At 65.2% G+C, this 57,671-nt stretch carries 35 protein-coding genes (2 of these 35 running past the window's edge); 19 read left to right on the top strand and 16 right to left on the bottom strand.

All coding sequences use genetic code 11. The annotated features are described in order from the left end of the window. Positions 1 to 7,257, top strand: the 3' portion of a protein-coding gene (locus G4L39_RS07970; RefSeq protein ID WP_205880868.1) for a CARDB domain-containing protein. Its footprint begins 6,084 nt before the window's first position; the window shows 7,257 of its 13,341 coding nt (coding positions 6,085-13,341); its start codon lies off the left edge, out of view; its stop codon occupies positions 7,255 to 7,257. Between the two features lie 767 nt (positions 7,258 to 8,024). Here the strand turns inward: G4L39_RS07970 and proB are convergent. Then, positions 8,025 to 9,101 (bottom strand): glutamate 5-kinase, encoded by a 1,077-nt coding sequence (gene proB, locus G4L39_RS07965; RefSeq protein ID WP_165107291.1) that lies wholly within the window; start codon positions 9,099 to 9,101, stop codon positions 8,025 to 8,027. A 431-nt stretch (positions 9,102 to 9,532) separates the two neighbouring features. Between proB and G4L39_RS07960 the strand changes: the two genes are divergently transcribed. After that, positions 9,533 to 10,390 (top strand): sugar phosphate isomerase/epimerase family protein, encoded by an 858-nt coding sequence (locus G4L39_RS07960; protein WP_205880867.1) that lies wholly within the window; start codon positions 9,533 to 9,535, stop codon positions 10,388 to 10,390. A 169-nt stretch (positions 10,391 to 10,559) separates the two neighbouring features. On the opposite strand, the gene G4L39_RS07955 is transcribed toward G4L39_RS07960, so the two are convergent. Continuing rightward, positions 10,560 to 11,093 (bottom strand): glutathione peroxidase, encoded by a 534-nt coding sequence (locus G4L39_RS07955; protein WP_425485740.1) that lies wholly within the window; start codon positions 11,091 to 11,093, stop codon positions 10,560 to 10,562. 190 nt (positions 11,094 to 11,283) lie between these two features. Here G4L39_RS07955 and mtnP point away from each other — a divergent pair, with 190 nt between their 5' ends. Then, positions 11,284 to 12,156 (top strand): S-methyl-5'-thioadenosine phosphorylase, encoded by an 873-nt coding sequence (gene mtnP / locus G4L39_RS07950; protein WP_165107289.1) that lies wholly within the window; start codon positions 11,284 to 11,286, stop codon positions 12,154 to 12,156. A 65-nt stretch (positions 12,157 to 12,221) separates the two neighbouring features. On the opposite strand, the gene lpxB is transcribed toward mtnP, so the two are convergent. Together lpxB and G4L39_RS07940 are read right to left on the bottom strand one after the other, a co-directional pair. Continuing rightward, complete coding sequence (gene lpxB / locus G4L39_RS07945; RefSeq protein ID WP_165107287.1) at positions 12,222 to 13,505, bottom strand: lipid-A-disaccharide synthase; 1,284 nt, start codon at positions 13,503 to 13,505, stop codon at positions 12,222 to 12,224. A 15-nt stretch (positions 13,506 to 13,520) separates the two neighbouring features. Further along, positions 13,521 to 14,561 (bottom strand): Gfo/Idh/MocA family protein, encoded by a 1,041-nt coding sequence (locus tag G4L39_RS07940; protein WP_165107285.1) that lies wholly within the window; start codon positions 14,559 to 14,561, stop codon positions 13,521 to 13,523. A gap of 153 nt (positions 14,562 to 14,714) precedes the next feature. On the opposite strand from G4L39_RS07940, the gene G4L39_RS15075 reads away from it, so the two are divergent. Further along, a complete protein-coding gene (locus G4L39_RS15075) occupies positions 14,715 to 17,003 on the top strand; it encodes a tetratricopeptide repeat protein (protein ID WP_165107283.1) in 2,289 nt (762 codons plus the stop codon). Between the two features lie 162 nt (positions 17,004 to 17,165). Here the strand turns inward: G4L39_RS15075 and G4L39_RS07930 are convergent, their stop codons facing one another. Then, a complete protein-coding gene (locus tag G4L39_RS07930; protein WP_205880866.1) occupies positions 17,166 to 17,972 on the bottom strand; it encodes a nucleotide excision repair endonuclease in 807 nt (268 codons plus the stop codon). 434 nt (positions 17,973 to 18,406) lie between these two features. Here G4L39_RS07930 and G4L39_RS07925 point away from each other — a divergent pair, with 434 nt between their 5' ends. From G4L39_RS07925 to glnA, 3 genes are all read left to right on the top strand, one after another. Continuing rightward, on the top strand, positions 18,407 to 18,745 hold the full coding sequence (locus tag G4L39_RS07925; RefSeq protein WP_165107279.1) for a P-II family nitrogen regulator: 339 nt from the start codon (positions 18,407 to 18,409) through the stop codon (positions 18,743 to 18,745). A gap of 83 nt (positions 18,746 to 18,828) precedes the next feature. Next, complete coding sequence (locus G4L39_RS07920) at positions 18,829 to 20,181, top strand: ammonium transporter (protein ID WP_165107277.1); 1,353 nt, start codon at positions 18,829 to 18,831, stop codon at positions 20,179 to 20,181. A 138-nt stretch (positions 20,182 to 20,319) separates the two neighbouring features. Next, positions 20,320 to 21,732, top strand: a complete 1,413-nt coding sequence (glnA, locus tag G4L39_RS07915; RefSeq protein WP_165107275.1) for a type I glutamate--ammonia ligase — start codon at positions 20,320 to 20,322, stop codon at positions 21,730 to 21,732. A gap of 220 nt (positions 21,733 to 21,952) precedes the next feature. Here the strand turns inward: glnA and G4L39_RS07910 are convergent, their stop codons facing one another. The 4 genes from G4L39_RS07910 to G4L39_RS07895 all read right to left on the bottom strand — a co-directional run bounded on the left by G4L39_RS07910 (position 21,953) and on the right by G4L39_RS07895 (position 32,683). Beyond that, positions 21,953 to 23,866: an OPT family oligopeptide transporter gene (locus tag G4L39_RS07910; RefSeq protein WP_165107273.1), complete on the bottom strand. Its 1,914-nt coding sequence runs from the start codon at positions 23,864 to 23,866 to the stop codon at positions 21,953 to 21,955. 75 nt (positions 23,867 to 23,941) lie between these two features. Beyond that, entirely contained in the window at positions 23,942 to 24,361 is a 420-nt protein-coding gene (locus G4L39_RS07905; RefSeq protein WP_165107271.1) for a secondary thiamine-phosphate synthase enzyme YjbQ, read from the bottom strand. 97 nt (positions 24,362 to 24,458) lie between these two features. Next, positions 24,459 to 29,240, bottom strand: a complete 4,782-nt coding sequence (locus G4L39_RS07900; RefSeq protein WP_165107269.1) for an autotransporter-associated beta strand repeat-containing protein — start codon at positions 29,238 to 29,240, stop codon at positions 24,459 to 24,461. 245 nt (positions 29,241 to 29,485) lie between these two features. After that, positions 29,486 to 32,683, bottom strand: coding sequence for a DUF4091 domain-containing protein (locus G4L39_RS07895; protein WP_165107267.1), 3,198 nt, complete (start codon positions 32,681 to 32,683; stop codon positions 29,486 to 29,488). A gap of 325 nt (positions 32,684 to 33,008) precedes the next feature. Between G4L39_RS07895 and G4L39_RS07890 the strand changes: the two genes are divergently transcribed. From G4L39_RS07890 to G4L39_RS07880, 3 genes are read left to right on the top strand one after another with little or no spacing between them, the layout of a single operon-like run. Continuing rightward, positions 33,009 to 33,161, top strand: coding sequence for a DUF5989 family protein (locus G4L39_RS07890; protein ID WP_165107265.1), 153 nt, complete (start codon positions 33,009 to 33,011; stop codon positions 33,159 to 33,161). Between the two features lie 49 nt (positions 33,162 to 33,210). Then, complete coding sequence (locus G4L39_RS07885) at positions 33,211 to 35,064, top strand: carbamoyltransferase family protein (protein WP_165107302.1); 1,854 nt, start codon at positions 33,211 to 33,213, stop codon at positions 35,062 to 35,064. 4 nt (positions 35,065 to 35,068) lie between these two features. After that, positions 35,069 to 35,470, top strand: coding sequence for a hypothetical protein (locus G4L39_RS07880; RefSeq protein WP_165107264.1), 402 nt, complete (start codon positions 35,069 to 35,071; stop codon positions 35,468 to 35,470). Positions 35,471 to 35,510: 40 nt separating this feature from the next. Here G4L39_RS07880 and G4L39_RS07875 read toward each other — a convergent pair whose 3' ends face one another. Continuing rightward, the gene (locus tag G4L39_RS07875; protein WP_165107262.1) at positions 35,511 to 36,929 is read right to left on the bottom strand and encodes an alpha/beta hydrolase; all 1,419 of its coding nucleotides are present in this window, start codon (positions 36,927 to 36,929) and stop codon (positions 35,511 to 35,513) included. Between the two features lie 442 nt (positions 36,930 to 37,371). Between G4L39_RS07875 and G4L39_RS07870 the strand changes: the two genes are divergently transcribed. Then, positions 37,372 to 39,657: a hypothetical protein gene (locus tag G4L39_RS07870; protein WP_165107261.1), complete on the top strand. Its 2,286-nt coding sequence runs from the start codon at positions 37,372 to 37,374 to the stop codon at positions 39,655 to 39,657. A gap of 211 nt (positions 39,658 to 39,868) precedes the next feature. Next, positions 39,869 to 41,323 (top strand): CCA tRNA nucleotidyltransferase, encoded by a 1,455-nt coding sequence (locus G4L39_RS07865; protein ID WP_165107260.1) that lies wholly within the window; start codon positions 39,869 to 39,871, stop codon positions 41,321 to 41,323. Here the strand turns inward: G4L39_RS07865 and G4L39_RS07860 are convergent. Further along, positions 41,262 to 45,032 (bottom strand): putative Ig domain-containing protein, encoded by a 3,771-nt coding sequence (locus tag G4L39_RS07860; protein WP_165107258.1) that lies wholly within the window; start codon positions 45,030 to 45,032, stop codon positions 41,262 to 41,264. The two genes, G4L39_RS07865 and G4L39_RS07860, sit on opposite strands and share 62 nt — an antisense overlap. 636 nt (positions 45,033 to 45,668) lie before the next feature. On the opposite strand from G4L39_RS07860, the gene G4L39_RS07855 reads away from it, so the two are divergent. The 3 genes from G4L39_RS07855 to G4L39_RS07845 are packed head-to-tail and all read left to right on the top strand — an operon-like array spanning position 45,669 to position 47,843. Further along, positions 45,669 to 46,694 (top strand): energy transducer TonB, encoded by a 1,026-nt coding sequence (locus G4L39_RS07855; RefSeq protein WP_165107257.1) that lies wholly within the window; start codon positions 45,669 to 45,671, stop codon positions 46,692 to 46,694. Positions 46,695 to 46,733: 39 nt separating this feature from the next. Beyond that, a complete protein-coding gene (locus G4L39_RS07850) occupies positions 46,734 to 47,396 on the top strand; it encodes a MotA/TolQ/ExbB proton channel family protein (RefSeq protein WP_165107255.1) in 663 nt (220 codons plus the stop codon). A 21-nt stretch (positions 47,397 to 47,417) separates the two neighbouring features. Then, positions 47,418 to 47,843 carry an ExbD/TolR family protein gene (locus G4L39_RS07845; RefSeq protein ID WP_165107254.1) on the top strand — a complete coding sequence of 142 codons (426 nt, stop codon included), beginning with the start codon at positions 47,418 to 47,420 and terminating at the stop codon, positions 47,841 to 47,843. A 758-nt stretch (positions 47,844 to 48,601) separates the two neighbouring features. Here G4L39_RS07845 and G4L39_RS07840 read toward each other — a convergent pair. Continuing rightward, positions 48,602 to 49,747, bottom strand: coding sequence for an outer membrane beta-barrel protein (locus G4L39_RS07840; RefSeq protein ID WP_165107253.1), 1,146 nt, complete (start codon positions 49,745 to 49,747; stop codon positions 48,602 to 48,604). A 497-nt stretch (positions 49,748 to 50,244) separates the two neighbouring features. On the opposite strand from G4L39_RS07840, the gene G4L39_RS07835 reads away from it, so the two are divergent. Next, complete coding sequence (locus G4L39_RS07835) at positions 50,245 to 50,625, top strand: dUTPase (protein WP_165107251.1); 381 nt, start codon at positions 50,245 to 50,247, stop codon at positions 50,623 to 50,625. Between the two features lie 78 nt (positions 50,626 to 50,703). Here the strand turns inward: G4L39_RS07835 and G4L39_RS07830 are convergent, their stop codons facing one another. The 4 genes from G4L39_RS07830 to G4L39_RS07815 are packed head-to-tail and all read right to left on the bottom strand — an operon-like array spanning position 50,704 to position 53,748. Continuing rightward, on the bottom strand, positions 50,704 to 51,543 hold the full coding sequence (locus tag G4L39_RS07830; RefSeq protein WP_165107250.1) for an ABC transporter permease: 840 nt from the start codon (positions 51,541 to 51,543) through the stop codon (positions 50,704 to 50,706). Further along, positions 51,540 to 52,493, bottom strand: a complete 954-nt coding sequence (locus G4L39_RS07825; protein ID WP_165107248.1) for an ABC transporter ATP-binding protein — start codon at positions 52,491 to 52,493, stop codon at positions 51,540 to 51,542. The genes G4L39_RS07830 and G4L39_RS07825 overlap by 4 nt, the downstream gene beginning before the upstream one ends. Next, a complete protein-coding gene (locus G4L39_RS07820) occupies positions 52,490 to 53,065 on the bottom strand; it encodes a type II secretion system protein (RefSeq protein WP_165107247.1) in 576 nt (191 codons plus the stop codon). Before G4L39_RS07820 ends, G4L39_RS07825 begins: the two co-directional genes overlap by 4 nt. An 8-nt stretch (positions 53,066 to 53,073) precedes the next feature. Continuing rightward, positions 53,074 to 53,748 carry a hypothetical protein gene (locus G4L39_RS07815; RefSeq protein WP_165107245.1) on the bottom strand — a complete coding sequence of 225 codons (675 nt, stop codon included), beginning with the start codon at positions 53,746 to 53,748 and terminating at the stop codon, positions 53,074 to 53,076. A gap of 891 nt (positions 53,749 to 54,639) precedes the next feature. Here G4L39_RS07815 and G4L39_RS07810 point away from each other — a divergent pair. The 3 genes from G4L39_RS07810 to G4L39_RS07800 form a co-directional block, all read left to right on the top strand. Next, a complete protein-coding gene (locus G4L39_RS07810) occupies positions 54,640 to 56,256 on the top strand; it encodes a hypothetical protein (protein WP_165107244.1) in 1,617 nt (538 codons plus the stop codon). A 523-nt stretch (positions 56,257 to 56,779) separates the two neighbouring features. Then, on the top strand, positions 56,780 to 57,559 hold the full coding sequence (locus G4L39_RS07805; protein WP_205880865.1) for an ABC transporter ATP-binding protein: 780 nt from the start codon (positions 56,780 to 56,782) through the stop codon (positions 57,557 to 57,559). Continuing rightward, positions 57,556 to 57,671 carry the beginning of an ABC transporter permease gene (locus tag G4L39_RS07800; protein ID WP_165107242.1) on the top strand. 664 nt of this gene lie beyond the right edge of the window, so 116 of the gene's 780 nt are visible here — the first part of the coding sequence; its start codon is at positions 57,556 to 57,558; the stop codon falls past the right edge of the window. The genes G4L39_RS07805 and G4L39_RS07800 overlap by 4 nt, the downstream gene beginning before the upstream one ends.

Genomic DNA, 57,671 nt, shown 5'->3' with positions numbered 1-57,671 from the left:
AATGTCGCTTTGCCGGCCGAAGTGGCGGTCGGACCGCTGTGGCTGCTGGTCTGGGTGGACAGTCGCGAGCAGATTCTCGAGGCGGCCGAGACCAACAACGTGGGGGTGGCTTTGGAGCCAATGACCGTTCCGGCCGCGCTGACGCTTCGCCTCAGTGCGAATCAGATCAGTGAAGGGGCCTCCCAGCCGGTCATTGCCACGGTGACCCGCAACGGCGGGCGCGGTACACCGTTGGTGGTGACCATCCAAAACGGCAACCCGAGGGAGGTCAATGCACCGGCGCAGGTGACCATCCCGGCCGGGCAGGCTTCGACGACCTTCAGCGTTGTAGCCCTGGTGGACGGGGTGGTGGATGGGCCGCAAACGGTAACCCTCGGGGTTTCGGCGCCGGGTTACGAGCCTGCCCAAGCCCAGTTGACGGTGTTGGACATTGACCGGCCGCGGTTGTTCTTGAGTTTTGCCACCAACCATGTCTGGGAGGGGGCGGTTTTGCAGGGTGTGCTGTCCCGAGACGTGGTTAACGGTCCTGTAACGGTCAGCCTGGCCAGTTCGAGCCCGGCGCAGCTGGCCGTCCCGGCCACGGTTACGATTCCCGACGGGCAACGCAGCGTGTCCTTTGAAGTGACGGGAGTGGACGACACCGCGCTGGAGCCGCCCATGACCGTGGTGGTCAGTGCTTCCGCTCCGAATTACTTCGGTGCCACCGCCGAGGTGAGTGTGCTGGACGACGACTGGCCACTGGTGACGCTGGAGGTGACGCCGAACCCGGTGCGGGAAAGTGCCGGGCCCCAGGCTGCCCGGGCGCGTCTGATCCGCATGCCGTTGTCACCACGGGCAGTGGACATTGAGCTGGAGTCGAGTGATCCGGACCTCCTGACCGTGCCCGCCCGGGTCACCATCCCGGCCGGGGAGACCAACGTCACTTTCTGGATCGCCGTTCGCGACAATGACCTTGTGGATGGCAACCGGGACGTGACCCTCCGTCATTGGGTCCTGGCCACGGGCGGCCGGATCCGACTGGCCGAAGGTGTGCCTGCGGTGGTGACGGTCACCGATGATGACGGTCCCACGCTCCGGCTTGAACTGGATCGGGTCCTGGTGGCCGAGGGCCGGACCAACGCGGCCACACTGACCATTTGGCGGAATGCCGGCACCGACACCAACCTCGTTGTGACGCTCAGCTCCAGCCGTACCAATGAAGCCGTGGTCCCGGCGGAGGTTCTCATGCCGGCCGGCGTGGCCCGGGTGACCGTTCCCGTGCACAGCATCGAAGACGGTGTTACCGACGGGAACCAGACCGTGACCCTCACTGCTGCAGCGCCCGGGTTCACGCAAGGTTCCGTCAGTCTGATTGTCTCCGATGTGAACCTGCCGGACCTGGTGGTTGCCGATGTCCAGGTGCCGCCGGTGGCGGAGTCCGAATCGTATGTGGACATCACCTACACCCTGCGGAATCAGGGCAATGTGGCTGCACCGTCCAACTCCATTGTCCAGCGCGTGTACCTGTCCTCGGATCCGGTCCCAGGGGACGACGTCCTGGTGTCGCAGTATACATTCAACGGCGCCCTGCCGGCCGGATCCGGCTTTACGCAGACCCTGCCCATTCGCATGCCGCAGACCGCCGGCGCGTACTGGGTCCTCGTGGTGGCGGATGCGCAGGATGGCGTGGCTGAGGTGATCGAGGACAACAACCTGACCGTCTCGGCCATCCCCATTCAGGTCCGTCCGGCCTACAATGCCACGGTGTCAACCCCGCTGGAGGTTGCGCCTGCGGGTACTGCGGTGCCGTTGACAGGCCAGGCCCGGCGACCTGACGGTCAGCCGGCGGCTTATGTGCTGGTCAGCATTCATATCAAGGTCCGTGACACGGTTCGTACGATTGCCGCTCTGACGGATGGGCTCGGCCGGTTCAGCACCACCTGGCAACCTTTGCCGGGCGAGGCCGGCTATTATGAAATCGCGGCCGGGCACCCGGGCGAACCGGTGCCTCCGGCGCAGGACAGCTTTTACCTCCTGGGCCTGAAGGCCGAGCCTGAACGACCTTCCATCCGGCTGAGCGAGGGCGCCAGCGGTGGCGGGGTCGTGATCCTGCGGAATGTGAGCGGTGTACCCCTGACCGGCCTTGCAGCGGCGATTGTGAGTCAGCCGCCGAATGTAGACGTCACACTGACCCTGCAGACAAATCATCTGGCCGCTGATGGGACCGTGGCCCTGGGCTACGGTGTTTCGGCGCGCGACGCCAGTTACACCTGGGGTTACGTACAAATCCGCATCACCAGCGCCGAGGGCATGACGTTCGAGCTGCCGCTCCGGGTGGATGTGGACCCGCTGGTTCCGCGGCTGGTGGCTTATCCGGGGCGGCTTGAGGGCGGCATGAAACGCGGGGCGGTCCGGACGGTGAGCTTCGAAATCGTGAACCAGGGCGGTCTTGAGACCGGACCGCTCACGGTTTCGTTGCCGCCGGTGCCGTGGATGCGCGTGCTCTCGCCCAATCCCATGCCTTCATTGGCGCCCGGCGGGACGAATGTGGTCACTCTCCAGCTCAGTCCGCCGGAGGGTATCGAGTTGACCGTGCATCAGGGCACTTTGGCCATTAACGGGACCGGCCATGGGATCAGTGTACCCTTTGCCTTTCGGGCCTTGTCGGAGGCCCGGGGCGACCTCCTCATCCGCGCGGCGGACGAGTTTACCTACTATGCTCAGGGTGCGCCGCCCGTCACCAATGCGAGTGTTCGTGTGTACGATGCGGTGAGCCGGGCGCTGGTGACCAACGGTGTCACGGATGTTCGGGGGTACTTCTTTGTGCCGGGTCTGATGGAGGGTTACTATGATCTTGAGGTGGAGGCGGACCAGCACAACCCGCATCGGAGCACCCTCTTTGTCGAACCTGGCATCACCAATGAGGTGACCGCGTTCCTTTCCTATCAGGCGGTTCGGTACACCTGGACCGTGGAACGCATTGAGATCGAAGACCACTACCGCATCAGCATCGAGACCGAATTCGAGACGGTCGTGCCCAAACCCGTGGTGACGGTGGAACCGGCGGTCCTCGACGTGAGCGACCTGCGGGTCGTCGGTCAGACCAAGCAGGTGAATTTGACCATCCGAAATCACGGACTCATTGCTGCGGATGACGTGAAGTTGTCTTTCAGCGATCATCCGTTCTATTCGATCGAACCGCTGATCCGTGAGTTGGGGCGGTTGCCCGCCAGGTCCTCTTTGACCATTCCTGTGACGCTCCGGCGCATCGGCGATTTCGCCAACCCCGCTCCCGGACGGATCCGGGCGGCGGCGGGTGTGCCTTGCGGGATGAACGGCGAGATCACGTACGAGTACGAGTGTGGTCCGTTCAAGGTGCCTGCCAGGGCCCCGGTGGGTGTCAGCGGCGTGCAGGGCGATTGTGGTGGGGGTGGAGGTGGCGGCGGTGGCGGCACGGGCGGTGGTTGGGCCGGTTGGGGCGGCGGCGGCGGGGGCGGCGGCGGTGGCGGCGGCGGTGGCGGCGGCAGTGGGAGGATCAGCTACGATGCTCTTGCCGTGAATGTGAAGGCTCCATGCGATGCCCTTTGCTGGGTACTTGCCATCGCGGGATGTGTGCCCGGTCCGGTGGGGTGCTTTTTCGCCGGGTTCAACTGCACTGTGGGTTTTGGCAACGCCTACACGCCGGGTGACACGGCGTGGGCTGCTCTGGATTGTGGGGTTGGGGTGGTCGGATGCCTTGTTCCCGTTCCGGGCGTCTCGATTGCGGCCTGCATTTACTCCCTGGCGCGCTGTGCCATGAGTAGCTCTGGGCTTCCTCCCTCGCTGGCTGCAGCGGGTGGACCTCAGGATCAAGCCACTTACTTCCTCCGGGGCATCCAAGAGGGCCTGCGCTTGTTCGGGGAAATCATCGGGACAACTCCGGATGTCTGGATCAACGATCAGACCGATGAGCGGCTGGGAGAGTGGTGGTCACGCTTCAAGGCTGCCGTGGTGGAGGACTCCGAGGAAGGGCGCCGGATCAGTTCGGCCGAGCGGGGCGATTTACTGAGCGGGGTGTTGCCGCCGGGTGTTCCGGTACAAGAAATCGAGCGCGTGCTTGACCGTTGGAATCGGAGTGTGGACAACTGGTCGCAGGGGATCTGGCGTCCCGCGGATGCGCCGGCAGGGGCGAACCTCGATTTCATCGACGCCGAGGTGTTGTACGGGCGGGTGCAAATCGTGGGCGCCTATCAGGAGGAGGCGGTCAATCGCGGATTTGCCGATCCCATGGACGCCCTGGTGGAGACGGTGCGTCAGCGCTTGCAGGAGGGTGAGTCGGGTGGCGTTTGCGCCCGGGTCAAAATCAAACTCGACCAGTCGGCCGTGCTGAGTCGAGAAGCTTTCCGGGCCACCCTGGAGATCGACAACGCCACCGGCTTTGCCGTGGACAAGATCCGCGTCGTGGTCCGGCTGACCGATGCCCAGGGGCGGGATGCGACCGATCTTTTCGGAATTCGCCCCCCCGAACTGACCGGTTTAACCGACGTGGACGGGACCGGCCGGGTACGCGGTGGCAGCAAGGGCACCGCCCGTTGGGTGATTGTGCCCACGGTGGATGCCGCACCCACGGAACCCACGGTGTACTACGTGACCGGTGAGTTCCGTTATGAATTCAACGGTGCGCAGGTCAATGTGCCGCTGACGCCCGTACCCATCACGGTCAATCCCACGGCGCGACTCACCCTCGACTACTTCCACCAGCGAGATGTTTATGCGGACGATCCGTTCACGGACGTGGTCGAGCCCAGCATACCTTTCAGCCTGGCCGTCATGGTCCACAACTGGGGCGCCGGGACGGCCCGCAACTTCCGCATTACCTCCGCGCAGCCGGAGATCGTCGAGAACGAGAAGGGGCTGTTGATTGACTTCAAGATCATCGCCACCGAGGTGGCCGGGCAGAACATGACGCCGACGCTCACGGCCAACTTCGGCGACATTCCGCCCGGCGGTCGCAAGATTGCCCGGTGGCTCATGACCTCCACGCTCCAGGGCCTGTTCATCAACTACAGCGCCACCTTCGAGCACCTGGACGGCCAGGGGAACCCGCGTCTGTCGTTGATCGACGAGGTCCGCATCCATGAGATGATTCGGATGGTTCAGGCCGGCGGGCCGTTTGAAGATGGTCAGCCTGATTTCCTGGTCAACGACGTTCCGGATGTCCATGACCTGCCGGACACGTTGTGGTTGAGTGATGGTTCCTCCAATGCGGTGTCCGTGGTTACCAACGCCACCGTGACGGGCACGGTGGGTCCGGGTAATCTTGCGGTCACCCTGCAGGCGGCCCTGCCGCCCGGCTGGGCTTACCTGCGCGTGCCGGATCCGGCCGACGGTCGGTACCAGTTGGTGGCCGCCGTGCGGTCGGATGGCATAGTCCTGCCGGCCACCAACAAGTTCCCGAACGTCTGGGTCACCGACCGGACGTTCCTCGGCATGGGCAAGCGACCCAAACGGGAAAACATCCTGCACCTGTTGGACCATGACAGCCCCGGCCAGTACACACTCGTCTACGAGCCGTTGCCCGCGCCGGATGACGAACCGCCCACCAGCGCCGTGGAACCTCTGCCGGCCCAGAGTCGGTCGGCCTTCCTGGTGCGATGGTCCGGTCAGGACAACACGGGCGGTTCCGGCATCGTGGGGTACGACATTTATTACAGCGAGGACGGCGGGCCCTTCCAGCGGTGGTTGACCGGCACTACCGCCACCAGCAGCCTCTTCCAGGGCAGCGTGGGCAAACGCTATGCGTTTTACAGTGTGGCCGTGGATCGGGCCGGCAACCGTGAGCCTGCACCTGCTGCGCCCGACGCTGAAACGGTGGTTGCCCTCGAGAACCGGGCGCCGGTGTTTGCCGCGCAAAGCGATGTGACGCTGTGGGAGGGAGAAACGCTTGTTCTCACCCTGAACGCAACGGATCCGGACGGCGATTCCGTGACCTATCGGCTGGGTGCCGGCGCGCCCGCCGGGGCGGTCCTTGACCCCAACACCGGCCGGTTGACCTGGATCACTGCGGAACCGCAGGGTCCCAGCACCAACCGGTTCATCGTGATTGCCACGGACAGCGGCACGCCGTCGCTCTCGGCCACGCAGACGTTTGCGGTTATCGTGCTCGAGTCCAACACGCCGCCCGAGCTGGAGCCGATCACCAACGCGGTGGTGGCCGAAGGTGCGTTGCTGAGCTTTGTCGTGAGGGCCACGGACGCCGACCTGCCACCGCAGCAGTTGCGATTCGCCCTCGGCCCGGGCGCACCTGCGGGTGCCTCCATTGACCCGACCAACGGCGTGTTCCGTTGGCGGCCGACCGAATTCCAGGGCGGCACGAATTACTCGATTCAGATCATCGTGACCGACAGCGGGACACCGGCGCTGAGCGCCACGCAGAGTTTTGTGGTCACCGTGGTGGACACGCGGGCCGACTTCCTCCTGCATGTGGGCGAGACCGCCGTTCTGACCAACGCAGGTGGCGCGTTGCCGCTGACGCTGCAGTCGGGCACGCCGCTGTCACGGTTGATCGGGACGCTGGAGGTGGCTCCCGCCCGGATCACCAACCTCCGGCTGACCAATCTTGCCCCGCAGGTCGGCGGCGCGACCCTGGTGCCGCTGGGTGACAACCGCTATCGGATGGAGATCGAGCCGAGGACCGGACAGTCGTTGCAGGGCACGGTGGTGTTGGCGGAGTTGGCCTTTGACGGCACGAGCGAGCCGCACTCGGCCGTGGTACTTGTGACCGGCACGGAACTGGTGGGGCAGCGCGTGGGCGCTCCATCGGCCAACGGTCGCGCCGGTGTGGGCCGGGTCTTCATCGTCGGGCCCGAACCGATCCTCGACCTGCAACCGGCCGGTACCGGGCAGGGTTTGCTCGTCCTGTATGCGTTGCCGGGCACCTTGTATACGATCGAACAAAACGACCGTCTCATCGGCGGCCAGTGGCGGCCCATCCGGTCGGTGACACCCGGCACATTGCGGACCGAGCTGGGTCGGCAACCTTTGAGCGCTCCGGCCGCCTTCTATCGTGTGCGCACGGGCGAGGCATTGCCGTTGCTCACGGCGCAACGGGTGGGAGACCAGGTGATCCTCGAATGGCTGGCGCCCTGTGAGGGTTGCGAGCTCTGGCAGAGTCCCGTTCTGGGTGCGGGGGCGGTGTGGACGCGGAGTCCGGTACAACCGCAGCTTGTGGGAGACCGTTATCGGGTGGTGGTGCCCGTTCAGCAGCAGGCGATGTTTTTCCGATTGTTGCGACCGTAAAAGAACCTCGCCACGGTCCGCGAGGCCGGCTGGAGGCGGGTAGGGTTGGGGGCTTCCCCCCGAACCCGTTGTCGAGATTTCGGGGCGAGTTTGAAAGGGCGCTGTTCGACGAGAGTCGGCGCTGCACGTGGGTGTGAACATGGGCGGATGGGCTTTTGAATCTCCTCGGGTGCGCGTCTTGGACCCGAGGACCTGCAGCCTGTATGGTCGCGTGGGCAATCACTCGTCCGGGACGACCGGCTTGCGGAAGTCCGGGGAATCTCCCGGATGATCAGTTTGCGGCGTGGCAGTGGGACCTTTGCCTGCGCGAGATTTTCGGGACGGCGCGGGCGAATGCAGGCCGGGTATGGCGATGACTCGTGCCGGGTGGGCCATGGGCGGTGTTCAGGACCACGGATTCATCCAGCTCTTCAGGCACATGTAGCTCCGTTGTCGTCACCGTGAACTTGAGGAAGACCCGGAGCGATGTAGTGGTCCTCGCTCTGGCGGTTCAGTCGGCACGAAAACTTCACGAGGCCTCATCGCAGGGTCGGACCGGGCTTGGGAATGCCTCCTGGCCTGGTGGAGCGGGCATTGCCCCGGCCCCGTGGCGGACAGAGGTTTCCTGCAGGTGGGCGGGTTCCCGGGCGGCGGTCCCCGGGCAGTTGTGGCCGCGCAGGGCCCGGCTGTAGCTGCCGGCGTCACAGGAGTGGATTGGGGCGTCCGGCAAGCCGTAGGGGTTGACTGGCGGGGGCGGGCGGGCAGCCGGGTGGGCGCCGGGTGATTGGTCACAGGATGACGAGGTTGTCCCTGTGGACCACCTCGACGCCGCGGAGTTGGCGGTAGCGGATTTGTTCGGCGCTGAAGGAGGCGATGCCGCGGGCGAATTCGGTGCCATCGAGGTCGCAGATGCGGACGACGTCGCCGGCTTCGAAGTCGCCCTCACAGCGGGCGATGCCGGGAGGGAGAAGGCTTTTGCCGCGTTCGCGCAGGGCCGTACGCGCGCCTTCGTCCACGTAGAGTGTTCCCCTGGGATGATGGAAGAACGCGATCCAACGTTTGCGTCCGCGCAGTCGGGTGGGCGCAGGGACGAACAGGGTGCCTTCGGGTTCGCCCGAGAGGATTCTCTCGAGCACGTGTTTTTTTCGGCCGGAGGCGATGACCATGGGGATGCCCGATCGCATGACGATTTTGGCGGCCTGGAGTTTGGAGGTCATGCCACCGACGGAAGTGGGGCTCTGGGTGCCGCGTGCGATGCGTTCCAGGGCTGCGTCGATTTTTTCGACCACGGGGATGGTGCGGGGGTCCGCCTTGCCGAAGTTTTCGATGAGGCCGTCGACGGTGGTGAGAATGACGAGGAGATCGGCCGGGAGCAGGGCGGTGACCAGCGCGGAGAGGCGGTCGTTGTCGCCGAACTTGATTTCGGCGAATGAGACGGCGTCGTTTTCGTTGATGATGGGGACCACGCCGTGTCGGAGGAGGGTAACAAGGGTGTTGCGCGCGTTGAGGTGGCGGTCGTGGTGTTCGAGGTCCTCGTGAGTGAGCAGCACCTGCGCCACCACCAGTCCGTGGGCGGCGAAGAGCTGTTCGTACATGGCCATGAGGCGGGACTGGCCGACGGCGGCGCAGGCCTGGAGTTCGCTCAGCTCGGTGGGTCTGCGATCGTAGCCCAGGGCGCCCATGCCGGCACCCACGGCGCCGCTGGTGACCAGCAACACTTCGCGTCCGGCCTTGCGCTGGGCGGCGATCTGGGCGACGAGCTGCTCCATTTGGGCAGGGTCCGGCTGCCGGCGGCTGTCGGTCAGCACGCCGGTGCCGAGTTTGACCACCAGACGCGTGACATTTTTGAGCTGTTCTCGTTGCACAGCCTGCCAGAAAACGCAAAAGCGGGTGGGAACAAAAGATCAAAATGGGGCGCTGGCAGGGAAGGGCGTGGGGCTGTTATGGGGGGTGGTTGGCGCGTGCAGCCGCGAGCCGGCGTCTGCCCGGGGTTTGCGGCAGCGGCCGCGAGCCGGGTCAAACGGACGGGGCCGGGTTGGACTCCGGGTAACCGTGAGATGGAGATGGCGTTCGAAGCCGGGCTTGAAGGGTCTGGTTGGCCGGAGTGCCGGTGGCACGCGGTTGCGATTAGAGATGAGGAAGCCGGGGTTGGGAGACTCACTGCAATGTTTACTCGGCCAGGCCGGGATTCGGGGGCGGTGCCCGGCATTGACCGGTTGCGGTTGCACTGTCAGAATCCGGTCGAGGTTGAACGAACCAGTGGTCCGAAGTCAGTGAGGGAAAGCGAGGCATGTCCATGAAAACGATCAATGAACTGCGGGTGAACCGTCGGGACTTTTTGCGAATGACGGCGGCGTGTTCGATGGGGCTGTCGGCGGTGGGGTCGGCTCGTTTGTTGGGGGCGGATGCGGGCCGACCGAAGATCCCGGTGGGTGTTCAACTGTATTCGGTTCGGGATTTGTGTGCGAAGGATCTGGCGGGGACGTTGGCGCAGGTGGCGCGGATCGGGTACAAGGGGGTGGAATGGGCCGGTTATTACAACCGGTCGGCGCGGGAGCTGCGGAAGATGCTGGATGATGTGGGTCTGGTGACGTGCGGGACGCACACGCCGTACGAGAGCATTTTGCCGGACAAACTTTCGGCCACGATCGAGTTTAATCAGGTACTTGGGAACCGGTTTTTGATTGTGCCGTGGATGGAGGGGAAATCGCGGGAGGAGTGGTTGCAGAAGGCGCGCTTGTTCAATGAGGTGGCGGACAAGGTGCGTGCGCACGGGATGTACGTGGGCTACCACGCACATGCACACGACTTTCAGAAGTTCGACGGCGAGACCGCCTGGGATCTGTTTTTCGGGAACACGCATCCGGACGTGGTGATGCAGCTGGACACCAGCAACTGCCGGGAGGGCGGGGCGGATCCGGTGGAGGTGCTGCGTCGGTATCCGGGGCGCGCGCTGACGATTCATCTCAAGCCGCACGGTGGCGGACCCGAGGCGGTGTTTGGGGAGGACAAGGTGAACTGGCCGGCCGTGTTCGAGTGGTGCGAGACCCGGGGCGGGACCCAGTGGTACGTGGTGGAACACGAGACCAGCAAGGACCCCATGAACGCCATTCGCCGGGCTTACGAGGCCCTGCAAAAGATGGGGAAGGTTTAGGACTCCGGCGGGGTTCCGGTTTCGTTGCCGGCTGTTTCACCGGACTTCGGACCGGGCAGAGGTACCGAAGCGGGTGCGTGGCAACGCGCGGTTGAACGACCGCTGCCGCGGGCGGAGCTTCAACGTACCTGCAGGGAGGCCGGAGTGGCGGGCGCGAAGTGGGACTTGTTTACTTCGCGGCGAGGGCTTCTTCGACGGCCTGAACCAGCTCCGGCGAATCGGGTCGGACACGAGACTCGAATCTGCGCAGGATCCGGCCGTCCCGGCCTACGAGGAACTTGGTGAAGTTCCATTTGATATCGCCTGCGAAGGGCGACTCGGGCCCGGCCAACCACTGGTAAAGCGGGTGACGTCCCGGCCCGTTGACCTCGATCTTGGCGAACATGGGGAAGCTGACCTCGTAGCGGCTGGTGCAAAAGGCCTTGATCTCCTCGTTGCTCCCCGGCTCCTGATTGCCAAACTGGTTGCAGGGGAATCCGAGGACCACCAGGCCGCGGTCCTTGTATTTTCGGTACAGCTCTTCGAGGCCGGCATATTGAGGGGTGAAGCCGCATTTGGAAGCCACGTTGACGATCAGGAGGACCTTGCCGCGGTAGGCGCCCAGGGTGGTTTCCCTGCCGTCTATGTCCACCAGTTTGATGTTGTAAGGGTCCGGGGACTGGCCCTGACCGGCTCCGGCGCCGAAGGTGGCGAGCATCATCATGGGTAGCAGAGCGAGCAGCGTTTTCACGGGCGGGAATATGGTCGGGCACGGACCGGGTGTCAAATGAGGCACTGGTCCCGGTGCGTGGGGGAGGGTTGGGAGTCCCAGCATTCCGCGGGTGCGGGAGATCGGTTTGCACTTCCCTGGAAAAAGTCTGGCACCGGCGTTGCAGGGTCGCCATAACAACGCCATGAGCGAGGCGAGGATTGGGATTATTGGCGGCACGGGTTTGTACGAGATGGAGGGTTTGACGGATCGGCGGTGGGTTCGGGTGCGGACTCCGTTTGGCGATCCGTCGGATGCGCTGTTGACCGGGACGCTGGAGGGTCGGCCGGTGGTGTTTTTGCCGCGGCACGGCCGGGGTCACCGATGGTTGCCGGGGGAACTGAATCATCGGGCGAACATTTGGGCTTTGAAAAAGCTGGGAGTGGCCTGGATTTTGAGTGTGAGCGCGGTGGGCTCGTTGCAGGGGCGGTACCGGCCGTGTGACCTTGTGTTGGTGGACCAGTTTGTGGACCGGACGAAGAAAGGTCCTGAACACACGTTTTTTGGGCGGGGGATTGTGGCCCATGTGGCGTTTGCGCATCCGGTGTGCGAGGACCTGCGCCGGATCGTGCTGGCGGAGGCGCGCGCGGCGGGTGTGCGGGTGCATGACGGCGGGGCGTATGTGTGCATTGAAGGGCCCGCCTTCAGCACGCGGGCCGAATCGCTGACCCATCATCGGCTGGGCTACGATGTGGTGGGCATGACGAACCTGGGCGAGGCCCGGTGTGCGCGTGAGGCGGAGATTGCGTATGTGACCCTGGCGTTTGTCACGGACCTGGATGCGTGGAGTGAGGCGCACGAGCATGTGACGGTGCAGATGGTGGTGTCCAATCTGAAGCGGAACGCGGAGACGGCGCGGATGCTGATTCGGCGTGTGATACCGAGAATCCCGACCGAGCCGGGCTGTTCGTGTCACCAGGCGCTGGAACATGCGATCATGACGGAACGGAGTCTTTGGCCCGCGGCGACGGTGCGGCGGCTCCGGCCGATTCTGGGCCGGTTCCTCGGCAAAGGTTGAAGCGGGCCGGGTTGGTGGCGTGCGGATGCGGGCGGTGCGGTTGGTGCGGGTTGGGGAGGGTTGGCTCAAGCCGCGGCCCTGAGCGTTGAGGCCGTGGCCGCGGTGGCGAGGGGCGGTTCGATCGGCAGTGCCGAGGGTTTGTTCCTGAGGCAGAGGGCCAGCAGGCGGGCTGCGCGGAGGCTCGCGCCCGGGGGCCCCAGCTGTTTTCGGATTTCGGCCAGGGCGGCGCGGATTTCCGAGCGGCGTGTCCGGTTTTCCCAGAGGTCTGCCACGGTGGCGGCCAGGCGGTCGGGTGTGGCGTCGTTCTGGATCAGCTCAGGGTACACGGTTCGGTTGGCCAGGAGGTTGGGCATGGCGAGATGCCGCACGTGCACGATTTGTCGTCCGATCCACCAGGTGGGCGGGGCGGTTTTGTAAAAGACCACGGCGGGGAGGTCTGCCAGGGCGCATTCGAGGGTGATGGTACCCGACTTGGTCAGGGCGAGGTCGGCCCATTCCAGGACGGGTCGGGCCGGACCAATTTGAACGGGGATTTCGTCGGGCCAAGCTTGTTGGCGGAGCAGATCGGCCAGGGCGGGGTGGGGCACGGCGCATCGGGCTTGTGCATCGGGCCAGCGTTGTTTGAGGCGGGACCAGGCTCCGGCGAGCAGGGGACCGTGACGGCGGATTTCGTCCGGCCGGCTGCCGGGCAGGAGTGCAAGGCGCGGCGCGTTTTGGCGGGTTTCCGTGCGTGGTGCCGGGGCGGGATTGGCCCAGCGGTCGACCAGCGGATGCCCCACGTAGCGGACGGTGAGTCGGGGTGCGTGACGAGCGAACCAGTCGGGTTCGAACGGCAGGATACTGAGGAGGAGGTCGAGGTTTTCCTCCATCTCATGGGCGCGTCCGGGGCGGGAGGCCCAGACCTGGGGCGAGACGTACTGGACGAGGACGGGTCGCCATGGATGGAACCAGTCGTGTCGTTTGCGGAGGTATTGGCGGAGGGCTTTGGCGAAGCGGAGGTTGAACCCGCCCGAGTCGATGCCGATGACGAGGTCGGGCTGCCGGCGCCGGGCTTCGGCGCGAAGGGTTGTGAAAGCGCGATGGTAGAGGGGGAGCCTGCGCAGGGCATCGAACAGGCCGATGGTGGCGTATGGGGTGAGGTCAGTGACGATTTCGACCCCGGCTTCGCGCATGGCCGGTCCCCCGGCGCCGAAGAACTCGGGCGGCAGTGCGGTGCGCAGGGGTTGGACGTGAGGGGAGGAGTCGAGTTCGAGTTCCAGCAAGGCCCCGCGCAGGGCGCGAACGAGGTCGGCGCCGAGGCGGTCGCCGCTGGGCTCGCCGGCTATGAGCATGATGGAGAAGGGTCGCATGGCAATGTTTGTAGGTCAGGGGGTGGAGGATTTGGCAAGCTCGTGGATCTGGCGTGTGATTTCGAGGGCCAGGTCGAGGGCTGCGCGGGCGGTTTCGCCGTCCACGATGGGTGTCTGGCGGGCCCGGGCGCAGTGGACGAAGTGGCGCAATTCCAGTTTCAGGGGTTCGTCGGGGTGGAGGGGTACGGGTTCGCGGACGATTTTGCGGCCGGCGAAGGAAGTGACGACGGTGGCCTCGCGTCCGGCCATGGCCAGCAGGCGGGTCCAAGTGGGGCTGGTGGGTTGGTCGTCGGGGGCCAACCGGTAGATGAAACCGCTCTGGGCGCGGTAATCGAGGGAGATGTAGCAGGGGTCGGGTCCGGCGCTGAAGACGCGGATTTTGCGCATGCGTTCGGGGCTGACCCGGCTGGCGGTCAGGTTGGCGACGCATCCGTTGGCGAAACGGAGCCGGGCATTGGCGATGTCCTCCGACGGGCTCAGGACGGCGACGCCAACGGCTTCCACGCTGACCACGGGTGCGGCAACGAAGGCCAGGACCACATCGAGGTCATGGATCATGAGGTCGAGGACGACGCCGACGTCGGTGGATCGGGCCGGGTAGGGTGAGAGCCGGTGAACCTCGATGAAGCGCGGCCGGGGTGCGGCCTGGCGAAGGTATTGGAAGACCGGGTTGAAGCGCTCGACATGGCCGACCTGCAGGATGCAGCCGCGTTCGCGGGCCAGTTGGACGAGTGCAGCCGCCTGATCGGATCGTTCGGTCATGGGTTTTTCCACCAGCACGTGGCGGCCCTGTTCCAGGCAGGTGCGTGCGATGTCGAAGTGGGTGACGGTGGGGGTGACGATGCTGAGGGCATCGCATCCGGCGACCAGATCGGCGAGCGAATCAAAGGCGCGGACGCCGTATTGGCGGGCCACCTCCGCGGCCACGGCCGGCGCGATGTCGTGGACGCCGACGAACTCGATTTCGCCCGCGGCTGCCAGTTCGGCGTAGATGCGGGCGTGGTGTCGGCCCAGGGCACCGGTTCCGATGACCCCGACGCGCAGTTTGCGGTTCATGGGTTGCAGTGTGACCCGGGGACGGCGGGTAGCGCAATCAGGCTGTGGAGGGCCGGGGCGGGTGCGCGCCGGTTTTGTTGGCGTTGGCGGAGGCGGATGGTTTCGGTTTTCTGCACTTGCGGCGGCCTGTGGGTCGGGGTAGTGGGTGGGTCGGTGAAACCCCGGAGGTCCAAGGACCGGTCGGCGCGCGGAGCCGGGGCCGGTGCGGGCGGCGTCGCGGGTGCGAGTCGGGGGCGCGTTTGGTGGGGGCGGTTGGCGCTGGCGACGGGTGTGCCGGTTGTTTTGTTGGTGGCGCTGGAGGGGGCGGCGCGATTTGCGGGTTATGGCTGGCCGACGAGCTATTTTGTGCGCGGGCAAACGGGGGATCGGCCCTGTTGGGTAGAGAACGATCGGTTTGGCTGGCAGTTCTTTCCGAGGCAGCTGGCGCGGAATCCACCTCCGACGGTGATGGACCTGGAACGGCCTGCGGACGGTTGCCGGGTTTACGTACTGGGTGAATCGGCTGCGATGGGGGATCCGTGTCCGGCCTTCAGCATGGGCCGGTATTTGGAGGTGCTGCTGCAGGCGCGGTATCCGAATCGCCGGGTGGAGGTTGTGACGGTGGCGATGACGGCGATCAATTCGCATGCGCTGCTGTCGATGGCCCGGGACTGTGCGCGCCGGGGCGGGGACGTGTGGGTGTTGTACCTGGGGAACAACGAGATGGTGGGGCCTTTTGGGGCATTGGATGTGTTGGGGCCGGCGGCACCGCCGTGGCCCTTGGTGCGTGCGCGGCTGGCCTTGCAGCGGACGGCGTTGGGCCAGGCTGCAAAAGAGGGGCTGGAGCGGTGGGATGGAAGGTCGGCACCTCCGGGCGGTTGGGCGGGTATGGAGATGTTTGCCGGCCGGGAACTGCCGCCCGGGGACGAGCGACGGCTGCGGGCCTATAAGAACTTCGAGCGGAACCTGCGGGACATGATCGAGTTGGGATTGCGCCATGGCGTGGACGTGCTGGTGAGTCCGGCTGCGGTGAATCTGCGGGACTGTCCGCCGTTTGCCTCCGTGTCGGGGGAGTTGGCTGCGGGTGCCACGCCGGAGGCGCTGGCGTTGTGGCTCAAACGGGGTGAGCAAATGGAGCAGTCCGGTGATTGGGAAGGGGCGCTTGAGGCCTATGAAGCGGCGGTGGCGATTGCTCCCCGGCATGCCGAGAGCCACTTTCGGTTGGGCCGGCTTTGTTTGAGGTTGGGGCGGACGGAGCGGGCGCGACTTGCCCTGGAACGGGCATGTGACCTGGACGCGTTGCCGTTTCGGGCGGATTCACAGATCCGGTCGGTGTGCCGGGCGGTGGCCGAAAGGTTTCCCGGTGAGAAGGTGCGGTTTTTGGACGCGCAGGCCGTGCTGGCGGCGCGTGCGGCCGACGGCGTTCCCGGGCTGGAAAGCTTTTACGAGCACGTGCATTTAAAGCCGTCGGGCAACTACGCGCTGGCCCGGGCGATGGCGGAGGTGGTGGAAAGCTGGTTGCGCCGGCGCGGTTGGGAATCGTCGGGGGCCGATTGGTTGTCGGAAGTGGACTGCGGGACGCGTCTGGGTCTGACGGACTGGGCGCAGTTTGAGGTTTTGGACAACGTACGTCGGCGCCTCAGGCAACCACCGTTCACCGGGACCGAACAGGTGAGGTTGTTGGTTCGGGAGGCGGATCGGGAATGGCAGGAGGTGCGGCAACGGCTCACGGCGGAGCGTGCAGCGCGGGCGCGGGAGATTCTGGGACGGGCGGTGAGCCAGCGTCCCCGGGATTTCCGACTGCATGAATTGCGTGCGCAGTTTTTGGAAGCAACCGGGGATCTTGCGGGCGCGCGGGAGGCGTGGTCCGAGGTTGCGCAACTGATCCCGCACCATCACCTCGGTTGGTTTCAAGAGGGACGGTTGCTGGCGCGGCTGGGTCGGTGGCAGGAGGCCGAGGTCGCGTTGCGGCGCGCGGTCCGGATCCGGCCCGAGCTGAGTGAGGGCTGGTTGGAATTGGGGCAGGTGCTGCTGCAGCTGGGTCGGCCAGGGGAAGCACTGGTATGTTTCGAAGAGGTCCGCAGGTTGTTGCCCCAGGACTGGCGCGGGGCTTATCAGAAAGGCCGCGCGCTGGCCCGGATGGATCGCCTGACGGAGGCTGTGGAGGCATTTCGGCTTGCCCTGCGATTGAATCCGGAGGCGGTCGAGCCCCGGTATCAATTGGGCGAGGCCCTTGCGTTTTTGGGGCGGACGCAGGAGGCGCGGGACCTGTTTCAGCAGGTCCTGGAACGTGAGCCGGGGCATCTGTTGGCGCGGATCAACCTGGGGGTGGCGCTGGTGCGTCTGGGGGAATGGGAGGCAGCGGCCGTGCAACTGAGATTGGCGCAACAGCAGGCGCCCGGAAATCCCGTGGTGAGCAATTACCTCGCTCAGGTGGAATCGCATTTGCAGGCGCCCCGATAACCTTCGAACACCGGGCCCGGATTGCGACCCCGGGCTCCGGAACCCCGACGGAACCGCTTGCTGCAGTGGGAGATTCCCGGCCGGGGCGGCCGCGCCGTGGACGCGCGGTCCGATGCGTGATTCTCTGATCCGGGGCAAAGTGCCGCGGCCGCTCGAAGAGGTTCAGGTTCGGGCGAGGCGGCGTCGGGCTTCCGTGGAGGTGCGCTGCAACGCGAGGAGTTGTTCAAGCTGGGCGGCGGAGATGTGGGGGGCGCAAATGTGGAATCGGTGCCTGATCTGGCCCAAGCGCGTGGTGACGTAGCGATAGAAGTTCGTCAGAACGGTCAGGTCCTGCTGCCACAGGATCACCTCCCAGTGGGGCAGGTTGGTGGCGGCTTTCAACGGCTCAGCCAAGCGATCGAGGAGGGCCGCCGATTCCCCCAGCCAGAACGACCGGAGCAGGTCCTGCCATGGGGCTTGAGGGACCGGATCGGGATTCGCCGGCGGGAGGACGAACTCGGCGCGGGTTGGGCCCGGTGGGGCCCACCATCCGAGGGGCCAGTCGAAGGGGTGGGGATGGAACGTGCGCCGGAGGCACCGGAGAAGGGCGGCGAAGGCGTGGCGGCGGGTGAAGGGTCCGAACCACTCGCCGGTGGCCAGAGGTTCAGCGCTTCGGGTGAGGGTGAGGCGATCGGCGGCGACCCACATGCCCGCGAACCAGCGACTTTCCGGGTGGGTACCGAGCCGGTTACCGGGCGGACGGTACCGCTGCAACAGCTCGGCTTCGAGCAACCCTGCGGCGTGGACGTCAGGCGTGACCTGCCAGCGGATCTCCACGACGCGTGACAGGAGGCGGGCCAGAGAAGGTGGCGCGTTCTCAGGGGAGAGGTTTCGGTAAGCCGCGAGCCGTCGGCGCAGGTTGGTGGCCCGACCCACGTACAGCACGGCACCGGGGGTTCCCCGCCGCGACCGACCTGCCAGCCAATACACACCGGGTTCTTGCGGAACGGACCGCAGTCGTTCCGGCGTAAGCAACGTCCTCAGGGGCCGGTGAGGCCTCCAGGTCCACAAAGTCAGCTGCGATTCCACGGCTTCCATCCGTGTGCCGTTGATCTTGAGGTGGGAGGGTGGACTGCGACAAGCCGGTGATGGTGTTGTGGGTTGGTCTCTCTGGTCAAAACGCAACAGTTTGGGCGAGGCAAGGGCGGGGTTGCCGTTCGAACCGGTCCGGCGGTGACGCGCATAACCTGCTGATGGTCAGTCAGAAGCGCAGGCGCCGGGATTTGTCTCATCCGCCTGGCATCGCGGTTGCTCTCGGTCCGGCAACGAACCATTCGGGTTCACAACTCCGTGGCGGTTCAAAGTGCCGATGGCAGATGTTGGGCCGGAGTCGTGGGCCCGGGACGACCGGAGATGCGCATGCCATGAAGAAGATCGAGGCGATCATCAAGCCGTTCAAACTGGAGGACGTCAAAGAGGCGCTGACCGAGGTGGGGATTGCGGGGATGACGGTGACGGAGGTCAAGGGGTTTGGTCGCCAGCGGGGCCACACGGAGATTTACCGCGGCAGCGAGTACACCGTGGATTTTCTGCCCAAAATCAAAATCGAGGTGGTGGTCACCGAGGGGCAACTGGACGCGGCTGTGCAGGCCATTTTGAAGGCGGCGCGGACGGGCAAGATCGGGGACGGCAAAATCTTCGTGGTTCCGGTGCTGGAGGCGATCCGGATTCGGACGGAAGAACGTGACGAAGCTGCCGTGTAAGGACGGTGACGGGTGCAGGGGACAAGGAGAAGGAGAACGGAAAGATGGAAACGAACCGGTTGGAGTCGAGAACGATCCGGCTTATGAAGAACGATGGGTTGCGGCGATGGGGTGTGGGGCTGACGGTGTTGGCGTGGGCGGCAACGCCGTGGCTGGCGCGGGCGGGGGAATCCACCAAGCCCGAGTTGTCTTCGGGCGACACGGCGTGGATGCTGACCGCGACGGCCCTGGTGTTGTTCATGACGCTGCCGGGCCTGGCCCTGTTTTATGGCGGGCTTGTCCGGGCGAAGAACGTGCTAACGGTGCTGGTGCAGTGTTTTGCCATCGCCAGCATCGTCACCGTGTTGTGGGTGATCTACGGTTACAGTCTGGCCTTTGACACGACGGGCATGTCCGCCGGTGTGACGAATCTTCATTCCTTTGTTGGCGGGCTGAGCAGGGCATTCCTGCGCGGGGTGGGCCTGGAAAGCCTGACCGGGACGATTCCGGAGAGCCTTTTTGCGGCCTTTCAGCTGACCTTTGCCATCATCACGCCGGCACTGATTGTGGGTGCCTTTGCCGAGCGGATGAAGTTCAGTGCCATGCTGATCTTCACGCTGACGTGGTTCACGTTGTGTTATTTACCGATTTGTCACATGGCATGGTCGGGGCCGGGATCGCTGTTTGGCGACTGGGGCGTACTGGACTTTGCCGGTGGAACGGTGGTGCACATCAATGCCGGGATTGCCGGTCTGGTGGCCTGTCTGATGGTGGGTCGGCGGATGGGTTTCGGGAAGGAACCGTTGCCGCCGCATAATGTGCCGATGACCGTGACGGGTGCGGCGATGCTGTGGGTGGGGTGGTTTGGATTCAACGCCGGCAGTGCCCTGGCGGCGAACGCCACGGCCGGGATGGCGCTGTTGGTGACGCAGGTGGCCACGGGCACGGCAGCCACGACGTGGATGGTTTGGGAGTGGCTCCGAAGTGGCAAACCCACCGCGGTCGGTCTGGCCACGGGTGCCGTGGCGGGCCTGGTGGCCATCACACCGGCCAGTGGAACCGCGGGACCCATGGGCGCGCTTTTGATCGGGGTTCTGGCGGCCACGGGTTGTTATTTTGCCGCTACGAGTTTGAAACGGGCCCTGGGGTATGACGACAGTCTGGATGTATTTGGCGTGCACGGCGTGGGCGGTGTCATCGGCGCGTTGTTGACGGGGGTTTGTGCCAGCCGTGCGTTGGGCGGGGCCGGCCTCGCCGAGGGGGTGGGCATCCCGGGCCAGGTCTTCACCCAGCTCAAGAGCGTGCTGGTGACGGTCGTGTGGAGTGCCGGGGTCTCGGTGATGGCGCTACTGTTGGCCCGGGTGCTGGTGGGCTTGCGGGTGGCGCCCGAGGTGGAACATTCCGGTCTCGACCTTGCGGAGCACGGCGAGGAGGGTTACCCCTCCGTGCGGGCGTGAGCCGCCGGCCGGAAAACCACTGGACAAGCGGTTTTCGCCCGCGCAGGCTGCCGGTCATCCAAAGGGGCGCCGCAGCAGGCGCGGGCGTGTCAGACAACCAGCAGAAAGGCAAAGAACAGACAAAGGACAACATTGGACATGAGCACACCCAAACAGGTCATTGAGATGGCCCGCAAAGCCGGGGCCAGAATGGTGGATATCAAGTTCGTCGACACCTTCGGCACGTGGCAGCATTTCACCTGCCCGATCGAGGAGTTGACGGAGGAGGTGTTCAGCGAAGGATTCGGGTTCGACGGCTCGAGTATCCGCGGATGGAAGAGCATTGAGGCCAGCGACATGCTGGCGCTGCCCGATCCGGCCACCGCATTCATCGACCCGTTCAATGCGGTGCCGACCCTTTCGCTGACGTGCACCATTCACGAGACCGGCACGCGCGAGCCCTACATTCGCGATCCACGGGGCATTGCCCAGCGGGCCGAACGGTATCTGGAGGCGACCGGGATCGGCGACACGGCCTACTTCGGTCCGGAGGCCGAGTTCTTCATTTTCGACAATGTGCAGTATGACAGTCGGGCCAACGGCTGTTTCTACACCGTGGACTCGATCGAGGGCGTCTGGAACACGGGACGCGAGGAGCATCCCAGCTTGGGCTACAAGATCCGGCACAAGGAGGGCTACTTTCCGGTGCCGCCGGCGGATACCCAACAGGACATCCGGAACGAGATGGCCCTGACGATGATGCAGCTGGGCGTGAAGGTGGAACGGCAGCATCACGAAGTGGCCACGGCGGGGCAGGCCGAGATTGATTACCGGTTTGACACGCTGGTGCGGGCTGCGGACGCCATGATGGTGTTCAAGTACGTGGTCAAGAACGTCGCCCGGAAACACGGCAAGACGGCGACGTTCATGCCCAAGCCGTTGTTTGGGGACAATGGCAGCGGCATGCACACCCACATCAGCCTGTGGAAGAAGGGCAAACCGTTGTTTGCCGGGAATGAGTATGCCGGTCTGAGCGAACTGGCGCTCTATTTCATTGGCGGCCTGCTAAAGCATGCCCGGGCTCTGTGCGCCATTTGCAATCCGACCACCAACAGCTACAAGCGGCTGGTGCCGGGTTACGAGGCACCGGTCAACCTGGCCTACAGCGCGCGCAATCGGTCGGCCGCGGTGCGGATTCCCACCTACAGCGAGAACCCCAAGGCCCGTCGGCTGGAGTATCGTCCGCCCGATCCCGCGGCCAATCCCTACCTGGCCTTTGCCGCGCTGCTGATGGCGGGCTTGGACGGCATTCAGAACAAGATCCACCCGGGCGAGCCGCTGGATAAGAACATCTATGAGCTGCCGCCGGAGGAATTGAAACGTGTGCCGCAGGTGGCCGGGAGCCTGTTGGAGGCGATCGAAGCCCTGGAACAGGATCACGAGTTCCTGCTCAAGGGCGACGTGTTCACGCGCGAGTTTCTGGAAATGTGGGCGGCGATGAAGCGCAAGGAACACGACGCCATCCGGCTCCGGCCGCACCCGTACGAGTTCTTCCTCTACTACGACGTCTGAGACGGGTGTGCTCGGTTGTGGTTGAGGCCGGGGACGGCGCGGGTTACAGCCCGCGCCGTCTGTTTTTTTGTGTGCGGGTTTTGGAGGCGAGGGGCCGACCGGGCTGAGGAGGGGCGCGAGACCCGCGGGGCAGGATGATTTGCCGGTGGCAAAGGGGACAGTTTGAGGCGGTTGGTCCGGCGTCCTTCCCGGTTTTGGCGGCGGTGGTGCGGAGAACCTTCTACCGGGAGGGCAGGACGAAATTTTCGATGAGAATGACGGCGATACCCATGAGCGCGCCCCCGGCGATGACACCGCCGCAGATGGGTTCCTGGTTTTGGACCAGGAGGCGGTGAGCGGGGGTGTCGGGCTTTTTCAGTAGCCGTTCCGCGCACCAGAAGACAAAGGAACCGAGGAACATGGCCAGGCAGGTGTTGAAGGGGATGACGGTGGCCAGTCCGAGCCCCACGGGCGAGAGCCAGAACCGGCCGTGTGTGGCGATGCGGACTCCCTCCAGCACGATGCCGAGCACGGCACCGACCAGGGCCGCCCAACGGGCCGAGACGGGCAGTTGGTCCAGGCCCTGGGTCAACGCTTCGGCCACGGCCTTCCAGATTGTGGCTGCGGGCATGGGGTATTGCTCCTGCACCAGTTGCTCCGGTCCGCCGCGCAGGAACACGGCGTAGAATATGGGGACGGAGACGATGGCACCTGCCAGGATTCCGAGGACGTGTCCGATGGCTTGCTGCCGGGGTTTGGCTCCCAGCATATAGCCCGGTTTGATGTCCATGAGCAGGTTGGAGGCGTTGCCGGCGACCTCGGCGGTGATGCCCGCGGTCATGAGGTTGCTCTTGATGTTGCCGGGGTCGAGCAGGCCGAAGGTGAGCTGGGTGAGTTTGCCCATGGCCCCGGTGGGGGTGATGGAGGTCAGGGCCGTGGAGTGGACCGCGATGAGCGTGAAGATGAAGACCAGCGGGATGGCCAGGGCGCCCAGCCACCATTTCACCCCGAAGAACGCGTGGCCCAGCCATACCACGGCAAAGCCCACCACCGGGATGCCCACCACGAAGACCCACATGGGCAGTTCGATGTGGGCCAGGACGTCGCTGGTGGCGGCGCGCGATCGGAAGATGCCGCGGAACGCCTGGACCAGCAGTTGAGGTTTGGAAAAGAACGCCAGGAGCGAGGCGGTGGTCATCATGGCCACGCCGCCCCACAAGGCCCACGCGGTGATGGTCCGAAAACCGTAATGCAGGAGGCCGTCAGGTCCGGGCACACCCTGGATGATGCCCGCCTGGATGGCCCAGGGGACCAGGACGAGGTAATTGACGATGGCGCCCACCAGCAGGGAAACGCCCACGCGAATGCCCATCAAACCACCAGCGGCCATCATGACGAAGTCCGTATCGGGCCGGACCGTCAGCTCGCGCAGGTCCACGCCCCGGATCTGGATGGTGCCCCAGAGACGGTACGCCCACTCGTCCAGGTACTCGGGGATGGTCAGCCAGGCCAGGCGCAGCCGTTCCATGATGGGCTGGCTCTGCATCAACTTGGCGAGGGCGGAAAGTCCCGCCGCACTTACCAGGACGCGGGCTTTGAACAGTCCTTCCTGCGCGCCACTGCTGTGGAGTGCGTCCATGACGATCCCGGCCGCACGGCCTTCGGGGAAGGGATGCTGTTCGTCGTTGATGAACCGGCGTTTGAGCGGGAAGGCGAACAGCACGCCGAGCACCGAGACCGCCACCATCCATGCGATGGTGACGGGCATGGGGATGATCCCTCCCGTGACCATCATGTAGGCGGCCAGGCTGGAGATCAGCGGCGCGGTCATGTAGCCCGCGGCCGTGGCGATGGACTGCATGCAGTTGTTTTCGAGGATGGTGAATTCGCCCGTCAGTCCGGTCCGTGCCAGAACCTTGAACAGGGCGAAGGCAAGGATGACCGAGGTGATGCCGACGCCGAGGGTCCAGCCGGTTTTGGCGCCCACATAAAGGTTGGTCAGGGAAAGCAATCCGCCGAGGAACATCCCGGTGAGGGCTGAACGCCATGTCAACTGGGGCATGTCGCCCCGCCAGACGTTTTCCAGCCACCAACGGTCCTTTTGTTCCAGGGTCCAGGTTCGGACCTGTTCCGGAGTCAGTTGAAGAATGGCCATGGGAGGTCGGGAGGTTGGCTCGATGGGTTTGTGTGCGGAGTGTTACGGGCCGGCCGGTGTTGCGGCGGCCGCACCTCATTCGCCGATGATCTTGACCAGGACACGCTTGCGGCGGCGACCGTCGAACTCGCCGTAGAAGATTTGCTCCCACGGACCGAGATCGAGCCGGCCCTTGGTGATGGCGACAACGACCTCACGGCCCATGACCTGGCGTTTGAGGTGGGCGTCGGCATTGTCTTCGCCGGTGCGGTTGTGTCGGTATTGGCTGATGGGCTCGTGCGGGGCGAGTTTTTCCAGCCAGTCGTCGAAATCCTGGAGCAGTCCGTCTTCGGCGTCGTTGATGAAGACGCTGGCGGTGATGTGCATGGCGTTGACGAGGCAGAGCCCCTCCTGCACGCCGCTTTTCCGGACCAGGTTTTCGACGGTGTCGGTGATGTTTACGAACCCGCGCCGCCGCGGCAGTTCGAACCACAGGTACTCGGTCAGACTTTTCACGGGTGTTCTTTATGCCATGCGGGATGAGCGCGGGCAACGCGCGGCGCGTGCGGTTGTGTGGCCCCGCGCCCTTGAAAAGCCCTTACGCGAACGAGCGTCAGGGCACCCAAAGCCGCAGGAACCGGACCGGTTCCGTTTGATCCACGGGAAGAACCCATTCGGATCGCCCGCGGGTATCGAAGACGTTGGTGGCCAGCGGTCGCCAGATTTCCAACGGGAGCGCGAGGTTTGTGGTGGAGAGGAGGATGCAGGGTGTGTTCGGGGGGCCGCCTTCGGCGGTGAGTCGGAGGGTTTGTTCGTGCCATTGCCATGAGGTGAACTGCGGGGGTGCGATGGGGCGGACGTGGAGGCGGACCTCGCCCGGGATTGCCTCGATTTCGTATTGGAAACCGGGCGGTGTTTCGCCCGGGACGAGACCGCCATTGTGGAAAGGTTGGTTCGGGTCGCAACGGATGAGGGTGTAGGTGCCCGGCCCGAATCCGGGGCCCGGGTTGACATTCAGCCGGCCGGCGAGGGTGAGGGCGCCCCGGACAAGGATCTGGTCGCTGGCCGTGCCGAGGTCGAAGTCCAGTTCGCTGAATTCGTTCAGTTCGAGGTCGCCGAGGAAGGTGAGGGTTCCGGGTCCGTTGTCGCCGGGGGCAAGTCGCGCGTGATCCTCCAGGGTGGTCGGTCCGGCGATGGTCCCTGTGCCGGCTAGGGTGGCGCCAGCGAGCACACGAACTTCTCCGGTGCCGGTGCCGCTGCCGGTGGTGTTGTTGACCACCAGTGTGCCGGCCTCCACGGTGGTGCCGCCGGTGTAGGTACTGGGACCGCGGAGGGTGAGGCGTCCGATGCCGACCTTCCGGAGGAGGACGCGGCTGCCGGCCACGGCGGTGTTGCTGCTGAGGATGCCATCGAACGTGCTGGAGCGGTTGTTGCCGCCGATGATGTAGAGGGTGTCGCCGGAGCCGGCATTGGACTGGGGTCCCTCGAGGGCGCCGGTTCCTGCGATGGCGCCGAGGCGGATGGTGTTGCCGGCGTTGCGTGGCCGGAGCGATCCGTCCACGCGGAACGTGGGTATGAGTGAACCGAAGGTATTGCCGCTGGAGGCGAGGGCGAAGCGGAGCGTGGCACCCGGCAACACGTGAATGGTGCCCTGGAAACGGTCGAACTGTTGTGAATCGGCCCCCCCGAAGCTGACGCCGCCGGCGATGCGGAGGACGCTGTTGGTGTCGCCCGAGACCAACGGTCCCAGGACCTGGTTGAAGAGGCCGGGTGAGTACAGCGTACCGCTTTCCCCTGCAGGAACGGTGAGTGTGCCCGAGTAGTTGTACTGCACGGCCGTGGGCGGCATTTGGAACGTGCCCTCGCCGCTGAGGATGAGCGGTCCCTGTCCCAAGGTGCTCCCGGCCACGGCCAGGTTCAGGGTACCGCCCATGACGTGGACGGTGCCCTGGAATGTTGTGTTGGTGTTGCGGATGTGGAGCGTGCCGGGACCGGTCTTTGTGAGCGAGCCCGACCCGGTGAGGGCGCCCGGTCCTGAGAAGGTGCGGTCGGTGGTGATATTGACGAGGACGGAGGCGGGGGTCAGCGCGGTGGCGAGGCTTATTTCGGGGCTGTGAGCGCTGGTGTCGTCGACCACGACGGCGTCGAGGGGATAGAATCGGTCGGGTTGACCGTCGTTCCACCAGTTGGTGGTGGTGAGGTCCCAGAGGTTGTTCTGGAGACCGCGCCAGATCAGAGTGGCCGGGTTGCCCTGTACGATGAGGCGCACGTAACACTCGCCGTTGCCCGCGGGGGGCCGCTGGATCTGGAAGGTTTGCCGGGTGCCGCCCGGGAGGTTGTGGGTGAAGACGGCGCTGCTGACGCTGGTGTTGTCGCCGCCTTCGATAAGGGTGTAGGTGCCGGCGTGCAGCCGGCCTTCCCGCAGACGGAATTGGTAGGTCTGGAGGCTGTTCATGGTGAGCAGGCCTCCCTGAAGCCGGATGCGGTCGCTCGGGCCTTCCGGGGTTGATGCGAGGTCAAAGACCAGGGTGGGGGAGTTGAGTGTCAATCCACCTGCGAGGGTCAAGGTTCCGACGTCGGCGCCTCCAGGGTCGATCCGCCCTCCGGTCAGGACAGTGACCGGTCCCTGGATGAACCCGGTGCCGCTCAACGTGGCGTTGTTGGAGACGATGACGGGGGCGGGGCCGTGGTGTCCATCCATGCGCAGGGTCCCGGCGCCGATCCAGGTGCCACCCGTGTGGAGGTTGGTGCCGGTGAGGGTCAGGGTTCCGTCGCCCAGTTTGACGATACGGGTGGGTGCTACGCCGTCCCGGATGACGCCCTCGAAAGTGCTGCTGCCGCGCGGACCGATTTGGTAGGTGGTGAGGTTGGCGGAAACCGAGGCGCCTGCCAGGGAGCTGCCGGGGCCGCCCCGGAGACTGCCCAGGGTCACGGTGCCGCCGTCCCTCGAGATCATGGTGCCCTGGGGGCCGAGATCGAATTCCGTGGTGCTGCTGCCGGAGCCGCCCTGCCAGCGGAACCAGCCGGGTCCGATCAAGCGGATGACGCCGGCGTAGCCGGTCAGGTTCATTCCACTGCGTGCGGAAAAGGTGCCGCCGGCGGCGATATCCAGCGTTAGCGGTTCGGTGCCGGTGATCGGGCCGCCCCAGGCCTGGTTGGCGTTGCCGGTGCCGGGGATGTGGAGGGTTGCGGGGGCGCGGATTTCCAAGGGTTGACTGTAAACGGCCGGGCCGCCGGGAGCGGCGAGCCAGAGGTCGCCGCCCTCCATGCGGATGGGACCTGTGCCGGCGGCGAGGGTGTGATTGGTGAGGACGAGGATGCCTCCGGCCAGGGTGGTGCCGCCGCTGTAATCGTTGGTGGTGCCAAGGATCAGGGTGCCGGGGCCGCGTTTGGTGAGGCTCATGGGACCGGTGAGGGAGCCCGGTCCGGTGAAGGTGTAATCCACGCTGGCGCTGACCTCGACGGATCCCGGGCTCAGGCTGCCCACGAGGGTGATGGGAGGTGTGTTGGAACCGGAATCGTCGAATCGTACGTGGTCGCCGGGTTCGAACGCGGTGGGGCCGGTGGCGTCGCGAAAGCTCGGGGTGTTGGTGTCCCAAAGGTTTTGCGTGCCGTCGCCCTGCCAGCGGAGATTGCGCGGCACACGCGCGGCGCTGACCAGCACGAGGAATGATTGCGTCCACGTACTGCCGTCGCCGTCGGTGACGGTGAAATCGAAGCCGGCGCGCCCGGTGAACCCGGGGTCGGGGGTAAATCGGACGGTGCAGCCGTCGGCCAGGAGTTCGGCGGAACCGCCGCTGATGCGGCTCAGGGTGAAGACCACGGGTGGCTTGTCGAAGCCGAGGGTGTAGCGGCGGAGGTCCACGGTGAAGGAGGAGGGCTTTTCGGGCGTGTTGCGGGGAATGATGGCGTGGGGGGAGGCCTTGAAGTGGAGGTACTCTTCGAGTCGGGTGTAACCGGCCGGGGTCCCTGGGGGAAAGAAGGTGGGTGGGGCCAGGACGCCATGGGTGGCGGGCAGCGGCACGTTGTGGTCGGGTGCAACCGGGTCCCAACCCAGCGTCAGTTCCCAGTCGTCCGGCATGCCGTCACGGTCGGTATCGGTGGGTGCGGGAGCGGAGTTGAGCTGGCCCCAGCCATTGTTGCTGGCGCCGGTCTGGCTTTCGCTGCTGACGCGCATGCGCCGCCAGTTCCGGAGGTTGTCGATGAGGATGGAATCCACCTCATCGCGCAGGGGGATGCCAGCCAGGGCGTCGAGTCGGAGGGCACCTGCCTGGGAGATGACCTTCTTGTAGGCGGTGAGGGGCGGGTCCACGGTGACGGGCACCTGGGGGCCGGGCACGACGATGGGCGAGGTGGCGGCGCGGTAACTGCCGGAAGCGATGGCGAAGCCGCGGTCGGAGCCGTCCAGCACGGTGTTGCCGTTGTTGTCGAAGAGGTTGTTGGCGACGTGGAGGGTGAAGTTGTAGTTGCCGTTGCGGTCCAGGCTGGCCTTTTCCAGGGCAACGCTCCGGAGGTTGCCCGGTGGACAGATGAAATAGTTGCCGATCACGTTGGCCTTCCAATTGGCCGGCGTGGTGGAATCGCCCATGATGAAGCCGATGTCCCAGTCGTAGGTGACGTTGTTGATCCAGTCGAGGAGGCCGTCGGGTCGGGCCTTGGGGTTGCGGGTGTGGTTGTGGGCCCAGAGGGTGTGATGGGTGGTGACGCGGTTAAAGTCCCACAGGCCTCCGCAGGAGTGGCTTTCCAGGCCCCAGGCATTGAGAGACCATTGGAAGGTGATGAAATCCGGCCGGGGATTCTGGGAGAAGCTGGAGATGTTCTCGTCGGTGGAGAACATGACGCTCAAGTGGTCCAGCAGGATGTTGGTGACGCCGTTGCCGAGGTTGATGCAGTCGCCTCCGGCATCGCGCCGGCCGTAGCGGAAGCGCACGTGCCGGATCACGATGTCGCTGCCGTTGATGATGAGGGGGCCGAATTCGAATCCGATGCCGTCGCCGGGGGCGGTCTGACCGGCAATGGTGATGCGGGATTTGTTGAGGTTGAACTTGTTGATGCGGATGTAACCGCTGACGCCGAAGACGATGGTGCGGCCGGCGGCGGGTGCCGTGGCGATGGCGTCGGCGAAGGAGCCGGGGCCGCTGCTGTTGAGATTGGTGACGTAATAGACATCGCCGCCGCGGCCGCCGCGGGCGAAGGCGCCGAAACCCTCGGCGCCGGGGAAGGCCGGGATTTGGGCCGGGGTCTGCAGGACCGGACCCAGGGCGCCGACCAGTGTCAGAATGCCCAGGTATGCGGCGAGGGACCTGCGAAGGGGCGGGGGGGTGCGCTGCCCGGCGGGGGTTGGACCGGTGTCCTTCGCATCTGGTCGCGGGGTGTCGGTGAGTTCGTGGTCCATGCCCGCTTTGGATGTGGTTGTGGGTCTATGACGGTTTCGAGCTATGAGCATGGCGGGGCCCGATACCTCTGTGGGTGGCACGCACGGCGTTGGGGATGGACCTCCTCCTGTCATGATCAGCGGTGTTGAGTCTACGACCCACGTTGACGGCTGCAAGCGGAAGGATGCCCGGCGCCACGGCTTCCGACTGCCAGACCCGGGTTGGTGCGGATGCTTCAGCCGGCGCGGGAGTGCGGCGGAACGAGCTACGGTTTGGTCGGATTTGGGGTTGGAGAGGACAAAGCCTGCAATTGCTCGATCGTTCGGGCGATCTGATGACGATGTTGGAGGAGCAAGCGCGGGTCGGTGGTGAAGTGGGTTAAGTCGCGCGAGATGGAGGGCGGGATTTCGAGGAGCGCGCGGGCCTGACGGGACAGGTCGGCCGGGATGGTGGCCGGGTGCGCCTCGGCCTGCTGGAGTGTTTGGCGAAGGAGCCAGAAATACTCGTAGTCTTCCATGCCGTCGCGCAGGTTTTGCCAGCGAATCGAGTTGATGGGGTCGTCCAGGCAGGGTTCGGTGGCGGTGTTGGGGTCGCGGCGCGGCGGGTAGAGGAGCCGGCCGTCGCCGTTACCCCAGGGTTCGCGGGTGCCGGGCTGGCGGCCGTAGCCACTGACCCAGCTCATGGGATCCTCCCAGGGATTCTGAAGGGAATCGGGGTAGGCGGTGGGGCTGGTCCACCAGGTCGTGGACCAGATGAGGATGCCGTCGATGTTGTATTGCCATGCCTGCCAGGGCCAGAGTCGGAGTTCGGTGGCGGGGTGATCGCTGAAGAGGGTGATGTAGGGGGCCTTGGGCACGGTGCAGATGTACCACCAAACCTCTTCGCCTGCGGCGTGGCGGGCGGCCACGGAGTCATGGGTCCAGTGCGGTGTGAGGGCGCACCAGATATCCACGTGACCGAGGAGTTCGGGCTCCGGCTGTTCGGTGAGCATGCGTTTGAGGTCGGGCGCGGCGGCGCGGATTCGTTCCTGGCCGGCCACGACGAAGGCGTAATCCTTGGGGTCGGGTTCATCGAACCAGTAGGTATAGGCCAGCGGCAACCATCCCTCCTGACGCAGATGGGCGACGACCTGACCCAGGTAATCCCGGAACAGGCGGGTGTGTTCGGGTGTGCCCTCCTCGAAGCCTTCCAGGCGGCCCAGGGCCCGGCTGTAGAAGGTCCCGCCGCCCATGCCCACGAGGGGCAGGTGAAAACTGTTGAAGCGCACGCCGCGCGGTCCCGGGGTGGGAACCGGGACTTTCCCGATTACCGGGGTGGTTGGTGGGGCGGTTTCCGGGCTGTCTTTGCCGTGGGACGGGCTGGACACCAGCCAGACGCGGGCCCAGCGGTCGAATTCCTCAAAACTGACCCGGGCCCGTTTTTCCGGGTGGGTGCCGACGAAGCGGACCTGAATGGGTGCGTAGTGGAAGAAGCTATAGGGGCTGATGCGGTGCTCGGCAAAGTTGCGCAGGTACCTGCCGTAAACGTCAATTTTATGCTCCGGCCGTTCGAGCTTGTGGTAGCGCTCGATGGACCCTGCGTCCATGCCCATGGCACTGCGCAGGTGAGCAACCTCGGGCAGGGTGAAATCGTACACGTGAACCTCGATGGGGATGCGGAGCTGATGCGTGGAGTTGTTAGTTTGGAGCGTTAGAAGGATGGTGCCGCGGTGGGGTCCGGCGGCGGCCGTGGGCGGGGCGTAAATTTCGAGCCACAGGGGCTGGTTCAGCCCCGGTCGTAGTGGAAGGGGCGTGATGAGAGGGGGCAGGGGATCGGGATAGAGTCCCGGGCTGCAGGTGTTGTCGCTCGGGATGGTGACCTCGACATAGGCCACTTCGTAAAACTCGGTTTCCAAGGGAGCTCTGGTTCCGGTGCCGGGTGTTTTGTCCCACTGCACCCGGGCGGACACGAGGTTGGCGGGTTGATTGGGGCGCAGGATCAGTTGCACGGCTTCGAATTCGCGGCGGGCCAGGTGCAGTGTGACGGGTCCCGGGTTGGCGACGGGCCGGGGAGGCTGGCGGTGACGGGCGATTTTCCAGCCGCTTTCGCACCACCAGAGATTCAGGGCGGCGTCGGAGGTCAGGGGGTAACCGGGCCGGGGATCGTCAAGCAGGGGGAGGTCGAGTCGGGTCTGCAGCTCGAGTAAGGGTCGGGCCGAGTCGTCGGTGATCCGGAGAGTGAGGGGGAACTGTCCCGGCTCGGGCGGATCCAGGGCGAAGCTGATCCGGGCAATTTGGCCGGGGGACAATTGTGTGGGCATGGGGGAGTCCGGCCGGGCCGGGACCCGCTCGGTCATGACGCGACCGTCGAGCGTCAGGGGGTGTTCACACTCATTTTGGAGTTGGAGTTGGAGGAGGATGCGGGCGTTGCCGGCCTCCTGTTTGCGGGTGATGGAGTGCAGGCGGAGCGCGGGAGATCGGGTGGTGAAGGTGTAGAAGGTGGTCTGGCCGTGGACGGGGCCGGGCATTGGTGGATCCAGCTGCGCTTCGTACTGGCATTGGTTGACCTGCAATTCCGTGCCCGGCTCGGGCGCATGCAGTCGAACCCACACGGTGCGTGCGGGGAACAGGGTGCTTGGGAGGGCGGCGTGGCAGGCGTTGGAATTCCCGTCCAACACGGCCACTCGGAGCCACTGATCGGGTTGGCGTGCGGCTAAGATGTAAAGGGGCCCGGCCACGTGATGGTTCACGTTGACATGGAGCCGGGCGTTGAGCTGGCGATGGTTGGGGATTTCGAACTTGTAAATCACCTCGGCGCCTTCGGTGAAGATCCACCGGTCGGTGTTGAATCGGGCCGTGGCACGGTGGAGGGGGCGGTGAAAGTTGGCGCCTTCCCAATAATAGTAGGGTCGGAACGTGTAGGTGCGACCCGAGAGAATCTCGCCCGCTCCGAGTTCCATGCCGGTGGTACTCTCCGGGTCGTCCGGGTCCGGTTGATGCACTGCACAGACAGGGAGCAACGAAGCCGTGTCGAACTCCAGGGTTCCGTTGACCTCCCACTGGCCGAGGCGGAGGAAATCGGTGGGTGCATCATCGGGCTGGCGAAAGACGAAACGGTATTCCTCCCATGCCTCGCCCAAGCGGAAATCCCGGTGGATTCTGCTGGTGCCGACGAAGGCGACGCCTCCGGTGGCGCCCGGGGCACGTCGGGCGCGGAACCGGACTTCGTAGAGTCCGCCGGGCTGGAGCGCGATTTCTTCGGAGCGCCACCAGCCGCTGTCGCGTCCGGTACCGGTGAGGGTGAGTACGCCGGCAGGTTCACCTTGGTTGCGCCATGAGCCCTGACCGGCGCCCAGGCGCCAGTGGGCGGGTTCGTGGGTGCCCGCCCGCAGTTCGCCGTCGGGGACCAGGTTTTGGCCCAAGGCAACCCCGACCGCACAGAGGCCGAGGCTCAGCAGGAGGGATGGGGTTGGAGCGATGCGCATCGGTAATGTCCGAGGCCAAGCATGGCGGGGTTGCGGCCGGGCCGCAAGGCATGGGTAGATTGGACGGGTACAGGACCCTGCGGGGCCGTGGGGACCGGTCCCGGGCGTTTTGACGACCGTGGGTGTGGTGGCCTAGTGTGGCCTGTGGGAAGTTCCGTCCCGGCGCGATTGCGCCGGCCCGGCTTCCGGACCGGTGAACCGCGGGACGTGGGGCCTGGTGGAATGTCCCGGGCCGGGTTGTGGCGGTTTTGAGGCTGGCGAAAGGTGGTGTGGGTTGGCAGTTGTCAGGGGTGGGAGCGGGCTCTACTTTGGAGGCCGGGATTGCATGTGGTCGCTGCTTAAAGAGTTCTGGGCGTTTGCGCGTCGGGAGAAGAAATGGTGGCTGGTGCCGCTGGTGCTTATCTTGTTGGCGGTGGGAGCGGTGCTGGTCTTTACCTCCAGCGGCGGGATTGTGTGGGCGCTGTACCCGTTCATGTGATGCCGGCGCGAGGGCGATCCAGGCAAGCTGAGCGGCCGTGTCTCCGACCATGTTGAAGGTCCGACCACGCCACATCCTGGGAATTTCCGCCTATTATCATGATGCGGCGGCGGCGCTGTTGCGGGATGGCCGGATCGTGGCGGCCGCGCAGGAGGAGCGGTTCACCCGGAAAAAGAACGACCCTGATTTTCCGCGCCATGGCATTGCCTATTGTCTGAGGGAGGGCGGACTGGGGGAGTCGGACCTGGACCTGGTGGTGTTTTACGACAAGCCGGTGCTGAAATTTGCCCGGCTGCTGGAGACGTATCTAGCGGTGGTGCCGGGTGGCTGGCGCACGTTTCCACCGGTGTTGTCGAGCTGGTTGAGTGAGAAGCTGGACCTGCGCCGGACCATTCGAAGGGCGCTGCCGGGTTTGCGTGAGGAGACGCCGATCTGGTTCACCGGCCATCATCAGGCGCACGCGGCCAGTGCGTTTTATCCCTCGCCGTTTCGGGAGGCAGCGATTTTGACCGTGGACGGCGTGGGGGAATGGGCCACGACGACGATGGGGGTGGGCCGGGGTGATCGGATCGAACTTTGGGAGGAGCTGCGGTTTCCGCACTCGCTGGGGTTGTTGTATTCGGCGTTCACGGCGTACTGCGGTTTCCGCATCAATTCGGGCGAGTACAAGCTGATGGGGCTGGCGCCCTACGGACAGCCGCGGTTTGTGGATGTGATTCTGCGGGAGCTGGTTGACCTGAAGCCGGACGGTTCGTTCTGGTTGAACCTGGAGTATTTCGAGTTTCTGCGCGGCACCACGATGACGAACGATCGCTTTCACCGGTTGTTTGGCGGGCCCCCGCGGGAACCGGACGGGCCGATCGAGACGCGGCACATGGACGTGGCGCGGTCCATCCAGGCGGTGACGGAAGAGATCCTGTTGCGGATGGCGCGGCGGGCGCGGGCGATGACGGGCCTGCGCCATTTGTGCATGGCCGGCGGGGTGGCACTGAACTGCGTGGCGAACGGGCGGATTTTGCGCGAGGCCGGGTTTGAGCGGCTGTGGGTGCAGCCGGCGGCGGGGGATGCGGGCGGGGCGTTGGGGGCGGCCTTGCAGGCCTGGCACGAGTGTGGGGGCGAACGTTGGCTGGAGCGCGAGGCCGGTCCGGACGGGGACGCGCACGAGACGGATGCGATGGAGGGGGCGCTGTTGGGGCCGGCGTTCACGGATGAGGAGATCGAGGCGGTGCTGCGCCGGCACGGGGCGGTGTATCGGCGGTACGATCGCGACACGTTGCTGGATGTGACGGTGGAACGGCTGCGGCAGGAGAAGGTGGTTGGATGGTTTCAAGGCAGGATGGAATTTGGTCCACGGGCCCTGGGTAACCGGTCGATCCTGGGCGATCCGCGGTCGCCCCGGATGCAGTCGGTGATGAACCTGAAGGTGAAGTTTCGGGAGTCGTTCCGGCCGTTTGCGCCGGCGGTGCGGCGGCACCGGGTGCAGGAGTACTTCGAGCTGGCGTGTGAGTCGCCGTACATGTTGCTGGTGGCGCCAATTCGGGAGGAATGGCGGCGGCCGGTGCCGGAAGGTTTGAGCGGGCTGGACCTGTTGAAGGCGGAGCGGTCCATCCTGCCCGCGGTGACGCATGTGGACGGGTCGGCGCGAATTCAGACGGTGGACGCGCGGCGGTTTCCGTTGTTTGATGCGTTGTTGGAGCGGTGGGAGCGGGCGACCGGATGTCCGGTGCTCGTCAACACCTCCTTTAACGTGCGCGGGGAGCCGATTGTTTGCACGCCCGACGATGCGTACCGGTGTTTCGTGAACACCGAGATGGACACGCTGGTGATGGGGAGTTTTGTACTGGAACGACGGGAACAGCCCGGGCGACCGGTGCCGCGGCGCGGACCCTTGATGCCCGACTGATGCCATGCGCCTGGAATATCGCGAAGACCCTCGGGAATGGCGGCGACTGACCCTGGCCAGTCTGGGCGGGCCCGTTCTGCTGGCCGGTTTTTGCTGGTGGCGCGGTTGGATCGGCTGGAGGGGTTGGCTGGCCGTGGTGGCAGCGGCCTGTGGAGTGGCGGTGTTGGCCGGAGTGCGACCGGAATGGTTTCGGGGATACTACCGGGCGATCGTGTGGAGCGGATTTCAAGTGGCCCGGGCCCTGGGGTACGCGGTGTTGACCCTGCTCTTCTGGTTGTTGGTGGTTCCGATGGGTCTGGCCCTGCGATGGGCGGGCCACGATCCGTTGCGATTGCGGCGGGAGGACGGGACCGCGTCCTATTGGCAAAAATCACCGCCGCCGACAGATCTGGAACGGATGTTTTGAGGGCGGGCGGGAGCCGGCTCAGAGCGGGGCGCCGGGCGCTTCAGCGCCGCAAAGTCTCGAACCATTGCAGCGCTTGCAGCAGGGAGGGATACACGCAGGTGGCATGGTTCCCGCCCGGCAAGGGTTCAACCAGTTCCACCTGGGTGGCGCCCTGCTGATGGAAGTGGGAGAGCGCGGCCAGGGCATTGGCGAAGACGACGTCCTGGTCGCCCGAGCAGTGGTAGAGTCGCATGGGTCGTGTGGGGCGCCAACGATGGACGTCATTTTGACGGAGGGCCAGGCGCAGGGGATGATCGGGCTCGGTCCGAAACGCCTGCAGGATTTCGGGCTTGAGGATGAGGAGGGGGTTGTTGGGCATGACCGCGTTGATGGACCCGCCGCCGACGTGTCCGTGAAAGAGCGGGGGCAGCAGGGTGTCGTAGGGAGGGGCCAGCAGATCGGCCAGGCTGTTGGTCAGCCGGTAGACCTCCTGGTAGGCGGCCAGGAGATAGGCGAAGTAATAGGGGTTGGGCTGGGGACGGCCGCTGAGGAAATCGTTGGCGGTGGTTTCGGACAGATCGTAGGCACCTGCCATGGGTGCGGAGGCGGTGAGATTGAATTCCTGCAGGTGGAATTGTTCGATCTCACGGTGCAGGGCCATGGTGGCGTGGCCGCCCTGGGAATAACCGGCCAAAAAGAGCCGGTCATTCAACGCAACGCCAAGCTGCGTGCACCAGGCGCGGGCCGCACGGAGGGCATCCACCCCGGCCGTGGCTTCGGATCGGGCATGGTGGTACGGATGCAGCCCGGGTGAGTCCCCCAATCCGAGATAATCCGGCAACACGGTGACGTAACCCTGGGAGGCAAAAACGACACCGATCCCGAGTTCGCCCGTGATGCTGGCGGCGGAGGGGGCGTCGTTGGTGCGGAGGATGGTCCCGTGCTGGTAACCGAGCAGTGGCCATGGACCGGGTCCGACCGGCAGGACCAGGGCGGCAGTGGCCCGCGTGGGCTCGCCCCAGGGACCGATCGTTTCGTAGGTGAGTTTGTAGACCTGGACGGCGTATTGCGGGGTGAGATTCACGCCGGCCAGGGCCAACAGGATCGCTATTTGAACCGTGGTGAGGTTGGTGCGGTACTCGGCGTTGAGGAGGTGGCCTCGTTGGACTGCGGGCAGGGTCAAAACCCGATAGAACCGCGCCGGAGCCGAGGGGTTTGGATCGGTCCATCGGGTCTGAGCGATGGGCCAATTTTCAGGTGCCTCGGGCAGGAGCCAGATGCCACCGGTGAGGCGGTCCCGGGTTTGCACGGTATGGACGGAGCCGGGGCCGGGGTCGGTCCACTCCAACCGGAGACCTTGGGGAGTACGGACGGGCGGGTGAAGTTGCACCTGCGCGGGCAGGGATGCGGTTGCGCTCACCAGGGCCGCAACGATTGTTACGCGCAACAGGAGAGTCAGTCCCGCTTGTCGAGACTTCATGCAAAGCAGATTCCGTTGCCGCGTTGGTTTTGACAAGACCGGATGAAGGACGGAGGCGGGGATCTTATGAACACGGACCGGGCGCGGGACCTGAAAATGCGTGGGGCTGTGGAGGGCGGCACTGTGCGTGAAGGGGCCGAGGCGCCAGCCAGCCCGGTTAGGGAAGGGAATGTTGGCTGGGGGCGGGAGTTCCCTGGATGCGCGACCTTGTTTGCAAGATTTTGGAGGTGATTTGCAAAAACGCGGACTTGGGCGGCATTCGCAGGTGCGACATGATCGAGGAGGGCATTTGGTATTTCCGCGCAGTAGGGGGAGCGTCCGGGTGTGGGGTTTGAAGGTGGGGACGTGTCAGCGGTGCAACGAATCGGGAAGGCCGGGCGAGATCTGGCGGCGCAAGATGGTACTGAAGAAAATGGGTGACTTGGAATGGAAGGGTGCGGGCATGGTAAGCGCGATCCGGACCGGCGTCGGTCGCGGCGGGTTGAGAACCCGGGCGCGTGGGGGACGGGGTCGCGAGGCGGGCGGCGGCGTCCAGGGCCCGTGGAGGTGCGGGGGCGGGACGGCCCGGGGCGGGTCTTTGGTTGGCCGTGGATTGCTTCTGGGGTGGTTGGTGGTTTGGACGGCGTGGATGGCCCCGGGTCAGACGGCGTTTCCCGGTGCGGTGGGTGCGGGTGCGTATGCGCGCGGTGGACGGGGCGGTGACGTCTATTACGTGACCAATCTGGCAGACTATGTGAGTTCCAGCGACCCGCGTCGGTTTGGCACGCTGCGGTATGGCATCGCCTCGGCCACGGGGCCGCGGACGATTGTGTTTGCCGTTTCGGGCACGATCACGCTCAGCAACGATCTGGTGGTGAACAAGAGTTTTTTGACCATTGCGGGTCAGACAGCGCCGGGCGACGGGATCACGTTGAGGCGGCGGACGTTGAGGATTCAGGATGCCCGGGATGTGGTGGTGCGGTATATACGGGTGCGCCCCGGCGACATGGATCCCACGTTTCAGGGGGATGCCGTCTGGGTGGTGAGGGCGACGAATGTGGTTTTGGATCACCTCTCAACGTCCTGGAGCGTGGACGAGTGTTTGTCGGTGACCCATTCGACCCAGGTGACGGTGCAGCACTGCTGGATCGCCGAGAGCCTGAATGTCTCGCAGCACGACAAAGGGGCGCACGGTTACGGGTCGTTGCTCCGGTACGGGGACGGGCGTCTGACCTTTTTTGGCAACCTCTACGCCCATCACAACAGTCGGAATCCGCGGTTGGGGGACCGGCTGCGATTGGAATTTGTGAACAACGTGGTTTACAACTGGGGCAGCCGGGCCGGGCACTCGGGGGCGGATGATGCTGACAACCCGGGCGGGTTCACCAACTGGCTGGCTTACCTGGGCAATGTGTTGGTGGCCGGTCCTTCCACGCAAACGCCGAGGACGGCCTTTCAGGGCGGCGCCACCAACACGTGGATCCATCAGGCGGGCAACTGGATCGATTCGAACCGGAACGGCCGCTGGGACGGTGCGGACACGGGCTGGGGAATGTTCGGCGGGCAATACACGCGCTTGCAGGCGTGGCCCTGGCCGTTGGAGGTGCCGGTGATGGACGCCGGCGGAGCGTTCCTGCAGGTGGCTGTACGCGGCGGCGCGTCGCAAGCCCGTGATGCCGTGGACAGCCGGATTCTGCGGACCTTGCAGACCCAGACCGGGCGGCTCGTGGACGCGGTGGGCGAGCCGACACAGCCGGAGGATAATGAGGTGCGCAACGTCAACGGTATGAACCTGATTTTTGTGCGGGGCTGGCCGGAGTTGAGGACGGAGACGGCCCCTGTGGACACGGATCTCGACGGCATGCCGGACTTTTGGGAACTGGCATTGGGGCTGAACCCGAATGACGCGCGCGACCGCAACCGGGTCGGGCCGGAGGGTTACACGGCCCTGGAGGATTATTTGAACTGGCGGGCCGGCTGGCACCGGGTCTGTCCGAGGAATGGGTTCATCGAGATTGACCTGGACGAACTCGCGCGGGGTTGGACCGGTTTGGTTTGGCAGGTACAGGCGGGGACCAACGGGTCGGTCGAACTGCTGGAGGATGGGGGCCGGGTGCGGTTTGTGGCGACGCGCGGGTACAGCGGACTGGCGAGTTTCACGGTTTCGGCGACGGATCCTTTGACGGGTTGGCGCATGGGGCCGGAGACGGTTTCAGTGCTGGTCAGCATCACCAACGCACCGAACCAGCCACCGGTGCTGGATCCGATACCGCCGCAGGAAATCACAGCCGGGCAGACGTTGGAACTGGCGTTTCGGGCCACGGACCCGGACCTGCCGCTGCAACAGTTGCGATTTGCCCTGGCGGGTGAGACCTGGGGGGCCACGGTGGACGCTGAGACGGGCGTGCTGCGATGGCGGGTGCCGGTGGCTTTGGGAGGAACGACCTGCTGGTTGACGGTGGTGGTGAGTGACGATGGGGAACCCGCGTTGAGCGCCACGCAAACGGTGCAGGTGGTGGTGCGGCCGGTGTCGCCGCCGCGGTTGGGCGTGACGCGGGATGCCGACGGCGGCTGGGTGTTGAGTGTGGAAGGCGTCCCGGGCCCGGACTACATCCTTCAGGTGTCGGAAGACCTGCAGCTGTGGCGCGACGTCGTGTGGACCAATCCACCGACCTGGCCCTGGATCTGGCGCGAGGAAACGCCGGCAGGGACAACCCGGCGTTTTTACCGGGTTCGCTTGGCTCCGTAACCTGAGGACGGTATTGGTAGGGTCCGGCCGGAAGGGCACCCTGTGGGTCGCAGGGGGTGGTGATGTTGTCCCGGTCGGTTTGACCGGCCGGTGCGGAGGCGGATGGATGCGACTTTTGCGATGGATCGGGCGCGGGTCGGGGCGGGTCCGGTAAAATCACCGAAGCACGGCTCGACTTGGGTCGTGGGGGTGGGGCATCGTGGTGGGCGAGATGGATGGTGGATTGCGCCGGGTGGCCTACGACGTGGTGGATCGCCTGCAAAGGGCCGGTTTTGAGGCCTTTTGGGTGGGCGGCTGTGTGCGGGACATGTTGCTGGGCAAGGATCCGGAAGACTACGACGTGGCGACCTCGGCGCGGCCCGAACAGGTGGAGCTGCTGTTTCCCAGGACGGTTGCGGTGGGTCGGTCGTTTGGGGTGGTGCGGGTGATTGAGGGGCCGTGGACCGTGGAGGTGGCCACCTTTCGGGCTGAAGCGGGCTACGAGGACGGGCGGCATCCGTCGGAGGTCCGATTCGCCGATGCGCGTGCGGACGCGTTGCGCCGGGACTTTACCATCAACGGGCTGTTCTACGATCCCATCCGCGGGGAGTTGCATGACTGGGTGGGGGGGCGGCGGGACCTGGAAGCGCGGTTGATTCGCACCATCGGAGAGCCCGAGCAGCGGTTTGCCGAGGATCATTTGCGGATGTTGCGCGCGGTTCGGTTTGCGGCCCAACTGGGGTTCGAGGTCGAGGAGCGGACCCTGGCGGCGATTCGGGCGCAGGCGCCCCTGCTGGGGCGGATCAGTGCCGAGCGGATCCGGGATGAACTGTTGAAGCTGTTTGAACCTCCGCATGCAACGCGGGGACTGCGCCTGTTGCGGGAGAGCGGATTGTTGGCGGTGGTTTTGCCCGAGCTCGCGGCTTTTGAGGGCTGTGAACAATCGCCGGATCACCATCCGGAAGGCACGGTTTGGGAGCATGTGATGCGCATGCTGGAGCTGATGCCCGCCGGTGCCGACCGGTTGTTGCCCTGGGCGGTTCTACTGCACGACGTGGGCAAGCCGGTGACGGCCCGGAGGGAACCGGAGACGGGTCGGATCCGGTTCTTCGAGCATGAAAAGGTGGGTGAGCAAATGACGCGGGAGATCCTGGAACGACTTCGTTTCCCGCGAAGGGACATTGAGACGGTGGCGTTTGTCGTCCGGCATCACATGCAGTTCAAGGACGTGCCGCAGATGCGCAAGGCGACGCTGCGGCGGATGCTGCTGCGGCCCACGTTTCCGCTGGAGTTGGAGTTGCACCGTCTGGACTGCCTGGGCTCGCACGGCAGGCTGGATGTTTACGAGATGCTGGTGCGGGAGCGGGCGGAGTTGGAGCGCCGGCCGGAGCTGGTCCCGCCCCTCTTAACGGGGCGTGATTTGCTGGCGTTGGGGATGCGTCCCGGGCCGGAGTTGGGGCGGCTGCTGTGTCAGTTGCGGGAGAAGCAGTTGGCCGAGGAGCTCACCACGCGGGACCAGGCGCTGGCGTGGGTTCGGGAACAACTCGGTGCGGTTGCTCCGGAGCGGGCTGGATCCGGCGCGGCAGCTCCCGGGCGGGAGGGTGCCGACCCTTCTGCAGCACCGGTTACCACACCCGGACCCGGTAGTACGCCTGCGGCAGGGTCCACGGGGGCTGGGGATCGGTGACGAGCAGGACTGCGCCGGTTCCGGGCACATCCGGCCCGATGGGTTCCCAGGATTGGAGGTCGGTGGAGCGTTCCACCCGGTAGGTTCTGCGCGGGGAAGTGGGGAAGGCGACCTGGTGGAAGGTGCTCCACGGGATTGCGGGCAGGAAAGTCAGCACCAGGCGCGAGTTGGGGTCGCGCGGGTCGGTGTCAGCCCGATATTCCTGCCAGGTGGGCACGCCGTCGCCGTCGGGGTCACTCAGCTCGGCTGCGGCCAGGTCGCCGCTGAACCCGTGTTGCTCCAGCCAGGGTCCCGGGGTGCCGAAGGGCAGGGGCGGATAGACGCGGACGAACTCGTTGGTGTTTTCGATGACCCAACGTTGGGGGCCGCTGGTGAGGTAGATCGAATTGTCCGGCTCGATCGTGGCGAAGGCGTTGGAGAGCGCGTTAAGGTCCCGGAAGGTGAACCGGAGCAGGCTGCCAAACCCGCCATAGGGCAGGCTGGTCATGGGATCGTCCGGATTGGGACTGCTCAACAGCAGGACCTGGGTGCCGTCGGATTCGTTGGTTTGGGTGAGGGACCATCCATGAAGGATTTCTCCGGGGGCTGTGGACAGGACCTCCACCGAACACGGCCAATTGGGCCGATAGCGCAACTGGATCCGGCGGATGAATCGGGGGATATAACGGGCGCGGAGGGTGAGAGCGGGCTCACCGGAGCGATCGTCCGGGACCAGCCGCATGTGGCCCAGAGTGACATCTCCGGCGTAATCGGCAGGGTTGAACCAACCGATGATGTAGTTGGTGACCAGGGGATAGTTGGTGGTGGGTGGCTCCGAGTTGGTGTCGATGATGGGGTCGTTAAAATTGGTCCAGACCGGATTGGTGGGCGACAGGGCGACGAGCCCCTGGTAATGGACTTCGAAGGAGGGCATGAAAGCGTTGCTGCCCCGGCGGAGCGTGGCCCATCGAAGGACGTACTGGCCTGCGATGTCCTGGGTGACTTGGCCCAGCTGGGCGGCCAGTTCCTCGGCGTTTTGGGCCGTCACCAGGCGACCGGACGTGGCGGTGGTGAGGGCTTGCAAGGGCGCCGCATCCAGCTCGATGCCGAAACCGAGGCCGTAAATCCGGACGTTGGCGTTGGTGGCGGCGTTGATGAGATCCTCCACGGTGGCGCTGCTTGATTCGTCCCGACCGTCCGAGATGAAAATGACGTAGTGTTGTTCATCCGCGTTGGACGAACCCAGCATGTTGATGGCCGTGGCGAGGGCGTCCCAGACGCGGGAACCGGCCGGGAACCCTTGAACTTGGTTCGTCCAGATGCCCGCGATGGCGTTTTGCACGGCAGCCACGTCGGCACTGAGCGGCTGCACCACGGCCGGGTCCCGGTCCTCGCGATGGAACTCGACCACGCCCACCTGTGAACCGGCGGGCAGACGTGCCACGAAATCTTGTGCAGCCGTGACCATGGCCTCCATGGCGTCCGAGAGGCCGTTGGTGTTGGCATCGCCGTTGGCCAGCGAGGCAACGCTCCAACTGAAGTCCAGCACCAACACCGCTTTGACCAGTTTTCCCAGTCCCGCCCCGGGCGACAGCAGCCATGCGCTTTCGTTGGTGCTGATCGGCCGGTCGTTTTCTCTGGGCACCACGAGAAGCTCGGCCGGGTTGACCACCACGGGCCGGGCCACGGCCGGGTCATCGCTGTCGTAGAGCGAAAATTGGAAGTCGAGCAGGTAGGGTGCGGAGTAGGTGTAGGTGACGTTGGCAATGGTGAGAGCGCCGATGGTGCGCGGAGCGATGGTGAAACGAACGGTGGCCCTGGCCTCACCCCAGGCGTTGGCGGCGATCAATACCACGTCGAAGTCACCCGGCCGGGCCGGCGTGCCCTGGATCAGGCCGGTGGTCCGGTTCACTGCCAGCCCCGCAGGCAGGTTGAGCGCGTCGTAGCGTGTGGGAGACTCTGTGGCGCTGATGGCGAAGCTGAGCGGGACGTTTTCCGTTCCTTGAACGACTGCCGGCGCCTGAATCCGTGGGGCCGAGGAGTCGACCTGCAATTGGAGCGTGGCGGTCGCATGGGTGCAAACGTTGGTGGCGGCCAGAAGGACTGTAAAGCTGCCCGCTTGGATGGGCGTACCCTGGATCACGCCCTGTGCCGGGTCGAGTTCCAGCCCGGGTGGAAGCCCCCAGGCACCAAACGCGTGGGGCGAATGCCGGGCCTGGATCGTGAAGATGAACGGCTGGCCCTGTTTGGCCCGGGCGACCGGCGGAACGGTGATGGTGGGTGGATCCACCTGAACGCGAACCGAGGCCACGCGGCTGGTGGTGGAACCGTATTCGTTGCTGACCACCAAGCGGTAGGAACCTGCCAGGTCCGGAGTGGCCACAGGGAAACGAAGTGTGGCGTTGGTGGCTTCCGGCAGGGGACGGTCTTCCAACAGCCACTGGTAAAGCAAGGAGCCGCTGCCGGCGGCCGTGGCAGACAGTTCAAACGGGTCGCCGCAGGTGACCGTGACGTCTCCCGGTTCGGATGTGATCCACGGCGGCAACGCCTGCACGCGCAGGGCGGCTTCTGGGCTGGTCACGCTGCCGAGCGGGTTGGAGACACGGACCGAGTAGAGACCCTCATGGTGGTTTTCCACCGCCGGAATTTCCAGGACGGCCCTGGTTTCGCCCGCCAGGGCCAGGCCATCCTTGAACCACTGATAGGCCAGGGGAGGATCTCCCACCGCCTTCACATAGAGTCGGACAGGGGCACCCAGAACGGCGTTACGGGTTCTGGGCGGGACAGTGATGACCGGCTGACCGTCCCCCTGAATGGCCAGGCTGTGATAACCGCCGGCAGCGACTGCAATGATGCGGGTCAACCCGGCCGGGGGTGTGCTCTGGCCGAAGTCGTTGCGTCCCCAGCCAACCACGGTGCCATCGGCGCGCAGGGCCAAACTGTGCGCACTGCCGGCGGCAATGGCCACCACGTTGCTCAACCCGGCCGGCACGGAGACCTGCCCCTGGTCGTTGGCGCCCCAGGCAATCACGTTGCCGTCACCGCGCAGGGCCAGGTTGTGGTCATCCCCGGCCGCCACTGCCACCACTTCGTTGAGATCCAACGGCACCTGCAGCTTCCCTCCGGTGTCATCCCCCCATGCGGCCACCAGCCCGTTGGGCAGTAACGCGAGCGTGTGCCCGCGGCCGGCTGCCACGGCCACTGCGCTGGTCACCCCGGCAGGCGGTGCGGGTGCGCGTCCCCAACCGACCAATGCCAGGTCCCGGCGTAGTGCCACGGCATGATCGTATCCGGCCGCTATCGCCACCACTTCGGCCAAATCCGGCGGCACGGCTGCGGCCGGGCTGGTCCCCCATGCCTGCACAGTCCCATCCTCCAAAAGTGCCAGGGAGTAGCCGTAATTTGCGGCAACGGCCCGCGCCGGGGGAAGGGAGACCGGCACATTGGTCTCGCCCTGCAGGTTCCAGCCCCACGCGACGACCCTGCCGTTTGGCCGGACAGCGGCGCTGTGAAGTCCGCCTCCGGCCACGGCCACGACATCGGTTAAACCCGGCGGCGGCAGGCTCTGTCCTTCCAGATTGCGTCCCCAGGCGCGGGGGTAGCTGGCGGCGTGGACGGTGGTGCAACAGGTCAGGGTCACCCCGGCAACGACACGAACGACCAGAATTCGATCCAACCATGACAGGGCTGAGGACCGGCCCTGGTTGGGCATGGGAAACGGGGTTTGCATATGCCTCCAAGCCCCTTTGTCCCAAACGATCCAATGTTATGCAAGGTCAAAAGTCGGCGCCGCCACGGCAAGGGAAGCATCTCGGTTTCTGGCACCCGGCCATTTTTTTCAGGATGGGACGCGGCCTGTTGGGTGGATCCCACCGCCATCATTTCCGAAACCGTCTCGGTGGCCTTCTTCAGGTTTGTGGGCAGAGACCGTTTGACCGACTGGTCTGGAGGGGTGAGCGTCCGCCGGGGCGGGAGTCCGCGGACGATTCGCGGCGGAGAATCAACGGAGATGCGGCCGACGGTACGGTAGGTCTGGGTTGGTGGGGGAGATGGGAATCGAGGGAGGTCACGGTAACCGTGTTCAGCACGATTGTCAGTCCGGGTGTGAGTTATGGCAGCCTGAACATTTGCCGCAATGTGGGGTCGAATACAGGTGGCGACGGCCATTGAGCGGCAGAGTCTGAACGTGGAGCGACGGGGATGATGGACCATCACATGTGGCGAAGGCTTGATTACCGGGGATGACCGGCGATTGCCCCGGCATCCGGGGCGTCCGAGGGCAGGGTGAATCTTTGGCGGGCGTTGAGTCGGACGGGGTTGCCGGCCCGGTTGCACATCGGGAGAGCCTCGGGCAAGCTAGGGCGAAATGGACAGTACAGGGAGCGCCAGGGCATGGAGTTGGAGAGGCACCGGCCGGGAATGGACCCGGCTGGCACGCGCCTTTGCCCTGTCCGTACTGATCCATCTGCTGGTGTACGGTGGTTACCGGGTGGCCCGATACTTGGATTTGCCGTCGGACTGGCTCCTGCCGCAACGGCTTCGGTTTGCGCATCAGCTGGCGCGTGCATTGGCGGAGAAGGAAGAGTCCCTGCAACGGCCCGAAACTCCCCTGGTGTTTGTGGAGGTATCGCCCCGGCAGGCCACGGAGGAACCGCCGCCCGACACGCCGTTTTATTCCGACCGGAACGCCCGCGCGGCCAATCGGGAGGCGGATCAGGAGACCGAACGACCGCGTTTGACCGGCACACAGGAACAGGTGCCCAAGACGGAGGAAGGAGCGGGCTCGCCCGCCGTCGAGGAGTATCAACCGTTGCAACCTGCAGTAGCCCGACCGGTACAACCCGAAGCACCTCCGCCTCCGCCACCAATCCAAACCCCGGCTGAACCGCGGCCGCAGGGGGACCTCGCCCTGGCCGGGAACCAACCGGAAACGCCGCCGGCACAGGTGGAGGCCCCGCGCCCGTCCCGGCCCCGGACATTGGCGGAGGCCCGGGCCCGGCAGGGTGCCCAGTCCCTGCCCGGCGAACGGATGCGTCAGGAGGGCGGGGTGCGCGCCCGGCTGGAGTTTGAATCCCTGGACGTAAAGGCCAGTCCATTTGGTGATTATGATGCGGCGTTTGTGCGGGCGGTGGCTGATCGGTGGTATGCCCTTTTGGACGCCAAGCGGTACCCGGGGTATCAGCGGGGGCGTGTGGTTCTGCGGTTTCAGTTGCACAGTGACGGGCGGGTGACGGACCTGCAGGTGGTGGAGGCTACCGTGGGACTGGACCTGTCGTTGTTGTGCGAGATGGCGGTGCTGGATCCAGCTCCGTATCCTCCCTGGCCGCGTGAGCTGCGCCGGCTGATCCAGGGCGAGGTGCGGAAGGTCCAGTTCACTTTTTACTACAACTGACCGGGTGGCGCGGGGTCCGGGGCGCGAAAGACAGATGTTATGGAAACCTTGGTGTATGTACTGCTGGTGCTGACGTCGTTGGTCAGCCTGACGTTCATCATCGAACGCGGGGTGGCCCTGCGGTGGCGGAAGGTGGTGCCGCCGGAAGTGGAAGCAGCGGTGGAATCGTGTCAGGGGCGTGAGGACGTTCCCATGCTGCGCCGCGTGTGCGAACAACATCCCTCACCCCTGAGCCGACTGCTGTTGCTGGCCATGGAGCACCTGGCCGGGCCGAAGGAGGAAGCCGTCTCGGCATTGGAGACCCGGGCCCGTCACGAGGTGGTGCGATTGGAACGCGGCCTGGTGGTGTTGGAGGTGGCGGTGGGCGTGGCACCGCTGCTGGGGTTGGTGGGAACGATCGTCGGAATGATCAGCCTGTTTGCCAACATCGGTCAGGCCGGTCTCGGCGACGCCGCGCGGCTGGCGCAGGGGATTGCACTGATTCTGAACGCCACGTTGCTGGGGCTGCTGATCGCCATTCCCTCTCTGATCGCATGGAGTTATTTCAACCGCAAGGTGGAAACCCTGGCCGTGGAGATGGAGGCGATCTGCGACGAGTTTTTGCGCCGGCAATACCGTGCGGCAGAGTGTGGGGCCACGGCTTCCCCCGAGGGGCGGGCCGGGGCCGGCATGTCCGCGCGCGCGGCAGTCCGGCGCGTGTGAACCTGCGGGCGGCTGAAAACCATGAGATTTCGGCTTCGAAGCCAGCGGCGACCGCCCACGGTGATCATCGTGGCGCTGATTGATGTATTGATCGTGCTGATCATTTTCCTGATGGTCACCACGACCTTCAAGCAGCACCCGGCGGTGCGGTTGGCGCTGCCGGAGTCCTCGCAGGCGCGTCGGGTGGACACGCATGAGGAGGCCCCGCTGGTGATCGCTGTGGATGCGGAGGGTCGGTTGTGGTGGGGAACGGAGGGCGCGCCGCTGGACTTGGCCACCCTGGCCGCGCGGCTGCGGGAGGAGGCATCCCGACATCCCAACCTTCGGCTGGCACTCAGCGCGGATGAGAAGGCGCCTTTCGGGCAGATCGTCAAGGTCATGGATGCGGCGAGAGAAGCCGGGATCCGGATGGTGAATGCCTTCGCGCGAGAACCCAGCCGCCCTTAACGATGCACGGGTGGACGCTGGATCGGCAATGTCGGGGCTCTGACGGGACCCTGGTGGGCTGAGGAAGGTTGGCCGGGAACAGGAGCCCTTGGTGGCAAGTGAACCGACCTGCGCCGGCTCGGGAACCGGCAGAGACGGTGGCCGTACACTCCGGGTCAAAGGGCGGGCATCGAGGAGGCTCCCCGTGCGACTTTTTCCTGAACGCGCCTCCGTGCATTGCGTCCGTGTTCTCTGTGCTTCTGTGGTGAATCCAGGGGCACGAGGACTGTGACCCCTCCAGATGAGGTCCCATCGCTGCGCTCCTGCGTGCTCCGACAGGTTGGGTGGACCCGCAGCCCCGTGGTCCGCAAGAATCGGCGAGAGCGGGGGGCCGCGCCCCTCCCGGCGGGCGCTTCGCCTGCTCAACGTTTTCGGTTGCGGCGACCCTTCCAGGGTGGCGTGTGCTACCCAATCAACGGGCTCGGGGGCTGTGCCCATCCTGCAATGGTTCCCTGGGAGGGGCCGTCTGCCCGCGGTCCGCAAAAGTTCGAGCTCGAGGGCTCGTGCGCCCATGGCGTTGGCATTTGCGCCCGGGGTGCCTTTCGGACGAGGCGCCGATCGCGACCGGCCTGGTTTGAGGTCAATCCGCTCTTTGTTTTCTCGGGTGAAACCCTTGGCGGCAAGGTCCGTAGCCCAGGGTGGGTGGGCGACGGCCTTTGAAAGAAAAAAAACCCTCCCGGGTAGGCCCCGGGAGGGTTGGTAGAGACCGTGTCAGGCCGTTAGAACTTGTAGATCACGTTCGCCGCGAACAGCACGGAGTTGCGGCGCAGACCGTTGTTGGCGCTGAAGTACTTGCCCTCGTCGGCGTGATCCCAGCGGACCTCGGCGCGGGTCAGTACGTTCTTCCAGAAGTCGTACTGAACTGTACCGGTCAGGGCCCAGACCTGAACGTTGTCCTTGCCAGTCAGGCCAGCCACACCAGTGATCAGCTCACCACGGGCATGGAGGCTGAGCCGGTCGGTGGCGGCGAACGAGCTGTACACACTCACTGCCCAGTGGTCAAGGCCAATGTTGTGGAAATCAAGAACGTCCCACGCGGCGCCGAGGCGTAGACCTTCGATCGGGGTGGCTACTGTGCCCCCCAAGTACCAGCTGGTCGTGTTGTCCGAACCGCTGAAACCGTTGACCACACCGCCGTACAGGGTGGAACCGGCCAGCCAGCCCCAGCTGTCGGGGGCGGTGATGGCAACCGAGCCGAGGTAGGTCTTGTACGACTCGGCTTTAACCGGCCAGGCGCGGCTGTTGATCTGCGGACCCACCGTATCGGCCACGCCGGCGGAGACACTGATCAGTTCGTTGACCCGATAGGAGGCCAGCACGCCGGTATGAGTCCGCGGCTCGATGGTCCGACCATAGGACCGGGTGAAGTTGGGGTTGTCCACGGCAGCGATGGATTCGTAGCCGATCACGCTGTCGAACACACCCATCTTCACGTCCAGTCCGGTGCCGACCGGGACCCGTGTGGCCACGTAGGCCTGACGAATTGCCAGGTCACTGCTTCCGGTGCTCAGCGTGGATTGCGTGCCCAAGGTGTTGGCATCCGGGCCGAACCACAGATCCACCCGATAGCCGGCCGCCCAGTCGGTTTCGTCCAAGGGCTTGGAGATCGAGAGTTGGACGACGTTCAGGTTAAACCCATCAACCTTGTCCGTGCCACCGAACAGCGTCGGCTGAAAGGGCAAGCCGATGTTGCCACCTGTTCCCGTGCCCGGGTTCCATTGGGCCGAGGTGTCCACGTAGCCGCTGATGGTTGTGGAAGAGAGAGCCGTCATCACGGGCACAGCCGCCTCTTCTGCCCGGAGGGCCGAAGGCAGGCTGATCACCCCCACAGCCGCCAATCCCAACGTCCACTGATTCAGTTTCATTAGTTCCTCCGTCTCAGGTTTGGTTTTTCAATGGTTCCGATCGCACTGCAGAACCGGTCGCGGGTTTGGTCGCGCCGGCTCTGCACCAACTCGGTGCAATGCTGTGGCACTGTTTAGCGGGTCGCCGGCGTGGACGCAACAACTTTCTGCGCGATTTTCGGGGTTTTTTGATGACCTAGGTCTCGGGCGGTACACGCCCGGCGGCCCCGTTCATGGCAGGGGTTTCGCAGGGCTGCTGTCGGATGCCAGGGAGCCCGGAGGGGCACGGTCCTCCGTGTCCTCCGGTTCTTGCCGGCCGCGCGGAGGCGGTCTCCGAGGATGGAGAGCCGCGGGGTGCGGGGCCGATGCACCGGCCTCCCGGAGGGGCGCGGTCCCGTTTACCTGTCTCTCCCGGGGACCCTGGTTCGGGGTGGCCTGGCGGGTGGCCGATGCGACATGGTTGGCGGGGGTTTTGAACTGTTCAACGCGGCCGTGCCCGGCCTATGGTACGGTGTCCTATGAATCAACCGGATCGTCTTGAGGAACTCTGGCGTTTGCAGCGCGCCCTCAACGAGCGCATCGGCGTGCGCACCGAGGGGATGAACGAGGCTGAGCGGGTGCAGTGGATCCTGAATTATTGCCGCGCCATGTCGCAGGAGATCGCCGAGCTGACCGACAGCGTCCCTTGGAAATGGTGGGCCCGGTACCAAAAGTTCGACGAACAAAACGCGCGTGTGGAGGTGGTGGACCTGTTTCATTTTCTCATCAGTCTGGCCCAGGTCCTGGGAATGAGCGCCGAGGACGTTTACCAGGCGTACCTGAAAAAGAACGAGGTGAATTTCCGGCGCCAGGAAACCGGGTACACTGTCAAGGACGAGACTGATTCCCGGCACATTTGAACGGCGTGGGGCCCGGGCGCGGCTCGAGGGTGGTGTCCGCGTTCAGCCCGTCCGTCAACGGAGGTTGGGCCGGGCAGGTCAATTCTTAAAGTCGCGGGACTGGAACGCGACCGCGCCGACGATGAACGTGGTGGCGTTCACGGCGGCCAGGATCGCCTGCGATTGCAGGATGTCCCACCACGGGATCGGGGTGTTGAAGACGCGGAGCCAACACCGAAAATGGTGGGGCAGCAACCAGAGCTCGTAACGGTCGAAGAAGGGGATGGACTCCAGCACGAGGTTCAAGAACAGGTAGGACAGCGCCAGAATTGTGGCCGCGGCCGGTCGCACCCGGAAACAGGAAAACATAAAGGCCAGGCTCAGCATGGTGAAGGCGTTGGACGCCAAAAAGAGATGGGCCAGAACGTAGCGGCCCAGCCCGGTTCCGCTGTCCAGCAGGGCGAAGGTCTGGCCGGGCACAAACACGAACATCCCCTTCCACGGGAACCAGAGTCGGGCCAGCCCGAGTGCGGTGCCGCCCAACACCAGCACCAACAGAATGGCAAAGCCGGCTCCGGCAAGCCACTTGGCCGTAAGCAGCTCCAGGCGCCCAATGGGCCGGGCCAGGATCATGCGGAGGGTGCCGTCCTCGGCCTCCTTGGCCACCAGATCGCCTCCCACCAGGGTGGCATAGAGGGGCATCAACAGGAGGATTTGCGGGATCAACATGATGACCGCCACGGTGAGGGCGGACATGAACTCCGCGGCGATGTAACCGTTCCCCTCCAGCAGGCGGGCCATGCTGGTCTGCCAGCGGGTGTGCTGGAACAGCAGCAGCATAACCAGCTGCGCCAGGAAAAACATCACGAAGCCGATGTAGGTTCGCTTTTTGCCGAACAGTTTCCAGAACTCGTTGCGGACGGCGTGACGGAGTTTCATACGCGGTCGGTGGTGGATGCAGCTTCGGTGACCGGAGGGGTGGGCCGTTGCATCAGGCTCAGGTACAGACTTTCCAGCGACGCGCGCGGCCGGTGGATCTCGCGGAGTCGGTATCCCGACTCGACCAGGCGACGGGCCAGGGTGTCGGTTTCCACGCCGGGCGCCGGGATGACCCAACCGCCCTCCGGGTCGCGCCCGCTGTGGCGGATCAACCCCTCCCGGGCCAGGGCAGCCACGGCCTCGGCAAACGGCTCCGCCTCCAGGCGCACCAGGTTCGAGGCCGACTGCAAACGGTCCCAGGGACCGTCAAACACTTTCCGGCCCTGGCGCAGCACGACCAGATGCGTGCAGAGTTCCTCCACCTCATTCAGCCGATGCGAGGAGAAGAGGATGGTCAGGCGCAGGTCCCGGTGGAGCTGCCGGATCATTTGTCGCAGTTCATACATGCCCTCGGGGTCCAGTCCCTCGCCGGGCTCGTCGAGGATGAGGATCTCCGGTCCGGGTAGGAGGGCCTGGGCCAGGGCCAGTCGCATGCGCATGCCGTGGGAGAAGGTGCGCACCGGCGCACGTTCGTTGCCGTTCAGGCCCACGCGCTGCAAGGCATTGGCGATTTCCGCGCGCGAGACCGGCGCGGTGTAGCTGCTGAAGATTTCCAGGTTGCGCCGGGCGCTGAGCTCTTCATAGAAGGCCGGGGTTTCGAACAGGGCACCGACGCGGGCCAGGGCACGGGCGCGGTGGCGCGTGACCTCCCAGCCCTGAACGCGCACCTCGCCGGCGTCCGGCCAGACCTGGCCGAGGATCATGCCGATGACCGTGCTTTTGCCGGCGCCATTGTGACCCAGCAACCCGCACACCGCCCCGGCCGGGACACTGAAACTCAGGTCCTCCACCGCCGGTCGGCGCCCGAACCGCTTGGACACATGCCGGACTTCAATGGCAACCGGGTTCATGGCCCCTCCAGCACCAGCAGATTCCGCACGCTGCCGTCGGCGTACAGGTAGTTCACCGCGCGACGGTCGCCGCGGGCCTTGTGAAACCGTTCCTTGTCGAAAAACACCGGCACCCGCGTGGCGCCAAACCGGAGGCCAAACAGTTCCGGATCATGGGCCGGTTGCCCGTTGAGCAGACTGTTCCAAGCGTAGCTGGAACCGGTGGTTTCGAACAGACGTGCGCCATCCGAGGGACAACGGAACACGGCCCGGTTACCGACCTCGTCCGCCAGCACCTCATCCGGCGTGGGCAGGACGACGGTCGCAGGTACGGCGTTGGTGTCGGGAGCGCGATCCCGCATGACCGGAAACCGCTGCCGGTTCTGGTCCACGTACATCTGCAGGGCGAGCCCGATCTGCCGCAGGTGTCCCGTGCAGGCGGTGGCCCGGCCGGCCTCGCGCGCACGACCCAGGACCGGCAACAACAGGGCCGTCAACAGGGACAAAATGGCCATGACAACCAGCAGTTCCCACAGGGTAAAGGCCGGCAGGGGGTGTGAATGGTGGGGATGGGCGGGGCGTCGAGCCGGCATGGTTGCGGTCAAGGTTGGCCGCCGCCGCGCATCCAGCGGCCGCTCTGCATCAGTCGCTGGATCTCCTCGAGCACGGGCGCCAGTTCGGCCTTGGTTTGGGCGGAACTCCGGGCGTAGAACGCGCGCAAGCCGTGCACGGCCACCTGGCGTTGGAGTTCTTCGCTCCAGCCCGGAGGGGGGGCGACGACTTCGTTGCCGAGGTCGGTGGCGGCCTCCTGGAGCCGGCGCAGCGCGTCCCGCAGCATTCGTTGGCGCCGGTCCGGTGGGAGTTCCTCGAAGGCCGAAAGCATCTGCTCCATGCCGGTGGGAAGTGTGGCATCCAGAAAAGCGGCGCGTTCGGCTTCGGTCATGGCGGCGAACCAGTTGGTCCACAGGCCGCTCAGGCGCAGCCGGCGCCTTTCCTCGAATGGCAGCGCATTGATCCAGTCGGCCAGCTGTTGCAATGCGTGCGCGCGATCCCGGCCCTGGAGCCGGGCCAGGTCGGTACTCTCCATCCACTGCCGGATACGGTCGGCGGTGACCTTTTGTCGGTCGAACCCGTGGTACAAGGTCAAGGCCAGGCCCCAGACGGCCAACAGGGCGGCCGCTCCGCAGAACCATGTCCGGATGCGCCGGTTCATCCGGTTCCAAAGGTAGTCGGGTCGGGCCAGCCGGGCCAAGAACGAACCCGGATTTGTTTCCACGGGTTCAGCAGCCTTGGGTGACCTTCAAGGGCCGGTGTCAACGCGCCAGGAACTCGAGAGGCCCGCCACACCTGGCTCCATAAAGCTGCCCCGGTTGCCTGAGTGGAGATGCCGGTGGCATGGGCCGCGTCGGCCATGACCCTTCCGGAAGGAGCGGGACCGGGAGCATGGCAACCCGGACCTACGCCTGTGCTCTCAACGGGAGCCGGCGCGGGGAGGTTCACCCCTGCTGACGACCGCGCGGCGGGGCGAACCGCGGGTGACCGGGTCCATTCCAGGGCTCTCTTTTTTAAATGGTGTGCTTGCAACGCCGCCGCACAGGCAATGAGGTTCGGATCTTCAGGCCCGCATTTTTGCTTGCAGTGACGACGCACGTGGACCCTGAGGGCACGAGACCGGCACAAGAACGCCGGCCATGATTGCATGGATTAAAACGCTGTGACAATTGATCCGGTCACAGTCGCAGCAGGCAGAGGGCCTGCCGGAGAGGTGCCGGCCCTTGCAGGGCTGGTGGCGTTCCGGCAGGCCCGGGGTGGTAACCGCGGTCCCTTGCTGAACTTTCGCTGCAGGGGATTGCCCGGGCCATGAGACTTGCGGCACAGCCTGTTGGCTTCGCCGGTTGCTTCCCGAGCTTGAACCGGCAACCCTTGTTGTCATCATGGGGGGCAAAAGAACAACCGGGACCAGACGGGCCGTGAAACCTTCCGCTTCATTCCCATCGCGCAGGTGTTCAGCCGTGTGGTCAACCTTCCCCGGCTCGGAGGCGTGGCAACCGGCGGTACTGCGGCTTGCCGGTACATTGTACGGCTGGCTGCCCGTGTGGGTTCGGTCATGGGCAGGCGTGATGGAAGCGGCAAGCGGATCGGCGGGATCATGCGCATCCACTCGACTATGAAATCATCCCTTGTCATCTACGCCGTGTTGGGCATGGGCCTGGCCACGCCATCGCTGCCGGGGCAGGTGCAGCGCGGCGAAATGTATGGCTACCTGCTGTTCGACGGGGAACGGTTGCCCTGGGAGTTCAACGCCGGTTTTTCCATGTACGTGGCCGCCTGGCCGCTTCTCGATCATTACCCGGGGCACGACTTCCAGACCGGGCTGCCGAGCACCTGGATGTTCCCGTTGCATGAACCCGGGCAACAACCAAAGGAAGAATGCTACACCGACATTGAGGGCGGGCTTGGTTGGTGGCGGGACACACGTTTCCCCACCACCACGCCGAAGTTCATCATGGGCGGGGTGGGCCCGAACTTTTCGGTGATCGCCAACGGCCCGGGTTACGGCGCGGGCACTTGGGAAGAGGAGCGCGGTCTCTACGGCGTGGTTCAACTCAGTCCCTGGCTGCTGTTTCCTTTGGACGGTCTGAATCTCAAGCAGGGCGTGCAGGGCGAACTGTTCGGTTACGGCTATTTGCCCCTGCCGCTGATGGATCCCAAACCCACCACCGCAGGGCGCAACGTGCCGACCGGCAATCAATGCTGGACGCTGTTTTTGAACACGGCCAACTTCAAGGGACCCGTGGCCTTCTTCACGCCCTACTTTTGGTCCCGCGCGTTACTGAAGAATCCCCAGTGGGCGGGCAAGCTGCTCGACACGGCTCCGTCCGACCCCAACAAGGCCATCCAGATGGAGACCCAGCACATTCCGGCCGTTTTCAGTCGGAGTCGTGATGGAACCTGGTTTGCCCGCCTGGCACCGACATTGTTTCCGATCGGCCCCTCCGGCGAGTCGGTGCTGCTGCATCGGCACACGGTTTATACGAGGGCTGCCTTGTGGGACCGGGTCCGCCGCTGGTTCGAAGGCGGGCCGCCCGCCGACGGGCTGATCCAGGCCTCAGCCTCTGCCACGCAGAGGTTCAGAGCCTCCGGGGGGTCCACCTGGGCCTTTTTTCCGCCAGGCGTGGATCGGAAACAGGCTGCGCCGTTGGCGTGGGGCTCCTTCGCCAGTTTCGTCACGCCCGACCCGTTGACACTGGGCATCCGATGGAACCGGGAACTCACCCGCACCACGGGCAGATTGGTAAGGCTTCCCGAGTTCTTCCGCCTGGCCAGCGACGGGGACAAGCCACGCTGGGTGGTCGTCTCGGCCGAAGAGGTTCCGGACGAGCTGGGCCTGAAACAATACCGCTTTGAAACGCCGAAAGAACCGCCCCAACCGCCACGGACCACGCCGGAAGACCCGGAAAGCTGCTGGAAGAAGCCGGGACCGGTTGCAGGCCCCTTCAAAGCCCGGCTGGGAGACGGCAGTGTGGTGACCTACTATTGGTACCGGTTTGCCGATCAGCCGGCCATGCTGAACGCGGACCTTACCCCTGAGGAACGTGAGGCCGTCCAGCAGCGCGTTGAAAAGCTCCATCGCGCCTGGACCAAGGACCGCAACTACCTGCCACCGCCCGACTTTGGCCCGCTGGCGAGCTTGGACCCGGCTTTGATTGTTACGCCGCCGCGCGGGCTGGAAGTTGGTTACGTTCCCATCGCCGTACGGCAGGAACTGGAGAAAAGGCCATGACCGGCCCCGGACACGGTGTGGGTGCCGGGCTGAATCGGAGCACCCTTCCGCGGCAAACCCCGGCATCGCAGCGTTGATTCAAGAAGCCCGCGGGACTGCGACGAGCGGGTTCAGCCGTTGGGCCCGGAGCATGATAGCCGGGCCAACCGGCGACTCGAGCCGAGCCCCCGTTGGGGCTCAGCAAGCACGCTGCAGCAGACTGCTGAAAAACGCGGCTTTTGAGCGACGGCTTCGTGATTCCCATCTGTTTTTCTTACGTAACGTGCGCTTCTGGCGCCGATTTCAGCCCGCTTCCGCCGCTTCCGCCGGCTCTTGCGCCGGACGCACCGGCGTGGCTGCGCCGGGTTGGGCGTCTGCTGCGGGTGAGCCGGGCAGAGTTGACCCGGGATGAGACATGCAAAACCGCATTTTGGGCAAGATTTGCCGGGCCGGGTGACAGGGCCAGAGCGGCATCTTCAGCAAATGCCTCTACACAAATAAGTTACGATCCGTTTGGACGCTTGTTGTGGGGGTGTTGTCAGGCATGAAAACTGCTGGCCCGCCAAGTGTGGAACCGATTTTGAAGACGGAGCATTTGCGCGTCGAGTATCCGCCGGCGCGGCGGGGGGAGCCGCCCAAGGTGGCGGTGAAGGATCTGAGTTTGCGGGTGTATCCCGGGGAGGTTTTTGGGTTTCTGGGGCCGAACGGCGCGGGCAAGACGACGACGATGAATGTGTTGTTGGGGTTTGTTCGGCCCACCGGGGGCGAGGCGTACCTGTTTGGGGTGAACGTGAAGGATCCGATCGCGCGGCAGCGGATAGGGTATCTGCCGGAGCTGACGTATTACTACCGGTTTTTGACGGCGGAGGAGATCCTGCGGTTTTACGGGCGGCTGTTTGGGCTGGGTGGCGCCGAGCTGGATCGGCGGATTGATCGGTTGCTGAAGCTGGTGGAGTTGGAGTCGGCGCGGCACCGGCCGTTGAAGCATTATTCCAAGGGGATGCAGCAGCGGGTGGGGCTGGCGCAGGCCCTGATCAATGACCCGGACCTGTTGATCCTGGACGAACCGACCAGCGGGCTGGATCCGCTGGGACGGATGAAGGTGCGGGAGATCATTCAGCGGCTCAAGAACGAGGGGAAAACGGTGTTTTTCTCGTCGCATGAACTGGGGGAGGTGGAGACGGTATGCGATCGGGTTGCGATCGTGCACCAGGGTGAGCTGAAGGTGGAGGGTCGGGTGGAGGATCTGGTGCGGAGTCACCAGGCGAATTTGGAGCAGGTGTTTTTGCGGATTATCGGGTATCCGACGAGTCTGGCGGCATGAAAACGTTGTGGGCACTGGCCGGAGTGGTGGTGAAGGAGCTGTATCGGCGGAAGGACTTTTACGTCCTGTTTGTGCTGACGGCTCTGATCACGTTGTTGCTGGCTTCGGTGGA

Origin of the sequence: Limisphaera ngatamarikiensis (genome assembly GCF_011044775.1) — a bacterium.
In the GTDB taxonomy this organism is placed as follows: Bacteria; Verrucomicrobiota; Verrucomicrobiia; order Limisphaerales; family Limisphaeraceae; genus Limisphaera; species Limisphaera ngatamarikiensis.
The sequence above is the reverse complement of the archived record's forward strand: the minus strand, read 5'-3'. Positions and strand labels throughout refer to the sequence as shown.

Excerpts from the sequence above, each read along its gene's own strand:
- G4L39_RS07960 (WP_205880867.1), top strand. The coding sequence starts at position 9,533 with ATGAAAACGATCAATGAACTGCGGGTGAACCGTCGGGACTTTTTGCGA.
- G4L39_RS07955 (WP_425485740.1), bottom strand. The coding sequence starts at position 11,093 with ATGATGATGCTCGCCACCTTCGGCGCCGGAGCCGGTCAGGGCCAGTCC.
- mtnP (WP_165107289.1), top strand. The coding sequence starts at position 11,284 with ATGAGCGAGGCGAGGATTGGGATTATTGGCGGCACGGGTTTGTACGAG.
- lpxB (WP_165107287.1), bottom strand. The coding sequence starts at position 13,505 with ATGCGACCCTTCTCCATCATGCTCATAGCCGGCGAGCCCAGCGGCGAC.
- G4L39_RS07940 (WP_165107285.1), bottom strand. The coding sequence starts at position 14,561 with ATGAACCGCAAACTGCGCGTCGGGGTCATCGGAACCGGTGCCCTGGGC.
- G4L39_RS07925 (WP_165107279.1), top strand. The coding sequence starts at position 18,407 with ATGAAGAAGATCGAGGCGATCATCAAGCCGTTCAAACTGGAGGACGTC.
- G4L39_RS07920 (WP_165107277.1), top strand. The coding sequence starts at position 18,829 with ATGAAGAACGATGGGTTGCGGCGATGGGGTGTGGGGCTGACGGTGTTG.
- glnA (WP_165107275.1), top strand. The coding sequence starts at position 20,320 with ATGAGCACACCCAAACAGGTCATTGAGATGGCCCGCAAAGCCGGGGCC.
- G4L39_RS07910 (WP_165107273.1), bottom strand. The coding sequence starts at position 23,866 with ATGGCCATTCTTCAACTGACTCCGGAACAGGTCCGAACCTGGACCCTG.
- G4L39_RS07900 (WP_165107269.1), bottom strand. The coding sequence starts at position 29,240 with ATGGACCACGAACTCACCGACACCCCGCGACCAGATGCGAAGGACACC.
- G4L39_RS07895 (WP_165107267.1), bottom strand. The coding sequence starts at position 32,683 with ATGCGCATCGCTCCAACCCCATCCCTCCTGCTGAGCCTCGGCCTCTGT.
- G4L39_RS07890 (WP_165107265.1), top strand. The coding sequence starts at position 33,009 with ATGTGGTCGCTGCTTAAAGAGTTCTGGGCGTTTGCGCGTCGGGAGAAG.
- G4L39_RS07885 (WP_165107302.1), top strand. The coding sequence starts at position 33,211 with ATGTTGAAGGTCCGACCACGCCACATCCTGGGAATTTCCGCCTATTAT.
- G4L39_RS07880 (WP_165107264.1), top strand. The coding sequence starts at position 35,069 with ATGCGCCTGGAATATCGCGAAGACCCTCGGGAATGGCGGCGACTGACC.
- G4L39_RS07875 (WP_165107262.1), bottom strand. The coding sequence starts at position 36,929 with ATGAAGTCTCGACAAGCGGGACTGACTCTCCTGTTGCGCGTAACAATC.
- G4L39_RS07870 (WP_165107261.1), top strand. The coding sequence starts at position 37,372 with ATGGTAAGCGCGATCCGGACCGGCGTCGGTCGCGGCGGGTTGAGAACC.
- G4L39_RS07865 (WP_165107260.1), top strand. The coding sequence starts at position 39,869 with ATGGATGGTGGATTGCGCCGGGTGGCCTACGACGTGGTGGATCGCCTG.
- G4L39_RS07860 (WP_165107258.1), bottom strand. The coding sequence starts at position 45,032 with ATGCAAACCCCGTTTCCCATGCCCAACCAGGGCCGGTCCTCAGCCCTG.
- G4L39_RS07855 (WP_165107257.1), top strand. The coding sequence starts at position 45,669 with ATGGACAGTACAGGGAGCGCCAGGGCATGGAGTTGGAGAGGCACCGGC.
- G4L39_RS07850 (WP_165107255.1), top strand. The coding sequence starts at position 46,734 with ATGGAAACCTTGGTGTATGTACTGCTGGTGCTGACGTCGTTGGTCAGC.
- G4L39_RS07845 (WP_165107254.1), top strand. The coding sequence starts at position 47,418 with ATGAGATTTCGGCTTCGAAGCCAGCGGCGACCGCCCACGGTGATCATC.
- G4L39_RS07840 (WP_165107253.1), bottom strand. The coding sequence starts at position 49,747 with ATGAAACTGAATCAGTGGACGTTGGGATTGGCGGCTGTGGGGGTGATC.
- G4L39_RS07835 (WP_165107251.1), top strand. The coding sequence starts at position 50,245 with ATGAATCAACCGGATCGTCTTGAGGAACTCTGGCGTTTGCAGCGCGCC.
- G4L39_RS07830 (WP_165107250.1), bottom strand. The coding sequence starts at position 51,543 with ATGAAACTCCGTCACGCCGTCCGCAACGAGTTCTGGAAACTGTTCGGC.
- G4L39_RS07825 (WP_165107248.1), bottom strand. The coding sequence starts at position 52,493 with ATGAACCCGGTTGCCATTGAAGTCCGGCATGTGTCCAAGCGGTTCGGG.
- G4L39_RS07820 (WP_165107247.1), bottom strand. The coding sequence starts at position 53,065 with ATGCCGGCTCGACGCCCCGCCCATCCCCACCATTCACACCCCCTGCCG.
- G4L39_RS07810 (WP_165107244.1), top strand. The coding sequence starts at position 54,640 with ATGAAATCATCCCTTGTCATCTACGCCGTGTTGGGCATGGGCCTGGCC.
- G4L39_RS07805 (WP_205880865.1), top strand. The coding sequence starts at position 56,780 with ATGAAAACTGCTGGCCCGCCAAGTGTGGAACCGATTTTGAAGACGGAG.